General features: G+C 74.3%; 46 protein-coding genes and 1 pseudogene (1 of these 47 running past the window's edge). 25 read left to right on the forward strand and 22 right to left on the reverse strand.

All coding sequences use genetic code 11. The annotated features are described in order from the left end of the window. A partial coding sequence (locus tag ACWDRR_RS05130; protein WP_449770805.1) for an alpha/beta fold hydrolase occupies positions 1-4,923 on the forward strand: 4,923 nt, incomplete at its 5' end. A 183-nt stretch (positions 4,924-5,106) separates the two neighbouring features. Here ACWDRR_RS05130 and ACWDRR_RS05135 read toward each other — a convergent pair. Next, positions 5,107-5,901, reverse strand: a complete 795-nt coding sequence (locus tag ACWDRR_RS05135) for an exodeoxyribonuclease III (protein ID WP_449771034.1) — start codon at positions 5,899-5,901, stop codon at positions 5,107-5,109. A gap of 328 nt (positions 5,902-6,229) precedes the next feature. Here ACWDRR_RS05135 and ACWDRR_RS05140 point away from each other — a divergent pair, with 328 nt between their 5' ends. Beyond that, positions 6,230-7,003, forward strand: coding sequence for a GntR family transcriptional regulator (locus tag ACWDRR_RS05140; protein WP_449770806.1), 774 nt, complete (start codon positions 6,230-6,232; stop codon positions 7,001-7,003). Between the two features lie 137 nt (positions 7,004-7,140). On the opposite strand, the gene ACWDRR_RS05145 is transcribed toward ACWDRR_RS05140, so the two are convergent. After that, complete coding sequence (locus ACWDRR_RS05145) at positions 7,141-8,316, reverse strand: ROK family protein (protein WP_449770807.1); 1,176 nt, start codon at positions 8,314-8,316, stop codon at positions 7,141-7,143. Between the two features lie 357 nt (positions 8,317-8,673). Between ACWDRR_RS05145 and ACWDRR_RS05150 the strand changes: the two genes are divergently transcribed. The 4 genes from ACWDRR_RS05150 (at position 8,674) to ACWDRR_RS05165 (ending at position 11,824) form a co-directional block, all read left to right on the forward strand. Then, positions 8,674-9,369, forward strand: a complete 696-nt coding sequence (locus ACWDRR_RS05150; protein ID WP_449770808.1) for a class I SAM-dependent methyltransferase — start codon at positions 8,674-8,676, stop codon at positions 9,367-9,369. Positions 9,370-9,447: 78 nt separating this feature from the next. Continuing rightward, positions 9,448-9,891, forward strand: a complete 444-nt coding sequence (locus tag ACWDRR_RS05155) for a GNAT family N-acetyltransferase (RefSeq protein ID WP_449770809.1) — start codon at positions 9,448-9,450, stop codon at positions 9,889-9,891. Between the two features lie 188 nt (positions 9,892-10,079). After that, positions 10,080-11,018, forward strand: coding sequence for an aldo/keto reductase (locus ACWDRR_RS05160; protein ID WP_449770810.1), 939 nt, complete (start codon positions 10,080-10,082; stop codon positions 11,016-11,018). A gap of 200 nt (positions 11,019-11,218) precedes the next feature. Next, positions 11,219-11,824 (forward strand): hypothetical protein, encoded by a 606-nt coding sequence (locus ACWDRR_RS05165; RefSeq protein ID WP_449770811.1) that lies wholly within the window; start codon positions 11,219-11,221, stop codon positions 11,822-11,824. A 128-nt stretch (positions 11,825-11,952) separates the two neighbouring features. Here ACWDRR_RS05165 and ACWDRR_RS05170 read toward each other — a convergent pair whose 3' ends face one another. After that, positions 11,953-13,011 carry an endonuclease/exonuclease/phosphatase family protein gene (locus tag ACWDRR_RS05170; protein ID WP_449770812.1) on the reverse strand — a complete coding sequence of 353 codons (1,059 nt, stop codon included), beginning with the start codon at positions 13,009-13,011 and terminating at the stop codon, positions 11,953-11,955. Between the two features lie 102 nt (positions 13,012-13,113). On the opposite strand from ACWDRR_RS05170, the gene ACWDRR_RS05175 reads away from it, so the two are divergent. From ACWDRR_RS05175 to ACWDRR_RS05205, 7 genes are all read left to right on the forward strand, one after another. Then, on the forward strand, positions 13,114-14,193 hold the full coding sequence (locus tag ACWDRR_RS05175) for a glycosyltransferase family 2 protein (RefSeq protein ID WP_449770813.1): 1,080 nt from the start codon (positions 13,114-13,116) through the stop codon (positions 14,191-14,193). Beyond that, the gene (locus tag ACWDRR_RS05180; protein WP_449771035.1) at positions 14,193-15,116 is read left to right on the forward strand and encodes a lysylphosphatidylglycerol synthase domain-containing protein; all 924 of its coding nucleotides are present in this window, start codon (positions 14,193-14,195) and stop codon (positions 15,114-15,116) included. The genes ACWDRR_RS05175 and ACWDRR_RS05180 overlap by 1 nt, the downstream gene beginning before the upstream one ends. Then, positions 15,103-16,503 (forward strand): aspartate aminotransferase family protein, encoded by a 1,401-nt coding sequence (locus tag ACWDRR_RS05185; protein WP_449770814.1) that lies wholly within the window; start codon positions 15,103-15,105, stop codon positions 16,501-16,503. Before ACWDRR_RS05180 ends, ACWDRR_RS05185 begins: the two co-directional genes overlap by 14 nt. Further along, complete coding sequence (locus tag ACWDRR_RS05190; protein ID WP_449770815.1) at positions 16,497-17,519, forward strand: NAD-dependent epimerase/dehydratase family protein; 1,023 nt, start codon at positions 16,497-16,499, stop codon at positions 17,517-17,519. Before ACWDRR_RS05185 ends, ACWDRR_RS05190 begins: the two co-directional genes overlap by 7 nt. A gap of 11 nt (positions 17,520-17,530) precedes the next feature. After that, positions 17,531-18,427 (forward strand): UbiA prenyltransferase family protein, encoded by an 897-nt coding sequence (locus tag ACWDRR_RS05195; RefSeq protein ID WP_449770816.1) that lies wholly within the window; start codon positions 17,531-17,533, stop codon positions 18,425-18,427. Positions 18,428-18,556: 129 nt separating this feature from the next. After that, positions 18,557-20,785 carry a glycosyltransferase gene (locus ACWDRR_RS05200; protein ID WP_449770817.1) on the forward strand — a complete coding sequence of 743 codons (2,229 nt, stop codon included), beginning with the start codon at positions 18,557-18,559 and terminating at the stop codon, positions 20,783-20,785. 11 nt (positions 20,786-20,796) lie between these two features. Continuing rightward, positions 20,797-21,732, forward strand: coding sequence for a class I SAM-dependent methyltransferase (locus tag ACWDRR_RS05205; RefSeq protein ID WP_449770818.1), 936 nt, complete (start codon positions 20,797-20,799; stop codon positions 21,730-21,732). 59 nt (positions 21,733-21,791) lie between these two features. Here ACWDRR_RS05205 and ACWDRR_RS05210 read toward each other — a convergent pair whose 3' ends face one another. The 4 genes from ACWDRR_RS05210 to bioB form a co-directional block, all read right to left on the reverse strand. Further along, positions 21,792-22,565, reverse strand: a complete 774-nt coding sequence (locus ACWDRR_RS05210) for an AfsR/SARP family transcriptional regulator (protein ID WP_449770819.1) — start codon at positions 22,563-22,565, stop codon at positions 21,792-21,794. 505 nt (positions 22,566-23,070) lie between these two features. After that, positions 23,071-23,811, reverse strand: a complete 741-nt coding sequence (bioD, locus tag ACWDRR_RS05215; RefSeq protein ID WP_449770820.1) for a dethiobiotin synthase — start codon at positions 23,809-23,811, stop codon at positions 23,071-23,073. Then, a complete protein-coding gene (locus ACWDRR_RS05220; protein ID WP_449770821.1) occupies positions 23,808-25,109 on the reverse strand; it encodes an adenosylmethionine--8-amino-7-oxononanoate transaminase in 1,302 nt (433 codons plus the stop codon). Before ACWDRR_RS05220 ends, bioD begins: the two co-directional genes overlap by 4 nt. A 23-nt stretch (positions 25,110-25,132) precedes the next feature. Beyond that, positions 25,133-26,368 carry a biotin synthase BioB gene (bioB, locus tag ACWDRR_RS05225; protein WP_449770822.1) on the reverse strand — a complete coding sequence of 412 codons (1,236 nt, stop codon included), beginning with the start codon at positions 26,366-26,368 and terminating at the stop codon, positions 25,133-25,135. Positions 26,369-26,582: 214 nt separating this feature from the next. On the opposite strand from bioB, the gene ACWDRR_RS05230 reads away from it, so the two are divergent. Then, on the forward strand, positions 26,583-27,410 hold the full coding sequence (locus ACWDRR_RS05230; RefSeq protein ID WP_449770823.1) for a hypothetical protein: 828 nt from the start codon (positions 26,583-26,585) through the stop codon (positions 27,408-27,410). A 71-nt stretch (positions 27,411-27,481) separates the two neighbouring features. Here ACWDRR_RS05230 and ACWDRR_RS05235 read toward each other — a convergent pair whose 3' ends face one another. After that, the gene (locus ACWDRR_RS05235; protein ID WP_449771036.1) at positions 27,482-29,974 is read right to left on the reverse strand and encodes a DEAD/DEAH box helicase; all 2,493 of its coding nucleotides are present in this window, start codon (positions 29,972-29,974) and stop codon (positions 27,482-27,484) included. Between the two features lie 425 nt (positions 29,975-30,399). Between ACWDRR_RS05235 and ACWDRR_RS05240 the strand changes: the two genes are divergently transcribed. Both ACWDRR_RS05240 and ACWDRR_RS05245 read left to right on the forward strand, forming a co-directional pair. Further along, on the forward strand, positions 30,400-31,614 hold the full coding sequence (locus tag ACWDRR_RS05240; RefSeq protein WP_449770824.1) for an 8-amino-7-oxononanoate synthase: 1,215 nt from the start codon (positions 30,400-30,402) through the stop codon (positions 31,612-31,614). A 90-nt stretch (positions 31,615-31,704) separates the two neighbouring features. After that, positions 31,705-32,211: a hypothetical protein gene (locus ACWDRR_RS05245; RefSeq protein WP_449770825.1), complete on the forward strand. Its 507-nt coding sequence runs from the start codon at positions 31,705-31,707 to the stop codon at positions 32,209-32,211. A gap of 57 nt (positions 32,212-32,268) precedes the next feature. Here the strand turns inward: ACWDRR_RS05245 and ACWDRR_RS05250 are convergent, their stop codons facing one another. The 3 genes from ACWDRR_RS05250 to ligD form a co-directional block, all read right to left on the reverse strand. Further along, positions 32,269-33,225, reverse strand: coding sequence for an aminoglycoside phosphotransferase family protein (locus tag ACWDRR_RS05250; RefSeq protein WP_449770826.1), 957 nt, complete (start codon positions 33,223-33,225; stop codon positions 32,269-32,271). Beyond that, a complete protein-coding gene (locus tag ACWDRR_RS05255) occupies positions 33,222-33,872 on the reverse strand; it encodes a GNAT family N-acetyltransferase (protein WP_449770827.1) in 651 nt (216 codons plus the stop codon). The genes ACWDRR_RS05250 and ACWDRR_RS05255 overlap by 4 nt, the downstream gene beginning before the upstream one ends. Before the next feature lie 148 nt (positions 33,873-34,020). Beyond that, entirely contained in the window at positions 34,021-35,028 is a 1,008-nt protein-coding gene (ligD, locus tag ACWDRR_RS05260; RefSeq protein ID WP_449770828.1) for a non-homologous end-joining DNA ligase, read from the reverse strand. 66 nt (positions 35,029-35,094) lie between these two features. Here ligD and ACWDRR_RS05265 point away from each other — a divergent pair, with 66 nt between their 5' ends. After that, the gene (locus ACWDRR_RS05265) at positions 35,095-36,156 is read left to right on the forward strand and encodes an ATP-dependent DNA ligase (protein WP_449770829.1); all 1,062 of its coding nucleotides are present in this window, start codon (positions 35,095-35,097) and stop codon (positions 36,154-36,156) included. A 64-nt stretch (positions 36,157-36,220) separates the two neighbouring features. Here ACWDRR_RS05265 and ACWDRR_RS05270 read toward each other — a convergent pair whose 3' ends face one another. Then, positions 36,221-37,600, reverse strand: coding sequence for a serine hydrolase domain-containing protein (locus ACWDRR_RS05270; RefSeq protein WP_449770830.1), 1,380 nt, complete (start codon positions 37,598-37,600; stop codon positions 36,221-36,223). 182 nt (positions 37,601-37,782) lie between these two features. Here ACWDRR_RS05270 and ACWDRR_RS05275 point away from each other — a divergent pair, with 182 nt between their 5' ends. From ACWDRR_RS05275 to ACWDRR_RS05290, 4 genes are all read left to right on the forward strand, one after another. Continuing rightward, positions 37,783-38,082 carry a hypothetical protein gene (locus tag ACWDRR_RS05275; RefSeq protein WP_449770831.1) on the forward strand — a complete coding sequence of 100 codons (300 nt, stop codon included), beginning with the start codon at positions 37,783-37,785 and terminating at the stop codon, positions 38,080-38,082. A 161-nt stretch (positions 38,083-38,243) separates the two neighbouring features. Next, positions 38,244-39,272: an L-threonine 3-dehydrogenase gene (gene tdh, locus ACWDRR_RS05280; protein WP_449770832.1), complete on the forward strand. Its 1,029-nt coding sequence runs from the start codon at positions 38,244-38,246 to the stop codon at positions 39,270-39,272. A gap of 29 nt (positions 39,273-39,301) precedes the next feature. After that, the gene (locus ACWDRR_RS05285; protein WP_380570994.1) at positions 39,302-40,495 is read left to right on the forward strand and encodes a glycine C-acetyltransferase; all 1,194 of its coding nucleotides are present in this window, start codon (positions 39,302-39,304) and stop codon (positions 40,493-40,495) included. Between the two features lie 414 nt (positions 40,496-40,909). Then, a complete protein-coding gene (locus ACWDRR_RS05290) occupies positions 40,910-41,821 on the forward strand; it encodes a LysR family transcriptional regulator (protein WP_449770833.1) in 912 nt (303 codons plus the stop codon). Positions 41,822-41,978: 157 nt separating this feature from the next. Here ACWDRR_RS05290 and ACWDRR_RS05295 read toward each other — a convergent pair whose 3' ends face one another. From ACWDRR_RS05295 to ACWDRR_RS05305, 3 genes are all read right to left on the reverse strand, one after another. Further along, positions 41,979-42,374, reverse strand: coding sequence for a CBS domain-containing protein (locus ACWDRR_RS05295; protein WP_449770834.1), 396 nt, complete (start codon positions 42,372-42,374; stop codon positions 41,979-41,981). 87 nt (positions 42,375-42,461) lie between these two features. After that, positions 42,462-44,075 (reverse strand): DEAD/DEAH box helicase, encoded by a 1,614-nt coding sequence (locus ACWDRR_RS05300; protein WP_449770835.1) that lies wholly within the window; start codon positions 44,073-44,075, stop codon positions 42,462-42,464. Between the two features lie 367 nt (positions 44,076-44,442). Further along, positions 44,443-44,646 (reverse strand): cold-shock protein, encoded by a 204-nt coding sequence (locus tag ACWDRR_RS05305; protein WP_030918248.1) that lies wholly within the window; start codon positions 44,644-44,646, stop codon positions 44,443-44,445. 527 nt (positions 44,647-45,173) lie between these two features. Here ACWDRR_RS05305 and ACWDRR_RS05310 point away from each other — a divergent pair. Then, positions 45,174-45,401: a hypothetical protein gene (locus ACWDRR_RS05310; protein WP_360640631.1), complete on the forward strand. Its 228-nt coding sequence runs from the start codon at positions 45,174-45,176 to the stop codon at positions 45,399-45,401. Between the two features lie 78 nt (positions 45,402-45,479). On the opposite strand, the gene ACWDRR_RS05315 is transcribed toward ACWDRR_RS05310, so the two are convergent. Both ACWDRR_RS05315 and ACWDRR_RS05320 read right to left on the reverse strand, forming a co-directional pair. Next, positions 45,480-46,076, reverse strand: a complete 597-nt coding sequence (locus tag ACWDRR_RS05315; protein WP_449770836.1) for a GNAT family N-acetyltransferase — start codon at positions 46,074-46,076, stop codon at positions 45,480-45,482. Between the two features lie 126 nt (positions 46,077-46,202). Then, a complete protein-coding gene (locus tag ACWDRR_RS05320) occupies positions 46,203-47,237 on the reverse strand; it encodes a LacI family DNA-binding transcriptional regulator (RefSeq protein WP_449770837.1) in 1,035 nt (344 codons plus the stop codon). A 261-nt stretch (positions 47,238-47,498) separates the two neighbouring features. Here ACWDRR_RS05320 and ACWDRR_RS05325 point away from each other — a divergent pair, with 261 nt between their 5' ends. The 3 genes from ACWDRR_RS05325 (at position 47,499) to ACWDRR_RS05335 (ending at position 52,077) form a co-directional block, all read left to right on the forward strand. Continuing rightward, positions 47,499-48,749 carry an MFS transporter gene (locus ACWDRR_RS05325; protein WP_449770838.1) on the forward strand — a complete coding sequence of 417 codons (1,251 nt, stop codon included), beginning with the start codon at positions 47,499-47,501 and terminating at the stop codon, positions 48,747-48,749. A 133-nt stretch (positions 48,750-48,882) separates the two neighbouring features. Next, positions 48,883-49,590: an alpha/beta fold hydrolase gene (locus ACWDRR_RS05330; protein ID WP_449770839.1), complete on the forward strand. Its 708-nt coding sequence runs from the start codon at positions 48,883-48,885 to the stop codon at positions 49,588-49,590. 27 nt (positions 49,591-49,617) lie between these two features. Continuing rightward, on the forward strand, positions 49,618-52,077 hold the full coding sequence (locus ACWDRR_RS05335) for a beta-glucosidase (RefSeq protein WP_449770840.1): 2,460 nt from the start codon (positions 49,618-49,620) through the stop codon (positions 52,075-52,077). 60 nt (positions 52,078-52,137) lie between these two features. Here ACWDRR_RS05335 and ACWDRR_RS05340 read toward each other — a convergent pair whose 3' ends face one another. The 5 genes and pseudogenes from ACWDRR_RS05340 to ACWDRR_RS05360 all read right to left on the reverse strand — a co-directional run. Next, positions 52,138-53,565 (reverse strand): amidase, encoded by a 1,428-nt coding sequence (locus ACWDRR_RS05340; protein ID WP_449770841.1) that lies wholly within the window; start codon positions 53,563-53,565, stop codon positions 52,138-52,140. A gap of 155 nt (positions 53,566-53,720) precedes the next feature. Next, a pseudogene (locus ACWDRR_RS05345) lies at positions 53,721-54,536 on the reverse strand (ABC transporter ATP-binding protein); the annotation flags it as partial. Further along, positions 54,533-55,504 carry an ABC transporter ATP-binding protein gene (locus ACWDRR_RS05350; protein WP_449770842.1) on the reverse strand — a complete coding sequence of 324 codons (972 nt, stop codon included), beginning with the start codon at positions 55,502-55,504 and terminating at the stop codon, positions 54,533-54,535. The pseudogene ACWDRR_RS05345 and the gene ACWDRR_RS05350, both read right to left, overlap by 4 nt. Next, on the reverse strand, positions 55,504-56,373 hold the full coding sequence (locus ACWDRR_RS05355) for an ABC transporter permease (protein WP_449770843.1): 870 nt from the start codon (positions 56,371-56,373) through the stop codon (positions 55,504-55,506). Before ACWDRR_RS05355 ends, ACWDRR_RS05350 begins: the two co-directional genes overlap by 1 nt. Beyond that, on the reverse strand, positions 56,370-57,083 hold the 3' portion of the coding sequence (locus ACWDRR_RS05360) for an ABC transporter permease (protein WP_449770844.1). It continues 243 nt past the right edge of the window; 714 of the gene's 957 nt are visible here — the last part of the coding sequence; its start codon lies beyond the right edge, outside the window; it ends in the stop codon at positions 56,370-56,372. Before ACWDRR_RS05360 ends, ACWDRR_RS05355 begins: the two co-directional genes overlap by 4 nt.

The following is a 57,083-nucleotide window of genomic DNA, read 5'->3' on the forward strand; positions in this document are numbered from 1 at the left end:
ATCCTGGAGCAGGCCGAGGCGCCGGTCGAGGTGCCGGTCGAGGAGGTCGTCGAACTGCCGGTGGTGCCGCTGGTGCTGTCGGGCAAGTCCGAGGAAGCGGTGAGGGGTCAGGCCGCTGCACTGCTGGAGCGGCTTGGGACGGATCCGGGGCTGGGTGTCCTCGATGCGGCTTACTCGCTGGCGACGTCGCGTTCGGCGTTCGAGCACCGCGCGGCTGTGGTCGCGGCCGATCGTGACGAAATCCTCTCCCGCCTGGATGACTTGGCGTCGGAATCGGCGGACGTCTCGACCGTGGTGGCGGGTCGGCTCGGGGTGGTGTTCTCGGGTCAGGGTTCGCAGTGGCCGGGGATGGGCCGTGAACTGAGCGAGATGTTCCCGGTGTTCGCCCGCGCCTATGGCGAGGTGTGTGCGCAGCTGGGGGTGGACCTGCCGTCGGACGAGGGCATCCACCGCACCGGTTTCGCGCAGCCCGCGATCTTTGCCCTCGAGGTCGCCCTGTTCCGGCTGTTCGAGTCGTGGGGCGTCTCCGCTGGTGTCCTGGCGGGTCACTCGGTCGGGGAGATCGCCGCCGCCCATGTCGCGGGCGTGCTGTCCCTGAAGGACGCGTGCACGCTCGTCGAGGCCCGTGGGCGGTTGATGGAGGCGCTGCCCGCGGGGGGCGCGATGGTGGCGGTCGGCGCACCCGAGCACGTGGTGCGGGAGCTGCTGGCCGGCACGGAGGGTGTGTGGCTGGCGGCGGTCAACGGCCCCACGTCACTCGTTCTCTCGGGACACGAGGACCAGGTCCTGGCGGTCGCGGCGACGCTCGCCGAACGGGGCTTCCGCACCAAGGCTCTGACGGTCAGTCATGCGTTCCATTCGGGTCTGATGGATCCGATGCTGGAGGAGTTCGGCGCGGTCGTGTCCGGTCTGGACCTGCGCGAGCCGGTGCTGCCGCTGGTGTCGACGGTGACGGGCCGCGCGGAGACGGAGCTGTGGACGGATCCCGCGTACTGGGTGCGTCAGGTCCGTCAGGCGGTGCGTTTCGCTGATGCCGTCGCCACGATGCTGGACCTTGGCGCGGGGACGTTCCTGGAGGTCGGTCCGGACGCGGTGCTGGCGGGGATGGTCGCGGAGTGCCTGCCGCAGGACGGCCCGGCACGCGCCGTGGTGCCGGCCCTGCGCAAGGACCGTGACCAGGCCCGTGCCGTGGTCGAGGCCGTGGCCCGTCTGCACGCCACGGGCACCCCGGTCACCTGGCCGGCGCTGTTCGAGGGCACGGGTGCGCGTCGCGTGGATCTGCCGACGTACGCGTTCCAGCGCCGCCGCTACTGGCCGGAGGCCTCCGGGGCGGGCGCGAAGGACGCGACCGGCCTGGGACTGGAAGCCGCCGCCCACCCGCTGCTCGGTGCGGCGATCGAGGTCGCGGACAGCGACGAGGTCCTGTTCACCGGTCGTCTTTCCCTCACCACTCACCCGTGGCTGGCCGACCACACCGTGCTGGGTGCCGTCGTCATGCCGTCGGCCGGCTTCCTGGAGCTCGCCGTCCGCGCCGGTGACCAGGTCGGCGCGGCTCTTGTCGAGGAGTTGACGCTGGAAGCGCCGTTGGTGCTGGAGAAGGGGGCCGGGGTCCGCTTGCAGGTCCTGGTGTCCGAGCCGGACGCCGCCGACAGGCGTGGCGTGACGATCCACGCACGGCCGGAGGGTGCCGCCGACGGGCCGTGGATCCGGCACGCGAGCGGTGTGCTGGCGACGGACGGACCGGTCGACGGGACCGATCTCACCCAGTGGCCGCCCGCCGGCGCCGAACCCGTCGACCTTGACGGGTACTACGAGCGCCTCGCCGAAGCGGGTTTCGCCTACGGACCCGCGTTCCAGGGGATGCGCTCCGCCTGGCGCCTCGGCGACACGGTGTTCGCCGAGGTCGAGCTGCCGGAGCGGATCGCTTCGCAGGCCTCGTCGTTCGGTCTGCACCCGGCGCTCCTGGAGGCGGCGCTCCAGCCGGTGTCGCTGCTGGGGACGGACGGCGGAGAGGGGCGCAAGGGGCTGCCGTTCTCCTGGAGCGGCGTCTCGTTGGGGGCGGTCGGTGCGACCGGCCTACGGGTCCGGCTCACTCCGGCCGGTCCGGAGACGCTGTCGCTGGCGATCGCGGACGGAACGGGGCGGTCGCTGGCCACCGTCCGGTCCCTCGCGCTGCGGCCGGTCCGGGCCGACCAGCTGGCCGCCGCCGGCAGCGCGGCGCAGCAGTCGTTGCTCGAACCGACCTGGGTGCCGGTGCCGGTGCCGGAGGAGGTCACACCGGACGCGGCCGCAGCTTGGGTGGCTCTCGGCGGCGCCGGGGCCGTGCGGCTCGCGGCGGCGCTGCGTACCGGCTCCGACGCGGGGTCGGCCGGAGGACCGCTCGTCGTCCCCGACTTCGACGCGCTCGGCGGTCTGGTGGCCGCCAGCGGTCGGGTGCCGGACGTCGTTCTGCTCCCGGTGCCCACGGCGGCGGAGCTCTCCGCCGACCTCTCCGCCGACCTCCCCGCCGACCTCTCCGTGACCGACCGGGACGCCCCGATCGCGGACTCCGCGGTGGCGGCCGTGCGCTGGGCGGCCGAGGCCGTCCGGGCCGGGCTCGCCGACGAGCGCCTCGCCGGCGCGCGGCTGGTGTTCGTCACCCGCGGTGCGGTGGCGGCCGGCGCGGCCGGCCTCGCGGTGGATCCCTCCGGGGCCGCGGTGGTCGGGCTCGTCAGGTCGGCGCAGACGGGCGACGCCGGACGGTTCGGCATCCTCGACCTCGCCGACGAGTCGTTCGACGCAGCCGTCGCGGCCGCGTTGCCGATCGTGGACGAGCCGCAACTGGCGGTCCGCGGCGGAACGGTGCTCGCGGCGAGGCTCGCCCGGGTGCAGGCACGGGAGGATGACGCTCCGAGGCCCGCGTCGCTGTCCGAGGGCACCGTGCTGGTCACCAACGCCGACGGGGTGCCGGGACGGGAGGTGGCCAGGGAACTGGTGGACGTCCACGGTGCACGTCACCTGCTGCTGGTGGTCGGTGACGAGGCCGACCTCGACGACGGCTCCGACGACGACTCGAACGGTCACCCCGACGGCGACCTCGGCGGCGCGGTGGCCGGACCGACGGGTGCGGGGGCGCGGGTGAGCCGCGCGGTCTGCGATCTCACCGACCGCGAGGCGCTCGGCCGGCTGTTGCGGGCCGTCCCCGCCGACCGCCCGCTGACCGCCGTGGTCCACCTGCCGGGAGCGGAGGTGTCAGGAGCGGCCGCCGAGGAGGCTGCCGAGGAGGCGCAACGGCACCTGCGGGCGCAGCTGCTCGCGGCCGAGAACGTGGACCTGCTCACCCGTGGAGCCGAGGTCACGACCTTCGTCCTGTGCTCCACCCCGGCGGGCACGCTCGGCCGGCCCGACCGGGCCGGTGCCGGTGCGGTCGGTGCGTTCCTGGACGCGCTGGCCCATCGGCGCAGGGCGGCGGGCCTGGCCGCGACGGTGCTCGGCCGGGAGCCGTCGGCCGGGACCGACCGGTCGGCGCCCGAGCCGTGGTCGGCCTGGCTGAGTGCCTCCGGCGGGCCCGGGCTGCTGGGCGCGGCGATCGGCAGCGGACTGCCGGCCGTCGTGGCGATGCGGCCGCGGGCCGGGAACCGGGCGGTCCCGGACCACTCGGGTCCGGTTCCCGCGCTGCTGCGGGGCTTGGTGCGGGCGACGGTGCGCCGCACCGTGTCGGCCGGGACCGCGGCGACGCGGGAGGACCTCGGGCGGCGGCTGGCCGGCCTGTCGGAGAACGAGTGGCCGGCCGTGCTGACCGACATCGTCTGCGGCCAGGCCGCCGCGGTGCTCGGCCACGGTGGGGCGGCTGCGGTCCGGCCGGAGAAGGGGTTCATCGAGCAGGGGTTCGACTCGCTCACGGCGGTGGAGCTGCGGAACCGGCTGAACGACGCGACGGGGCTGCGCCTGCCGTCGACCCTCGTGTTCGACTACGCGACCCCGGAGGCGCTGGTCCGGGGTCTGTGCGGAGAACTCGCCGCCCAGGGCCCGGCCGGACCGGGGGAGGGGACGGCCGTGGAGCGGCAGGCCGGTTCGGCGGGCGCTCCGGCTCCGGCCCCGGCCTCCGACGGCTTCCTCGCCTCGATGTTCACCCAGGCCTACGAGCGCGCGAAGTTGGAGCACGGTCTCGACCTGCTGATCGCGGCCGCCAGGATCAGGGAGAAGTTCGAGGATCCGGCCTCGGTCGCCCGGGAGTCGGACCTGGTGACGCTGGCGTCGGGGCCGGCCGGGGCGGCGATCGTCTGCTTCCCCACCCTGGGCGCGCTGTCCACCCCCTACCAGTACGCGCGCTTCTCCGCGCCGCTGGGCGGCCGGCGCGAGGTGCTGTCGCTCCCGCTGCCCGGCTTCGTGAAGGGCGAGCTCCTGCCCGCCGATCTGGAGACGATCGTGGAGCAGCAGGCCCAGGTGATCGAGCGGCGGCTCGGTGACCGGCCGTTCGTGCTGCTCGGTCACTCGTCCGGAGGCTGGACGGCCGCCGCGGTGGCGCGCCGGCTGGAACGGGGCGGTGTGCGGCCGGCGGCCCTGGTGCTGCTCGACACCTACGCTCCGGACAGCCCGCCGCCGGCCTCGATCCAGTACGGGTTCATCGACACCATGCTCGACCGCGGCGACGTCTTCGGAAGCATCGACGACACCCGGTTCAGCGCGATGGGCGGGTACTTCGACGTGTTCGCCGAGTGGCAGCCGGAGGCCGTGCCGGTTCCGACGCTGCTGGTGAGGGCGCAGGACCCGCTGCGGCACCCGTCGGCCGAGGCCGGTGAGGCGGAGGAGTGGCGCTCGTCCTGGCCGCTCTCGCACGAGGCGTTGACCGTCCCGGGTCACCACTTCAGCATGCTGGAGGAGTACTCGGAGGACTGCGCCGTCGCCGTGCACGACTGGCTGACCACCGAGCTCGGCGCCTGACGCCGGCTTCCAGGGGCGCCCGGCGGTGAGGCACTGCTCACCGCCGGGCGCCCCTGCCGATCACGGCGCCGCCGGGTCCCGAGGTCCACGGCGGGATCGCGGTCCGGCGGCCGGCGTACCGGGCACCCCTCCTCGGGGCCGCCTTCCAACGCTCCGACGCTCGAAGGGTTGTGCGGGAAGGTGTCAGTCGTTGAGGTCGTACGCCGCCGTGACCGGCGCGTGGTCCGACCACCGCTCGGCGTGCGTCTCGGCGCGCTCGACGTAGGCCTCGACGGCCTTGTCGGCCAGCCCGGGGGTGGCGACCTGGAGGTCGATGCGCCAGCCCGAGTCGTTGTCGAAGGCCCGGCCGCGGTAGGACCACCAGGAGTAGGGGCCGGTGCGGTCGGGGTGGAGGCGGCGGACGACGTCGACGTAGCCGGCCTCCTCGTAGACGCGGGTGAGCCAGGCGCGTTCCTCGGGGAGGAAGCCGGCCGACTTCTGGTTGGCCTTCCAGTTCTTGAGGTCCTCCGGGCGGTGGGCGATGTTCCAGTCGCCGCAGACGACGACCTCCCGGCCTTCAGCGGCGGCCCGGGTGCGCAGTTTGCCGAGGTGCACCAGGAACTCCGCCATGAAGCGTTCCTTCTCCTCCTGGCGTTCGGTGCCGACTTCGCCGGAGGGGAGATAAAGGCTGGCCACGGTCAGCCCCGGCAGATCGATTTCGACATACCTGCCCGAATTGTCGAATTCCGCCGATTCGAATCCGACCACCGTGCGCTCCGGCTCCCGCCGCGACAGCACGGCGACGCCCGCGCGCCCCTTGGCGACCGACGGCGCCCAGACCGCGTGCCAGCCGTCCAGGTCGCGCAGTTCCACGGGGAGCTGCTCGGGCTCGGAGCGCACCTCCTGCAGGCAGATCACGTCCGCCTCGGTGGCCGCCAGCCACTCGACGAAGCCCTTCTTGGCCGCTGCCCGGATTCCGTTCACGTTCACACTCGTCACCACGATCACCCGGGCAGCCTACCGAGCCCGGCGCCCCGCCCGCCGGTCGACGCGGTCGGGCGGCGTGGCCGGCTGGCATGGCCGGCGCGGTCGGGCGGCGTCCGGATGTCGGTCTGTCGTGAACGCGGCATGAATCTGCGCGACATCCGCACCAACCGCCGTCATTGGTCTTGACCATCTCCCGACACAGCCCCTAGGGTCACTTACTGCAAAGACCTTTAATAAAGAAGGACGGATAAAGCCCGCTCTCCCACCTGCCGCAACAGCGGGCAGCGGGCCGGGTCCGCCCTCCTTTCGGCAGGGCGGACAAAGCAGGGTGGAGGCCACGGTGGGAACGACAGGGCAGCTCACGGCGGTACCGGAACCGAAGTACTGGCACCTGCGCACGGTGCTGCTCCGCGCGATCGACACGGAGTTCTCCACCGGACAGGTCCTCCCCAACGAGCGCGAGCTCTCCGCCCGCTTCGGGGTGGCCCGGGCCACCCTGCGCCAGGCGCTTGACCAGCTGGAGCTGGAGGGCCGGCTGGTCCGCCGCCGGGGCATCGGCACCCTGATCGCCGCCCCCCGGGTCGGCGTGCCGGTCAACCGCCACGAGGAGGGCTGGCCCGGTACCGCCCGCAGCCAGGCGTGGCGCACCGTCGACTGCACCACCGCCCCGGCCACGGCGCAGCTCGCCAAGGGCCTCGGCATTGCCGAGGGCGCGACCGTGCACACCGTCCGCCGGGTCCGCATGGTCCAGGGCCAGAACGTGGCCACCGAGGCGCTGCACGTGCCGGCCTCCGCGCTGCCGCACCTGCCCGGCTTCCGCGCCGAGAGCGACCGCGCCCGTTCGGTGCTGCGCCAGCTGGAGCGCCTGGAGGTCGACGGCGAGTCCCGCTCGGTCGAGCTGGGCGTCGCCGAGGCCGAGCAGGCCGCCCTGCTGGAGCGCCCGCCCGGCTCGCCGGTGCTGGTGATGACCACCCAGTACGCCGCCGCCGGTCGCCTGGTCGCGCTGGCCGTCTCCACCTACCGGGCCGACACCTGCAAGCTCACCTTCGGCGAGACCGGCCTGGTGGAGGTCACCCCCGTCGGTGCCACCGCCGAGGTGCGCACCGCCTCCTGAACCATTTCCCGCACACCCTCAGGCCCAGGCCCGGACGCCCCCACAGGCATCCGGGCCTGAGCCGTTCCACGCCTTCGCGGGGCGGACCGGGCACCCGGTCCGCCCCGGCCGTCACCCCCCGGCCGTCCCCCCGGCCGTCACCCCCGGGCGCCGCCGGTCGGCGGGTCGACGGCGAAGAGCTGCTCCTCCACCTGGTCGAGCGCCACCCGCAGGGCGCCCATCGCGACGACCTCCGAGCCGAGGGCGGCCAGGGCCACCTCGGGCGCGCGCAGGGTGAACTGGGCGAGGCGTTCGCGCAGCGGTTCCAGTACGCCGTCGAGCCCGGCGGCCCAGCCGCCGACGACCACCAGCTGGGGGTCGATCGCCAGCACCAGGGCGGCCACGCTCTGCACCAGGCGGGTCAGGAAGCGGTCCATCGCGACCTTGGCCACCTCGTCGCCCTCGCGGGCGAGCTTCAGCACCCGGGCGACGGCCGCCTCGTCCAGCGGGTTGAGCGGCTTTCCGGTGGTGGAGAGCAGGCGCTCGGGGGTGACCTCCTGGCCGAGCAGGTGCAGTGCGCCGATCTCGCCGGCCGCGCCGCCGAAGCCGCGGTGCAGGCGGCCGTTGATGAGCGAGCCGGCGCCCGGGCTGAGGCCGGCCATGACGAAGACGACGTCGTCGGCGCCGACCGCCGCGCCCTGCCAGTGCTCGGCGATGGCGGCCAGGTTGGCATCGTTCTCGATCATGACCGGGCAGCGGAACGAGCGGCGCAGCCGGGCGCCGAGGTCCAGGCCGGTCCAGCCGGGCATGGCGGTGCCGAGCTGGATGGTGCCGTCGCGGTCGACGATGCCGGGGGTGCCGACGCCGACCGCCCACAGGTTGTCCCGGGAGACGCCGGCCTTGCGCAGCACCTCGGCGACCGCCGTGCGGACGGCGCTGAGGCGCTCCTCCGCGTCCAGGGTCTCCTCGATCGGGCGGAAGTGACTGCCCACCACCTGGCCGGTGAGGTCGGCCAGGACGACCCGGAGGTCGTGCACGCCGATCTCGATGCCGAGGATGTGTCCGGCCTCGGCGCGGAACCGGAACCAGCGGGCCGGTCTGCCGCGCCGGCCACCGCCCGGCTGTCCGCCGTTCTGGGGCTGGTCCACCTCGGCGACCAGGCCGGTCTCGACCAGCCCTTCGATCACGCCCTCCACCGTGGGCCGGGACAGCCCGGTGTCCCCGACCAGCTGAGTGAGGGTCACCGAGTGGCCGGCCCGCAGCGCCCGAAGCGTGACCGCCGCGTTGATACGCCGCAGCAGCGAGGAGTCTCCTCCGGTGAGCCGATCCGCCAAGACGCTGCCCTTCGCCGTTCGCGCGACAGCTCTGGCGCGCGGTGCCGAGTGCGCGGGAACCACCGAACGTCCCGCGTGAGTCCGCCGCCCGGAACGCGGCACGACAGCGCTCGGCCGCCTGCGCCACCCCGGAGGGCTCGTGCCGGATGCTACCCGGGCCCGGGGCCGGCGGGCGAGCATCTCCGCAGCTCATCCAGGCTTCGGTATCGAAATGGTACGCACCGGGTGGCCGTGCGTGATCCGCGGTTCCAGCGCGCCGCGGGATGCTCCTGCGACCTCGCCGGTGCCGGTGGCGGCCGCCGGCGCCACCGCGGTCGGGCGCCCGGCGGGCCGTCGGAGAACCTCTATGCTGCGGGCATGTTGAACGAGACGCACGACGGTCGTCCGGGTGCGACGGCGGTGTCCGACCGGGACTTCGTGCGCAGCGAGACCACCCCCGCGCCCGTGCCCTTCGTCCCCGAGATCAGCCTGCACATGGCGGACGACGCCATCGAGCTCTGGGAGCGGACCGAGACGGCGCGGGGAGAGGTGGGGCTGGCGCCGCCGTTCTGGGCCTTCGCCTGGGCGGGCGGGGTCGGGGTGGCGCGCTATGTGCTCGACCACCCCGACGTGGTGGCCGGGCGGACGGTGCTCGACCTGGCGGCCGGGTCCGGACTGGTGGCGATCGCGGCGGCGATGCGGGGGGCGCGCTCGGTGCGCGCCGCCGAGATCGACGCCTACGCGGTGGCGGCCATCGGCATCAACGCGCAGGACAACGGCGTCCGGGTGGCGGCGGCGGTCGAGGACCTGCTGGACGGGGACGGCGCTCCGGCCGAGGTGGTGCTGGCCGGGGACGTCTTCTACGAGCGGGCGATGGCCGCGCGGTTCCTGCCGTTCCTGGAGCGGGCCCGGGCGCGCGGCGCGGTGGTGATCGTCGGCGACCCGGGGCGGGCCTACCTGCCGCGCGGGCGCTTCACGGAACTGGCCGCGTACCGGGTGCCGGTGGTGGCGGACCTGGAGGACGCCGCGCTCAAGACCACCACCGTCTGGGAACTCGCCGCACCGGCGGGCTGACGCCGGGTCCGGCCAACGGCCGTCCCGCACCGCGAAATCACCGGCGGCCGGGCCGGGCGCCCTGGTAGACACACCGTCATGACCGCCGACATCGCGCTGCGCACCGCCACCCCCGACGAGATCCCCGCCCTGCTCGCCCTCTGGGCGCGCGCGGCCAAGGGGACCAGCATCACGGACGACGCCGACGGAGTGGCGGCCCTGCTCGGGCGCGACCCGGAGTGCCTGATCGTCGCCACCCCCGCCGACGACCCGGCGACCGTCGTCGGCACCGTGATCGCCGGCTGGGACGGCTGGCGCTGCCACCTCTACCGCCTCGCGGTCGACCCGGAGTACCGCCGTCGGGGGATCGGCGCGGCGCTGCTGGCGGCCGCCGAGGCCCGTTTCACCGCCCTCGGCGGCCGCCGCGCCGACGCCATGGTGCTCGACGACAACGCCCAGGGGCAGCGCACCTGGCAGACGGCCGGGTACGGGCCGCAGCCGCAGTGGACCCGCTGGGCCAAGCCGCTGCCGCTGGACGCCTGAGGCCTGGCGCCTGTGGTCTGAGCCTGAGGCCTGACGCCTGTCGCCTGATGCCGGTTGCCGACCGCGGGCGGGCCCCGGTGAGGCGTGCGCCGACGATGGCCATGGGTGGTGAACCGGTGGCTGTCTGTTGCGTGCGGGGCGGGATGCCACTTGAATGGTCCAGACCAAAATCGGGAGGGGAAGGACCTATGACGATTCCGCAGCGCACCATCGCCCTGGGCACCTTGGGCTTCGGCACGATCGTCGACGAGCAGACCTCGTTCGCGATCCTGGACCACTTCGTGGCGTCGGGCGGCACCGTGCTCGACACCGCGAACAACTACGCCTTCTGGCTCGACGGCGCGACCGGCGACGAGAGCGAGGAGGTGATCGGGCGCTGGCTGGCCAGCCGGGGCGCGCGCGACCGCGTGGTGATCAGCACCAAGGTCGGCGCCCGGCCGACCGTCCCGGGGACGGGTCTGGAGACCGCCGAGGGGCTCTCGGACAAGGCCGTCCGGACGGCCCTGGAGGGCAGCCTGCGACGGCTCGGCACCGACCGGGTCGAGGTGTACTGGACGCACATCGAGGACCGGTCCGTGCCGCTCGCCGAGACGGTGGACACCCTGGCCGACCTGGTGGCGGCGGGGAAGGCCGGCGAGATCGGGGCCAGCAACCACGCCGTCTGGCGGGTCGAGCGGGCCCGGGCGCTGGCGGGGGAGCGCGCACGGTACACCCACATGCAGTACCGGTACTCCTACCTCCAGCCCCGCTTCGACATCCCGCTGCCCTCCTCGGCCCACGTCCATGTGACCGGTGAACTGCTGGACTACGTACGCTCCGAGGGGGACATCCGGCTCTGGGTCTACAGCCCGATCCTCTCCGGCGGCTACACCCGCGAGGACGTGGAGATCCCGGCCGCCTACGACCACCCGGGCACGCCCAGGCGGCTGGCGGCGCTCGGCGCGGTGGCCGAAGAGCTGGGGGTCACGAAGAACCAGGTCGCGCTCAGCTGGCTGCTGGACCACGACCCGCAGATCCTGCCGCTGGTCGGGGTCAGCAGGATCGCCCAACTGGACGAGGCGCTGGGCGCCCTGGAGGTCACGCTCTCCGCCGAGCAGCGCCGGCGCCTGGACGAGGCCGCGCTCTGACCACGGGAACCGCCGGGTGGCCGTGCCGTTCGCGGCGCGGCCACCCGCGCGTCCCGGATGCGGCAACAAGGTGATGTCCGCTCAACATCCTTGACCGCCAACCGGATCGAGGGAGTGGGCGTCACGCCCGGCAGGTGTGCGGGTACCCTGGGGCGGACTTCTTCGAGTGCGGATCGACGACACCGGGCAACGGGGGCACCATGGCAGGCCAGGCCACAGGGGCGGCAGCGGGGCGGCGGCGCGGCACGGCCGCCCTTGCCGGCGGGGTGTTCGCGCTGCTGCTCGCGGTCGCGGGTTGTTCGAGCGCCGGGACGGCCGCGGCGCCGTCGGCACGGCCCACCGAACCGGTCCCGTCCACCGCCTCGCCCACCGCCCCGGCGTCGCCCACCAACGCGGCGTCGCCCACCCTCCCGCCGCCGTCCGCGCCGCAGTCGACGTCGCCGGGCGCCGTGCCGTCCGCGCCGGCCCCCGTGACGCCGTCGGAGCCGGCCGAGGCGTCCGCCGTGCTCTACGGCTGCGAGGGGCGGCCGCTCACCGCGCCCAAGTCCTTCGAGCTGGGCTGCGACAAGGGCGCCGCACAGCTGGACGGGCTGGTCTGGACGGACTGGGGCGGGCTGAGCCCCACCGCCACGGGGCGGCTGTGGGAGCAGAACGCGGCCGGCGGCGTGGCCGCGTCCCCCGCCACGGTGACCCTCGGCGGCCTGAGCGGCGGCGAGTACACGACGCTGCGGATCTCCGCGCCCAAGGCCGAGCGGCCCAACCTCACGTTCACCGTCGGCCGGTCCGGTCCGGTGCCGAAGGGCTGACGGTCGCAGGGCCGATCCCCGAGAAGCCGATCTCCGGGGGCCTGATCCCCGGGGCCCGCCCCCCGAAGGCCCGATTCCGGGGCCCCGCCCCCGAAGGCGCGCTCCACCGTCCCGCGCCGCGCCGCACCTCAGGGCCGCAGGGCGACGCGCAGCTCCTGCCCCCGGTGGTCCGACATCCCCCGCTGGTCCGCGAAGGCGTACCGCTCCACCGCCAGCCGGCGGTCCGTGAACGCCCAGTCCAGCCGCCACAGGTCGCTGCCCAGCACGCCGCCCCAACTGCCCGGGTAGAGGTCCCCGGAGGCCGACCACGCGTCGTGGAAGCGGGAGCGCAGGCCGCGCAGGTCGCCCATCGCCGGGGTGGTGTTGAAGTCCCCGGCGATCAGCAGCGGGCGGGTGTTGCCGGCGGCGTCGCCCTCCAGCGCCGCGTACTGCTCCCGGCGCGCGGCGTCGGCCGTGCGGACCGTGCGGTAGAAGTCCCCGCCGAGCAGCGACTGCCGGGTGTCCACCTGGACGGGGATGTGCACGTTGTAGAGGGACACCGCCCGGCCGTGGACGTCCACGTCGGTGCGGAGCACCTTCTTCGCGGCGAAGGTCGCCTCCCACGGGGCACCGGCCGGCAGGGCGGCGCCGACGGGCGGGACGGCCAGCACGGGGAACCGTGAGAGCGTCACCAACTCGCCCAGCACCACCACCTGGTAGCCGGGGAACTCGCGCCGGATCCGGTCCAGCCGGTCGATCGGTGTCGGGACCTCCCGCACCCAGGCCAGGTACTCCTGGAGCAGGTAGACGTCGGCGTCCTCGCTCCGGAGGTAGCGGTAGAAGGCGTCCGGGTCGTCGGTGGTGTCCCAGTACTCGGTGTTCCAGGAGAAGACCGTGAACGCCGGGCCGGGCGCGTGGTCCCGGCCGGGGAGCAGGGCCGACGCGTTGAGGCCCGTCCGGGGCAGTCCGGCGAGCAGCAGGACGACCACCACCGGGACCAGCCACCGCCGCAGCCGCCGGGTGACGGCGGCCAGGGCCAGCAGCAGCACCGGCACGGCCAGGAAGAGCAGCGGCGGCGCGAGGTCCGGTATCAGCCAGAACCACCAGCGGCCGCTCAACAGGAGGTCGAGGAGGAGGAAAACACCCCAGCACGCCGTGACGGCGACCAGCAGCCGGGGGCCGAATGAACGCGGGCGAGCGGAATCCATGCCGCGGAGAGTAGCAGGGGAGCGGCGCCCGGGATTTCGCCCGACCGCATTCCAATACCGAGACGATACGCGGCCGATATGCCGCCCGCCTGAAATGGCGTCATGACGTTTTCCGTATCGGTCGTCATACCGGCCCACAACTCCGCTCGTACGCTGGGTGCCTGTCTGGACTCGGTGTACGCCCAGACCGCCCCCGTCCACGAGGTGATCGTGGTGGACGACGGCTCCACCGACCGGACCGCCGAGGTCGCCCGGGGCTATCCGTGCACGCTGATCCGGCGTACCCCGAACCGCGGGGTGTCCGCCGCGCGCAATGCCGGAATCGCGGCGGCGACCGGTGACATTCTCTTCTTCCTGGATTCCGACGAGGCGCTCACGCCCGATTCGGTGGCCAATGCGCTGGAAATCCTGGCGGCCGACCCGGCGTGCGGCTGCGTGCACGGAGTGATCGCGCCGGAGCCGTTGTTCGACGACGGACCGGTCGAGCGCTACCGGGTGCTGCACGCGCACTGGTGGCGGGTGCGCGGCGCGGGCGTCGTGGAGACCGCGTTCTTCGCCCAGGCGGCCGTGCGGCGCGAGGTCTTCGAGCGGCTCGGCGGATTCGACGAGCGGCTGCGCGACTCGGAGGACCTGGAGTTCAGCGACCGGCTCGCGCCGCACTACCGGATCGTCCTCACCGACCGGGTGGCGGCCCGGCACGACGAGGAGCACCGGCTGTGGCCGCTGCTCGCCGAGACCTTCCGGCGCGCGCTGGTGCTGGTGCCCGCGCTGGCCTCGGCGCGCAGGGGCGGGCGGCGCAACCTGACCGCCAACAGCCCGGCCTCGGTCGCGACCGCCGCCTTCACGCTGGCCACCCTGCCGCTGGCGCCCTGGTACCCGGTGCTGCCGGTCGCCGGGTTGCTCGGCTTCTGCGCCGCCAACGGCCGGCTGCTGCGGTTCGTGGCGCGCCGCCGGGGCCCGGCCTTCCTGCCGTTCTTCACCGGCGTCCACTTCCTGGTGATCACCGCCCTGTTGGGCGGCGCCGCGGTCGGCGCGGTGCGGATGCTGCTCCCCGCCCGGCGGGCCGCGACCGGACCGGAGCCGGGCACCGCGACCGCGACCGGCACCGGCAGCGGCAGCGGTACCGCGACCGGCAGCGGCACCGCCACAGGAACCGGCACCGGAACCGAGGCGGCCCGGTGATGCTGGACCGGCTGCGCAGGGTGCTCACCCCGTTGATCGTGCTCGCCGCGCTGGTGGGCCTCGGCCTGATGCTCCACCACGAAGGCCCGGTCGCCGCCCGGGCGTTCGCCCGGTCGGACGCCCTCCCGCTGCTGGCCGCCTCGCTCGCCGCCAACGTCGCCGGGCTGGTGCTCGCGGTGCACGCCTGGCGGGTGCTGATCCCCGGCGAGCACCCGATCCGGGGGGTGGCCGCGGCGCGGATCTACTTCCTCGGGCAGCTCAGCAAGTATCTGCCGGGGCGGGTCTGGGGCGTGCTCACCCATGTCACGCACGGCCGGGCGGCCGGGGTGCCGGCCGCCCAGATGACCTCCGCCTACCTGCTCAGCCTGGCGCTGACCGTCCTCACCGGCGCGGGCGTCGGCCTGCTGGCGGCGCCGGCCGCGCTGCCGGGGCAGTGGTTCTGGCTCTGCCTGCCGGCCGCGGGCTTCCTCGCCTGTGCCGCCCGGCCGGCGCTGGCCACCCGGCCGGTCGCGGCCGTGGCCCGGCTGCTGCGGCGGCCGGTCGAGGCGCCGCCGGACGCCGCCGTCCGCCGGGCGGTCCTGCTGGCGATCGCCTCCTGGCTGGTCTCCGGCCTGCATCTCTGGTTCCTGGCCCTGGCGTTGGGCGGACCGGCCGGAGCCTCCCTGGGCCCGGCGGTCGGTGCCTTCGCGCTCGCCACCGTGGTCAGCAGCCTGGCCGTGGTCGTGCCGGACGGCTGGGGGGTGCGGGAGCTGACCATCACGGCCGCACTCGCCACCGTGCTGCCCGGCGGCGTGGCGGCCACCGCGGCGATCGCCAGCCGGGTCGTCTGCGTGGTGGCCGAGCTCGGCAGCTCGGCCGTCGTTCTGACCTGGGCCCGGCTCAGGTCCACCCCGATGGGAGAGGAAGCCCGTGTACACCCTTGACGACGCCGACCGGTTCGAGGTCCGCGAGGTGCACGACCTGTACCGGCGGTACGTGAACAAGAGCCAGGTCTCGCTGATGACCTCCTTCGGCTTCGGCCGGGAGCTGGTCGCCGAGGCGCGGGGCGCCCATCTGACCCTCACCGACGGCCGCCGGATCCTGGACGTGACCGGTGGCGTCGGCGTGCTCAACCACGGCCACAACCACCCGCGGATCCTGGCCGCGCGCGAGCGGTTCGCCCGCGACGGGCGGATGGAGGTCCACAAGACGTACTTCTCGCCCTACCTGGCCGCGCTCAGCCACAACCTGGCCGAGGTGCTGCCCGGCGACCTCTCGATGTCCTTCCTGCCCAACTCCGGTGCCGAGGCGGTGGAAGGGGCGGTGAAGCTGGCGTACAAGTACCACAACGGCAAGCGCGGGACGGTGCTGCGCGCGGACTGCGCCTTCCACGGGAAGCTGCTCGGCTCCGGCGGGCTCACCGGGCAGAGCCAGTTCGCCTTCCCCACCATCCCGGGGATCGACACCTTCACCTACAACGACCTCGACTCCGTCCGCCGCGCCGTGGACGCCCACCCCGACGACGTCTACGCGATCCTGATCGAGCCGTTCAGCGCCTCCACCATCCAGGCCTGCTCCGAGGAGTTCCTGCGCGGGCTGCGGGAGTTGTGCACCCGGAAGAAGATCGTGCTGATCTTCGACGAGATCTACACCGGGTGGGGCAAGACCGGCACCCTGTTCTACTTCATGCGCTACCCGGGCCTGCTGCCGGACGTCCTCACCACCTCCAAGTCCTTCGGCGGCGGCAAATCGTCGATCTCGGCGTTCGTCGCCCGCGAGCCGGTCTTCCGCAAGGCCTACGACAACCTCGGCGACGCGCTGCTGCAGTCCACCTCGACGACCTACTACGGCTTCGGCGAGGAGTGCGCCACCGCGCTGGAGGCCGTCAACATCGTGGTCGAGGACGACTACCCGGCGCGGGCCCGCGCGATCGGCGCGGTCCTGGAGCCCGGCCTGGCCCGGCTGGCCGAGGAGTACCCGGAGGCGGTCGGCCGGGTGGAGGGCGCCGGCGCGCTCTGGGGCGTCTTCATCGAGGGCGGCCCGAAGATCCTCGACCTGGTCGCCAAGCTGGCGCCGGGCGGGATGGCCCGCGACCCGAGGTTCAAGACCAAGCTGGTCACCTGCGCGGTGATCAACGCCCTGTACCAGGACCACGGCATCTTCGCCTACTACACCCTCAACGGGCGCAACCCGCTGATCATCGGCCCCTCGCTGGTCACCGAAACCGCCGAGGTGGAGCGGACGGTCGAGGCGCTGGGCGAGGTGCTCGCCAAGGGGCTCGGCCACCTGGTGACCCGATTCCTCAAGCAGAAGGTGAGTTCCCAGTGGTGATCACCATCACCGGCGCCGCGGGCATGCTCGGCTCCCGGCTCGCCGAACGGCTCCTCGCGGACGGCCACCGCGTCCGCGGGGTCGACCTGCGGCCCGGCCCCGGGGTGGCGGTGGTCGGCGACATCCGGGACCCGGCGGTGATGGCCGGGGCGCTGGCCGGCGCCGAGGTGCTGGTCCACGCGGCCGCCGCCCTGCCCAGCTACCCCGACGAGCAGATCCGCTCGATCATCGTCGGCGGCACCGAGAGCGTGTTCGCCGCCGCGCGCGCCGCCGGCACGCCCCGGGTGGTGCACATCTCCTCGACCGCCGTGTACGGCCTGCCCAAGGTGGTCCCGACCCCCGAGACGCACCCCCGCGAGCCGGTCGACACCTACAGCCGGGCCAAGGCGGCCGCCGAGGAGATCGCCGAGCGCCACCGCGCCGCCGGGATGTGCGTGCCGATCCTGCGGCCCAAGACCTTCGTCGGCCCGGGCCGGATGGGCCTGTTCTCGATGCTGTTCGAGTGGGCCGAGGAGGGCCGGAACTTCCCCGTGCTCGGCCGCGGTGACGTGCGGATCCAGATGTTCGGCATCGACGACCTGGTCGACGCCGTGGTCACCGTGCTCACCGCACCCGAGGAGGTCGCCAACGACACCTACAACCTCGCGGCGGCCGAATTCGGCACCCTGCGCCAGGACTTCCAGGCCGTCCTGGACGCGGCCGGCCACGGCGGACGGGTCGTCGCGCTGCCCGCCCGGCCGGCGCTGACCGTGCTGAGCACCCTGCAGAGGGCCAGGCTCTCGCCGGTCTACGGGCGGCTGCTGCACAAGCTGATGGAGGACTCCTACGTCAGCATCGACAAGGCCGGCGAGCGGCTCGGCTTCGCCCCCAGGCTGTCCAACCGGGACGCGATCCTGCGCACCTACGACTGGTGGCGCACCGCCCGCCACGACCGACCGGCGGGCAGCCCGACCGGTCGGACCAGCCGGGACCCGTGGAGCCAGGGCCTGTTGTCCGCCGTGAAGATCTTCTTCTGAGGGAGCGCGCGATGACCTTCCTGAGCGAACAGACGGAGTCCCGCCGGCGCGGCGCCGCCTCCCGGCTGCCGGCACCGCTGGAGCTGCTCCGGCCGGGCCAGTGGCCGAAGAACCTCCTGGTGGTGCCGCTCGCCCTGCTCGGCGCCGACCTGGCGTGGGGCATGGTGGCCCGGGTCGCCGTCACCACGGCCGCCTTCGTCATCGCCTCGTCGCTGGTGTACGTGGTCAACGACATCGCCGACGTCGAACGGGACCGGCGCCACCCGGTCAAGCGCCACCGCCCGCTGGCCTCCGGCCGAGTGGGACTGCGGACGGCCGTGGCGCTGATCGTGCTGCTGGCCGGGCTGCTCGCCCCCGTCCTGCTGCTCTCCCGGCCCGCCGCGGTCTGGCCGGTGCTGCTCTACCTGGTGGTGAACGGTGCCTACAGCTGGAAGCTGAAGCACCTGCCGCTGCTGGACGTCTTCATCGTCGCCACCGGCTTCGTGCTGAGGCTGCTCGGCGGCTACGGAGCCGGCGGCCGCCCGGTCGCCGCCTGGCTGGTGTTCACGGTGCTGACGCTCTGCCTGGTCCTGATCGTGGGCAAGCGGCGGCACGAACTCGGCGTGGCCGGCAGCGGCCACCGGCCCGCCCTGGTCGGCTACTCGGCGCACTTCCTGGACCTCGTCCTGGTGCTCTGCTCCGGGCTGACCGTGGTCGGCTACCTGCTCTTCCTGCGCACCGAGTCGGGCTTCGCGACCGGGGCGCTGCTCACCGCGCCCTGCGCGCTGCTCGCGCTCTTCCGCTACCTGCAGATCGTGGTCGTGCAGAGCGAGGGCGGCAACCCCGTCCGGACCCTGCTGCGCGACCGCGTCATGCTCACCAACTCCTCGCTCTGGGCCGGTCTGCTGCTCGTCTTCCAGCTGCTGTGACCCGGTCCCCGGCCCCCCGGCGGCCCGTCGCCCGCCGTGGCCCCCGCGGCTCTCGTGCGCCTCGTGCCGCTCATGTCCTGAACCCCCTCGTGTCCCGAACCCCGAACCCCGAACTCCGAACGAGGTCCCATGCCCACACCCACACCTCTCGTGTCGGTGGTCGTCCCGATGTACAACGACAGCCGCACCGTCGACCTCTGTCTGCGCTCGATCCTGGAGCAGAGCTACCCGGCCGTCGAAGTGATCGTCGTCGACGACGCCAGCACCGACGACTCCGCCGCGCTGGCCGCCGCCCACCCCGTCACCCTGGTCCGGGCCGAGCGCAACGGCGGCCCGGGCGGGTCGCGCAACCTCGGGGTCCGGCACGCGGCCGGCGAGATCCTCTTCTTCCTGGACGCCGATCTGGCCATGCACCCGGACGCCGTCGCCCAGGCGGTGGAGATCTTCACGGAACACCCCGAGTACGGCGCGGTGTTCGGCGTCCCCGACAAGGAGCCGCTGTTCCCCGAGGGCGCCGTCGGGCAGTACCGGATCCTCCAGTACCACTACTGGCGCAAGAGCGCCGAGGGCCTGGTCAGCGGCGGCTTCTACGCGCTCGGAGCGGTGCGCCGGGCGGCCTTCCTGGAGGCCGGCTGGTTCAACGGGGCCCTTCGGCAGACCGAGGAGATCGACCACGCCGAACGCCTCGCCGCGCTCCACCCGATGCTGCTCACCTCGCGGATCCGCGGCCGGCTCTCCGACGAGAGCCGGATGCGGCCGCTGCTGCGGAAGGCCTTCGTCCGCAGCCGGCTGCGGGTCCCGTTCTACCTGGGCCGGGGCCGGGCGATGCAGGGGATGGAGACCCCCGGCCGCGCGGTGGCCTCGGCGCTGGCCGGGCTGGCGGTGGCGAGCCTGCCGCTGATCGCCTGGCAGCCGCTGACGGCGCTGATCACGGCGCTGGCGGTGACCGGCTTCGTGCTGACCGACCTCGGGCAGTACCGGTTCGTCCGGCGCGAGCGCGGGCTCGGGTTCCTGGCCTTCTTCACCCTGGCGCACCTGCTGGTCAACGCGGTCGTGCTGGCCGGTCTGGTGGCCGGGCTCGCCCAGTTCGCGGTCAGCCGCCGGTTCCGCCGGATGTACACCCTGGACGCCGCCCTGACCCGCGACGGCGACGCCGACGTCGACGGCGACGGGGGTTCGGCCGGTGGCGGCGACGGCGACGCCTCGCCGGGGGCGGCCGCCGGGCCGCCGACCCGGGCCCGCCGGATCGCCCGGCGGCTGCGCACCTGGTACGGGCGGGCCCTGATCGGCCTGGCCGCGCTCTGGCTGCTCTACGCGGTGCTGCGCCGGTCGGTCAGCGGCCGCTGGCACTGGGCCATCCTGCTCGACGCCACCCCGCCGGTGTTCCTGGTGGCGATCCCCCTGCTGCTCCTGGTCGCCAGTGCCGCCGCCTGCGGCCGGCGCCGCCGCTGGGCCGCCGCCCTCGCCCTGCCCCCGCTGCTCCTCGCCCTGGTCACCGGCTCCGGGCTGAACTGGCCCGCGCTCTGGCACGGCGAGCGCACGGTACCGGCCGGCGCGCTGCACGTCGTCTCGTTCAACACCCAGTACTGGGCCGCCGCCACCGACGTGGACCGGCTCTACGACCTGGTGCACCGTCAGAACGCCGACGTCTACCTGTTCCAGGAGCACGTGGTCTGGCAGGCCGGCCGCGGCGAGGACGGCTACCTGCGGCTGGACGACGACGCGCGGCTGGCCGCCGAGTTCCCCGGCTACCACATCGCCCGGCGGGGCGAGCTGCTCACCGTCTCCCGCTACCCGATCGTGGCCCAGCCGGCCGTCGGGACGGGCGCCGAGCTGGAGCCGGACGCCCCGTTCGGCCGGGTCTTCGCCCGGGACAAGGTGCTGCGCACCGACCTCCAGGTCGGGTCGAAGGTGTTCAGCGTCTACAACGTGCACATCACCGTGCCGCTCGCCCCCGACCTCGACCCGTTCTCGGACTTCGACTTCGACTCCTACTTCCGCCGCAAGTTCGACTGGCGCCGGGCGGAGATCCGAGGCCTGGAGCGGGACTTGGCCGGCAACCCGCACCAGGTGCTCATCTCGGGCGACTTCAACGCCAGTGCGTCGATGCGCGACCTGGACGGCCTGCGCGACCGGGCGGACGACGCGATCCGGGCCAACAACGACTTCCTGCCGCTCAGTTGGAAGTTCTCCGCGCCGGCCGGCTTCGACTGGGACAGCGCGGTCAACCGCTCCTTCCCGTTCTGGCGGCTGGACTGGAGCTTCACCGTCGGCCCGGTGCGGGTGCACCGCTACGACTTCCGGCCCACCGACGGCATCTCCGAACACCGGCTGCAGGACCTGTGGCTCTCCCTCTGAAAGGAACAACGATGGTGCTCAAGGATCTGCGGACGGCCGTCCGGACCGCCTCCGGCGTCGAGCTGCTGGAACGGCTCCCCGTGCTGCGCAAGCCGGTCGACTGGCTGGCGGAGCGGCCCGTCCTGCACGGCCTGACCCTGTGGGCGTTCGGGCTGCGCAAGCCGCTCTTCTGGGACCACGTCGTCACCCCCGAGCCGCGCGCCGAACTCGCCGAGGTGCGAACGCTGTTGGAGAAGAACCGGGAGCGCTACGCGAAGCGGCTGACCGGCTTCCTGGAGCTGACCGAACTGCTCCGGGGGATCCCGCTGAGCGGCACCGCGGCGGGCTCCACCCCCTACTGGAACAACGGCTGGCTGCCCCCGCTGGACGCGCTCTCGCTCTACGGCTTCCTGGCCGAGGAGCGCCCGGCGCGGTACCTGGAGATCGGCTCCGGCAACTCCACCAAGTTCGCCCGCCGGGCGATCGAGGACCTCGGGCTGGCGACCAGGATCACCTCGATCGACCCGGCCCCCCGCGCCACCGTCGACCGGCTCTGCGACGAGGTGATCCGCACCCCGCTGCAACACGCGGACCTCGGGGTCTTCGCCGAACTGGGGCCCGGCGACATCGTCTTCTTCGACGGTTCGCACCGGCTGCACATGGGCTCGGACGTCGCGGTGTTCTTCTTCGAGGTGCTGCCCAGGCTCAAGCCCGGCGTGATCGTGCACGTCCACGACATCATGCTGCCGGCGGACTACCCGCACTCCTGGCGCTGGCGGCACTACTCGGAGCAGTACCTGCTCGCCGCCCTGCTGACGGCCGCCCCCGAGCGCTTCGAGCTGGAACTGCCCGACGCCTTCGTCCACGCCGACCCGGAGCTGCGGCAGATCGCCGAACCGCTCTGGCGCGCCCTCGGCGTCCGCGACCACTACGAGCCGGGGTCGTTCTGGTGGCGCCACGCGGGCTGAACGCCCTTGGCCCGCCCGCGTGTTCGCGAGGCGGACGCGGCGCCGTCGCGAGGGTGGCGCTACACCGGGCACCGGGACGGGTGGGCGCCACCACCCGCCCGGGCCCGGTGCCCGGCCGCCGCCGGCTCCCCGGGGAGCTCCACCGCGGCCACGCCCAGCAGGATCTCCCGCTCCAGGGCGCGCAGTTCGGGCCCGGGCTCGATGCCCAGCTCCTCGACCAGGACGGTACGGAGCTTTCGGTACACCGCCAGTGCCTCGGCGGTGCGGCCCGAGCGGTGCAGGGCGAGCATCAGCTGCGCGTGCAGGTGCTCGCGGAACGGATGCGTGCCGACCAACTGCTCCAGTTCGCCGACCAGGTCCTGGTGCCGGCCCAGACCGAGTTCCAGCCGGATCCGCTCCTCGACGGCGCGCAGCCGGTTCTCCTCCAGCCGGCGGGCCCAGGCCTCCACCGCCGGGCAGGCCAGGCCCGCCATCGCCGGCCCGGTCCACCGGGACAGGGCCCGGCGCAGGCCCGCGATGGCCTCCTCCGGTGCGCCCTGAGCGGCCAGCATGCGGGCCCGGGACACCTCCTCGTTGAACACCGAGGCGTCCAACTCACCTGCTCCGACCCGGAGTCGGTACCCGTTCGGGTGGGTCTCGATCACGGTGGGCGCGCCCGCCTCGGCGAAGGCGCGGCGCAGTTGGGAGACGCAGATCCGGATCTGGGTCAGGGCGCTCGCGGGCGGTGCGGGGCCCCAGACGGTGTCCACCAGACGGTCGAGCGGCACGACCCAGTTCGGGGTCAGGGCGAGGGTCGCCAGGACGATCTTCGACCGCCTGCCCCCGAGCGCCACGGCGGTTCCGTCGACATCGACACGAAGTGGTCCCAGGACATGCACGAGCACAACAATCTCCCCCGTATGAAGCTGTCACCTGTGCCGAAGTCCCGCTGCGGAAGCGGAGTTCGCCCCGCCGCCGGGGCGCCGCTCGCAGCATGGTATAGACCTATAAACGTGTCAAGGGCATCTCAAGTCCGGCCGACGGCCGGAGTCGCCGACTGCCCGGAACCCGGGCGGACGCGCCGAGCGGGGCTCGCGGCGACGGTTCCGGGCCCGGTCGGCGAGCCGGGAACGGGCGGGGCGGGGGTTCTCACGCCGCGCGGTCCTTCGGGGGCGACGGTCTCCGGCTCCGGCGCGGTGGGCCTACCGGCAGTCCGACGAGGGGCGCGCCGGCGGCCGCGGCCGAACTGCCCGGCACCCCCACGCGACAACGCCCGGTCCGTTTCGCGGACCGGGCGCATCTGGGCACTCCCGGGTGCGGGCGGCCCCGGGAGAGCCCGGTTGCGCCCGCACCCGGGCTCTAGCCGGCCGCCGGCCGGTGGGTCTGCGCGAAGGCCTCCACGTCCCAGACGCCGCCCAGCTCGGGGGCCAGCGAGGCGGTGGCCAGGGCGGCGAAGTCCGCAGCGGTGCCCGCGCGTTCCGGCAGGGCGCCGAGCAGGGGGGCGCCCGCCGACCGCGGCAGGTCGGCGAGGTTGCAGCGCTCGGCGAGGCCGGGCTGCCGCGGCCAGGAGCCGACGACCACCCCGGCGAGCGGCAGTTCGCGGGCCCGGAGCGCCTCCGCCGAGAGCGAGACGATGTTGAGCGTCCCCAGCCCCGCCGAGGCGACCAGCAGCACCTCCGCCGCCAGACCGGCCCCGATCACCGCCCTGGCCTGGTCCGCCAGGGTCCGGCCCTCGTCGTCGTAGTGCACCAGCAGCCCGCCGGCGCCCTCGACCAGGACCAGGTCGTGCGTCGCGGCCAGCTCCGCGACCGCCGCCGCCACCTCGGCGGGCGACACCGGGGGCAGCCCGGCCCGCCGCGCCGCCGTGTTCGGCGCCAGCGGCTCCGGGTACCGGGCCAGCTCCCGCGTGGTGAGCGCGCCCGCCAGCCGCCGGACGTCGTCGACGTCGCCCGGCTCGCCGGCGGCCAGGCCGGTCTGGCCCGGCTTCAGCACCGCGACCCGTGCGCCGCCGCGCAGCGCCGCCGAGGCGACCGCCGCCGTGGCGACGGTCTTGCCGACCTCGGTGTTGGTGCCCGTGACGAAGAGGATCCGCGCGCTCATCCGGCCACCGCCGCCGCCGTCACGGCCGCGGCGATCCGCGCCACGTCCTCGTCCTGCGTCACGTACGGCGGCATCGTGTAGAGGAGGTCCCGGAACGGCCGCAGCCAGACGCCCTCCCGCGCGGCCGCCTCGGTGGCCGCCCCGACGTCCACCGGGTGGTCGAGCTGCACCACGCCGATGGCGCCCTGCACCCGGACGTCCCGCACCCCGGGCAGCTCGGCGGCGCCCGCCAGGCCGTCCCGCAGGCCGCCCTCGATCCGCTTCACCTCGACCTGCCAGTCCTGGCCGAGCAGCAGGTCGATCGAGGCGTTGGCGACGGCCGCGGCCAGCGGGTTGCCCATGAACGTCGGCCCGTGCGCCAGCACCGGCATCTCGCCCCGGCTGATCCCGTCCGCGACCTCGGCGGTGCAGAGCGCGGCCGCCATGGTCAGGTAGCCGCCGGTCATCGCCTTGCCCAGGCACATCACGTCCGGCGAGACGCCCGCGTGGTCGGCCGCGAACAGCGCGCCGCTGCGGCCGAACCCGGTGGCGATCTCGTCGAAGACGAGCAGCACCCCGTGCCGGTCGCAGAGCTCGCGCAGCATCCGCAGGTAGGCGGGGGAGTGGAACTGCATCCCGCCCGCGCCCTGCACCACCGGTTCGACGATGACGGCGGCCAGCTCATCCGCATGCCGTTCCACCAGCGCGGCGAAGTCCGCGGCGTAACCGGCGTCCAGCGGCGCGTCGAAGCCGGCCGGCGGCTGCGGCGCGAAGAGCTGGCCGGGCAGCACGCCGCCCCAGAGGTGGTGCATGCCGCCCTGCGGGTCGCAGACCGACATCGGGTGGAAGGTGTCCCCGTGGTAGCCGCCGCGCCAGGTCAGCAGCCGCCGCTTGGCGGGCCGCCCGACGGACTGCCAGTACTGCAGGCACATCTTCATGGCGACCTCGACCGCCACCGAGCCGGAGTCGGCCAGGAAGACGTGCCGCAGCGGCTCCGGCGTGATCTCCACCAGCCGGGCGGCGAGCCGCACGGCGGGCTCGTGGGTGAGCCCGCCGAACATCACATGACTCATCCGGCCCAGCTGGTCCCGCACGGCCTCGTCCAGCACCGGGTGCCCGTAGCCGTGGATCGCCGCCCACCAGGACGACATCCCGTCGACCAGCTCGCGTCTGCCCGCGACGGGCTCGGCGAGCCGCAGCCGCACCCCGGACGCCGATTCGACGACGTAGGGGGTGACGGTGCCGGGCATCGGACCGTACGGGTGCCAGACGTGCGCCCGGTCGAGGGCGAGGAGGGTGTCATGGGGCAGCTGAGCCATGGTGAGTCTTTCCCTGGGGACGGTCAGGCGTTGGGTGCCAGCTCGGTGCCGGCGCCGCGACGACGGACCCGGACGAGGTCGCTGCGCAGCTCGTCGGCGCTGTCCGCCCCGACGGCGGCCTCGGCGGCGTCGACCGCCTCGCCGACCGCCTCGCCGACCGCCGCGGTCCCGACGGCCGGGGCGCTGTGCCCGCCGCACGGCCCGCAGCCGCCGCCCGTCCCGCACGCGCCGCCCTCGGCGGCAGCGGCGACGTCGGCCCGGTGCCGGGGCAGGGTGGCCTCGCCGGCCCCCTCCACCTCGAAGCCGGCGTCCTTGATCATGTCGAGGTCGGCCTGGCCGGCCTGGCCCTCGCTGGTCAGGTAGTCGCCCAGGAAGATCGAGTTGGCGATGTGCAGGCCCAGCGGCTGCAGCGAGCGCAGGTGGACCTCGCGCCCGCCCGCGATCCGCACCTCGACGTCGGGGCAGACGAAGCGGACCATCGCCAGGATCCGCAGGCAGCGCTGCGGGGTGAGGTTCCACTCCTTGGCCAGCGGGGTGCCCTCGAACGGGATGAGGAAGTTGACCGGCACCGAGTCCGAGCCCAGCTCGCGCAGCGCGTAGACCACGTCCACCAGGTCCCCGTCGCTCTCGCCCATGCCCGCGATCAGGCCGGAGCAGGCGGACAGGCCGGCGCCGTGCGCCTTCTGCACGGTGTCCACCCGGTCCGCGTAGGTGTGGGTGGTGGTGATGTCGCCGTAGGTGCCCTCGGAGGTGTTGAGGTTGTGGTTGTACGCGTCGGCGCCGGCCGCCTTGAGCCGCTCGGCCTGGTTGTCGGAGAGCAGGCCCAGGCAGGCGCAGATCTCGACCGCCGGGTCGGCGTCCTTGATGGCCGAGATGGTGTCGGCCACCCGGTCGATGTCGCGGTCCGTCGGGCCGCGGCCGCTGGCCACCAGGCAGACCCGCTTGGCGCCGCCGGCGACGCCCGCCCTGGCCGCCTCGGCGGCCTGGTCCGGCTTCAGCCAGGTGTACTTGAGGATCTCGGCCTTGGAGCCCAGCCGCTGCGAACAGTACGAGCAGTCCTCCGGGCAGAGCCCGCTCTTCAGGTTCACCAGGTAGTTGAGCTTGACCCGGCGGCCGAACCACTGCCGGCGCACCCGCCCGGCGGCCGCGACCACGTCCAGCAGCTCGTCGTCGGTGGTGGCGAGGACGGCCAGGGCCTCCTCGCGGGTGGGGATTTCCCCGCGCAGGCCCTTGGCGGTGAGGGTATCGAGCAGATCCATGGGGCTGATCCTGCCTGCTGGCCGACGGGCGACGCCAGAGGAAACCCACCAGAAGATCCCCGGGAGGATGTGCGAGTTGTCACAGTGTCACAGCTCACGGTAGTGGTGCAGGTCACGTCGCCGGCGGGGCGGGTTACCGATCGGTAGTGCGAGTGATCGTCGACGGCCCGCCCCCGTGATCTCCACCACCCGCGCACTGCTTAGAATTTGCGCCATGACCACGCAGGGGGAGCGCACCCCGTCATCGGGTGACCAGGAACAGCACGCCGCCGGCCGGCCGGCCGGGGCCTATCGGCAGCCGGCCGGGAGGATCGGCGCCCGCCGGGTCGTGGGCTGGATCGTGGTGGTCGGCGTGGTGGCCGCCGGCGGCTGGATCATCACCCGCCCGACGCCCGGCGACTGGATACCCGGGCTCGGCCCGGCCAGCAAGGACGCGTCCAGCGGCCCGCCCGTGGTCGGCAGCCCGCCGCCGCGCGCCGCGGCCGACCCCGAGGGCCTCAACGTCGACACCCTCTTCCCCGCGCAGCGGCTGATCGAGGTCGGCGGCTACAAGGGCAGGCGCTCCGGCGTCCGGCAGGGCGAGAACTGCTCCGAGACCCTCCAGGACCGCACCCAGGACCTGCTGCGCGACAGCGGCTGCCAGTCCTACCTCTCCGTCAGCTTCGCCGGCCAGGAGAAGCCGGTGCTCAGCAGCGTCACCCTGCTGCGGTTCGCCGACCAGGCCGCCGCCGCGAAGGCCGCCGAGGCCCTGCGGGCCAAGCCGGGCGCGCTCGCCTTCATCCTCCAGGACGCCTCCACCGCCCCCGCCCAGCCCGCCGGCACCGCCAGGCCGGGCTCGGAGCAGCGCGTCGAGGAGGTCGGCCACTACGTGACGGTCACCAGCTCGCGGCCCGTCGAGCAGCACAGCACCCCGCCCGCCGCGCCGCCCGCCTCCACCCCGGCCGGGACCCCGACCACCGCGGCGCCCGGGTCCGAGCAGGTGCTCGACGAGGCCACCCGGGCGATCTCCTACTCGGCCGGCGCGCCCTTCGTCTGGATGTGACGCGGCGGCGGGGCCCACCCGCAAGGGGCCCCGCCGCCGGGGACGCTCAGCCGCTCGGGCCGTCCGGTCGCTCAGCCGTCCAGCCGGTCCACCGAGGTGACCCGCAGGACCGCCCGGCCCTCCTCGTCGGAGCCGTACAGGTCGACCTCGGCGCTGATGCCCCAGTCGTGGTCGCCGGCCGGGTCGTCGAAGATCTGCCGGACCTTCCACGAGGAGTCCTCCTCCTCGATCAGCAGCATCTTCGGGCCGCGCGCGTCCGGACCGGTCCCGAGGTCGTCGTGCTCCTCCCAGTACCCGTCCATCGCGTCCGCCCAGCGGTCCGCGTTCCAGCCGTACTCGCCGTCCAGCTCGCCGAGGGCGTCGTAGTGCTCCAGTGCGGCCAGCTCGACCCGGCGGAACAGCTCGTTGCGCACCAGCACCCGGAACGCCCGCGCGTTGGCCGTCACCGGCGCCGGCCTGTCGTCCACGACGACCTCGGGGGCCTGCGGGTCGGTCGGGTTGGCCAGCTGCTCCCACTCGTCCAGCAGGCTGGAGTCGACCTGGCGGACCAGCTCGCCGAGCCAGGCGATGACGTCCTTGAGGTCGTCGGTCTTGATGTCGTCGGGGACGGTCTGCTCCAGCGCCTTGAAGGCGCCGGCCAGGTAGCGCAGCACGATGCCCTCGGTGCGCGCCAGGTCGTAGTGCCCGACGTAGTCGGTGAAGGTCATCGCCCGCTCGTACAGGTCGCGGACCACGGACTTCGGCCGCAGCTCGTGGTCGCCGATCCACGGGTGCGCCCGCCGGTACACCTCGTAGGCGTGGGTGAGCAGCTCCTCCAGCGGCTTCGGGTAGGTGATCTCCTGGAGCCGCTCCATCCGCTCCTCGTACTCGATGCCGTCGCGCTTCATCTCGCCGATGGCCTCGCCGCGCGCCTTGTTCTGCTGCGAGGCGAGGATCTGGCGCGGGTCGTCGAGGGTGGCCTCGACCACCGAGATGACGTCCATCGCGTACGAGGGCGAGGCCGGGTCGAGCAGTTCGAAGGCGGCCAGCGCGAAGGTGGAGAGCGGCTGGTTGAGCGCGAAGTTCTCCTGCAGGTCCAGGGTGAGCCGGACGATCCGGCCCTCCGAGTCCGGCTCCGGCAGCCGCTCGACCACGCCGCCCTCCAGCAGCGAGCGGTAGATGGCGATCGTGGTGCGGATGTGCCGGCGCTGCGCGCCGCGCTCCTCGTGGTTGTCGGTGAGCAGCTTGCGCATCGCCTCGAAGGCGTTGCCCGGCCGGCCGATCACCGACAGCAGCATCGCGTGGCTCACCTTGAAGCGGGAGACCAGCGGCTCGGGGTCGGCGGCGATCAGCCGCTCGAAGGTCTCCTCGGACCAGCCGACGAAGCCCTCCGGCGCCTTCTTGCGGACGATCTTGCGCTTCTTCTTCGGGTCGTCGCCCGCCTTGGCGACGGCCTTGTCGTTCTCGATCACGTGCTCGGGCGCCTGCGCGACGACCTGCCCGACGGTGTCGAACCCGGCCCGCCCGGCCCGGCCGGCGATCTGGTGGAACTCCCGGGCGCGCAGCACCCGCACCCGCACGCCGTCGTACTTGGACAGCGCGGTGAACAGCACCGTGCGGATCGGCACATTGACGCCCACGCCGAGCGTGTCGGTGCCGCAGATCACCTTCAACAGCCCCGCCTGGGCGAGGCGCTCGACCAGCCGGCGGTACTTGGGCAGCATGCCCGCGTGGTGCACGCCGATCCCGTGCCGCACGAAGCGGGACAGGTTGCGGCCGAACTTGGTGGTGAAGCGGAAGTTGCCGATGAGGTCGGCGATGGCGTCCTTCTCCGCCTTGGAGCACATGTTGATGCTCATCAGCGACTGCGCCCGCTCGACCGCCTCCTTCTGGGTGAAGTGCACGACGTAGACCGGGGCCTGACCGGTCTTCAGCAGTTCTTCCAGGGTGTCGTGCATGGTGGTGCGGCGGTACTCGTAGAAGAGCGGGACGGGCCGGGTCGCCGAGCGGACCACGGTGGTCGGCCGGCCGGTGCGGCGGGTCAGGTCCTCCTCGAAGCGGCGCACGTCGCCGAGCGTCGCGGACATCAGCAGGAACTGCACCTGCGGGAGTTCGAGGATCGGGATCTGCCAGGCCCAGCCGCGGTCCGGCTCCGCGTAGAAGTGGAACTCGTCCATCACGACCTGGCCGACGTCGGCCCGGGCGCCGTCCCGCAGCGCGATCTGCGCCAGCACCTCGGCGGTGCAGCAGATGATCGGCGCGGTCGGGTTGACGCTCGCGTCGCCGGTCATCATGCCGACCTGCTCGGTGCCGAACATCTTGCAGAGGTCGAAGAACTTCTCCGAGACCAGGGCCTTGATCGGCGCGGTGTAGAAGGTCCGCTTGCCCTCCGCGAGCGCCGCGAAGTGCGCGCCGGCCGCCACCAGGCTCTTGCCCGACCCGGTCGGCGTCGCGAGGATGACGTTGTTCCCCGACACCAGCTCGATCAGGGCCTCCTCCTGCGCCGGGTACAGCGTGATCCCGCGCTCCTCCGCCCAGGCGGCGAACGTCTCGTACAGCGCGTCGGGGGTGGCGGGCTTCGGCATCAGATCAAGGAGGGTCACCCGGCTATCTTGCCTGCTCGCGTCCACCCCGGGCAAAGCCCGGGGTGCTCCCGGCACGGGAACGCCGCCGGCGCCCGGGGCGGGCGTCACCGGTGTGCGGTGGCAGCCCGCCCGCCACGTCGCCGCCGCGCCCGTCCGCGCCCCGGCGCCGGGGGGTGCCTGAGGGCGGCGGCCCCGAAGGCGTCCACCGCGTCCGGGTCCGGGTGCGGCGAGGGAACGGAACCGATCGGACGGAATGGCAGGATGCCCGGGGAAGGCCGGGGATTCTCTGCGAAATACCGGCCGGCGAAGTGAATCGAGCGCTTTTCCGCCGGCGAATTCCGGGTCGATGCGACACGAATGGCGGCCCGAACATGTGCCGATCCGCACATTGCCCGGCCCGCGCCCGCCGTGCCAGAGTGCCGGACATGGCCCACCGCACCGCGTCCGAAGCACCCGTCCTCACCTCGGCGGCCGCCGTTCCCGACCCCGCCGCCGTCTTCGACTGGCTCGACGAGACGGCCGAGCTGCGCGCCCGGGCGGGCCTCACCCGGACGCTGCGCAGCCGCCCGGCCGAGGACGAGGTGCTCGACCTCGCGGGCAACGACTACCTCGGGCTGACCCGCCACCCGGTCGTCACCCGGGCCGCCGCCGATGCCGCGCTGCGCTGGGGCGGCGGCGCCACCGGCTCCCGGCTGGTCACCGGAACCACCGCCCTGCACACCGAACTGGAGGGCGAGCTGGCCGAGTTCTGCGGGGTGGAGGCCGCCCTGGTGTTCTCCTCCGGCTACACCGCCAACCTGGCCGCGCTGACCGCGCTCACCGATCCGGACACCCTGATCGTCTCCGACGCCTACAACCACGCCTCGCTGATCGACGGCTGCCGGCTCGCCCGCGGCGATGTCCACCGCGCCCCGCACAGTGACCCGGCCGCCGTCCGCGCCGCGCTCGCCGACCGCACCCACCGCCGGGCACTGGTGGTCACCGACTCGGTCTTCTCCGTCGACGGCAACGCCGCCCCGCTGCCCGCCCTCTCCGCCGCCGCCCGCGCCCACGGCGCCGCACTGCTGGTGGACGACGCGCACGGGCTGGGCGTCCTCGGCCCCGGCGGTGCCGGCGCGCTGGCCGCCGCGCGGCTCGCCGGTGAGCCGGACACCGTCGCCACCGTCACCCTGTCCAAGTCGCTCGGCTCGCAGGGCGGTGCGGTGCTCGGGCCGCGCCGGGTCATCCGCCACCTCACCGAGACGGCGCGCACCTTCATCTTCGACACCGGCCTGGCCCCGGCCGCCGCCGGTGCCGCCCTCGGCGCGCTGCGCCTGCTGCGGGCCGAGCCGCACCGCGCCGAGCGGGCCCGCGAGGTCGCCCGTGGCCTGGCGGCCCGGCTCACCGCCGCCGGGCTGCACGCCTCCACCCCGGACGCGGCGGTCGTCTCGGTCCGGGCCCCCGGCCCGGAGGCCGCCGTCGCCTGGGCCGCCGACTGCCGCCGCGCCGGTCTCGCCGTCGGCTGCTTCCGCCCGCCCTCCGTCCCGGACGGCGTCTCCCGGCTGCGCCTCACCGCCCGCGGCGACCTGACCGACGATCAGATCGCCGACGCGGTAAGGATCATCGCCTCCCTCGCCCCGGAGGGCGCGCACACCGACTGAGCGCAACCGGGCGCCGCTCGGTCCGCGTCCCCCGGGAGGGGCGGTGCGGGCCGACCGGGCGGTGCGGCGATGGGACGTGGGATGCGGCGGGTGCGACGGTTCCTCGGCAGGGCGCTCGTGGTGTCGGTGGCGGTGGCCCTGGGCGGACTCGGCCTGTGGGGGGTGAGCAGCACCGCTCCGCACGTCGCCCAGGCCGCCGGGTGGTCCGGCGTGCCCGGTCGCTACGTCCGCGGGGTCTGCGCGCCCTCGCAGGAGGGCCCGCGCGACGTCTGTCCGGGGCGCTTCACCCCCGAGCACGGCGAACCCGTCTACTCCTCCGTGCTCCAGGAGGACGTGAGGGGCTCGGTGGTCCCGCCCGTCCGGTGTGCGGACGGCGTCTGCCACACGACCGGGGTGAAGGCGGTGGCGTACTGGCTGGCGATGGCCCTGGCCGCACTGGCCGCGCTGCCGGCGGCGGGCTTCCTGATCGTCGTCGGCCTCAGTGGTGCGAACACCTGGGAGCGGCTGTTCGTGGGGCTGCCCGTCGCCACCGGCGTCATGCTCGGGGTGGCCTTCCTCTGCTTCGTCCTCTCCGGCGAGGCCGCCGACCGTCCCTGACGCACGCCCGCCGCACAGGACGTCGGACCGGCCGACTTCCTGTGCGGCGGGTGTGCGTCAGAGCCCCGCCAGCTCCAGCAGGAACGCCGTCTCCGCGTCCTGCCGCCCCGCCGCCGCGCGCGGGGCCGCGACGACCACGGCGAGCGTGCGGCACCAGGCCAGGACCCGTACCGGATCGGCGCCCGGGACGAGTGCGCTCAGGCCGGCGATCCGCCGTTCCAGTGCGGGGCGGTCGGTCACGCCGTCGAGCACCCAGTCCACCAGGTCGAAGTCCGGATCCCCGAGGGTGGGGCGCGGGTCGATCGCCACCGGTCCGGCCGGGCCGTCCAGGACGTTGGCCGGGTGCAGGTCCCCGTGGACCAGGGCGAGCGGTCCGCCCGAGGCCAGCTCCCGGGCGGCGGCCCGTGCCCCGGGCGGCACCGCGCCGGGGGCCCGCCGCTCGGTGAGGTCGAAGAGGAACTCCACCCGGTCACCGAGCGGCCCCAGGGCGAGCCCGTCCACCGGCACCGACCGCAGGGCGCCGAGCAGCGGCGCCACCTCCGCCGGGTGCCAGGCCCGCCGGCGCAGCGTCACCCCCGGCGCCACGTCCGCCAGCAGCAGCGCGTTCGCCGCCGCGTCCGTCTCCAGGAGCCGGACCACGCAGGGCAGCCCCGCCCAGGCCCGCAGCGCCGTCGCCTCCTGCGCGGCCACCTCGGGATCGGGCGTCAGCTTCAGCCAGACGGTGGCGCCGTCGCCGCGCTCGCAGCGGAACACCCGCGACGTCCCGCCGCCGCCGGCCGCGCGGACCGTCAGGCCCCAGCGTCGGGCCAGGTCGTCCACCAGCGCCGGCAGTGCCGTGCACCAGGCCTCGACCGCCGGGCCGAAGCGGACCGTCAGCCGTTCCCGCACCCGGGCCGGCACCGCCACCAGGTCGCCCGGGGCCGCAAGGTCAGCCGGGGTCACCAGGTCGCCCGGGGCCACCACGTCACCCGCGGCCGCCCCGGGACCGCCCGTCCCGTCGGCATTCCCGGTCACGGCTGCCCCAGCACCAGCAGCGTCTCCGCGCCGACCGGGCGGAAGCCGGCCGCCTGAAAGGCCCGCACGCTGGTGGCGTTGCCCGGCGCCTGCTGCGACCAGATCCACTCGCCCTCGGGCAGCAGATGCCGGGCGCTCGCCGCGAGTGCGCGCCCCAGGCCCCGGCCGCGCGCCTGCGGATCCACCTCGATCGCGCATTCCCACCGCCCGGCCACCCCGCGCCCGAGCACCAGGACCCCGCCGTCGACCGTGAACACCCGGACGTCCTCGCGGTAGCGCAGCGCGCGCACCACCCGGGGGTGCGCCCGGTCCCGGACCTCCACCAGGGGCAGCGGCGGGCCGCCGGGCAGCCGGTCGGCCACGGTCAGCAGGTCGATGTTGTTGACCACCCGGCCGGTCCGCCCGGCGAACGCGGTCAGGAAGGGCGGGCAGAGCGGCGCGGCGAGCGGGTCGCCCGGTACGGCGGCCAGCACGGCGTGCACCCAGGCCGGGTCCTCGTCGGTGAAGACCACGGCGTGCGCGGAGAACGACAGCACCCCGGCCTCGCGTGCCGAGGGCTGCGGCACCACCGTCACCGACCCGTCCGAGGGCGGGAACAGCCCGCCCGCCGCGTCGGCCAGGATCTCCCGCAGTTCGCGCTCGCCCACCCCGCACCCCTCCACCCGTGAAGCCTGCCGCTCGAAGGGCGCCAGCCTAAGTGATCACCAACGAGGCGGCCGCCCCGGCCTCCCGCCCCGCGCCGTCAGGCCCTCCCGCGCCGCCCCGGCCTCCCACCCCGCCCGGCCTCCCGCCCCGTCAGGTCTTCCGCGCCCGGCTCGGCTGCACCCGGCTCGGCTCACCGGGGGCCTTCGGGTGGTCCGGCGGGTACGGCAGCTCGCCCAGTCCCTCGTCCCGCAGCTGCCGCTCGTACAGCTCCAGCAGCCCGTCCAGCCGGTACGCCTGCTCGTCCATCTCCGCCTGCAGATCGCCGAGTTCGGCGAACCGCGGCGGCACCGTCCGCAGGTCGAAGTCCTCCGGCGCGGCGTCGTCCAGCTCCTCCCAGCGCAGCGGCGTGGAGGCGGTCGCCCGGGGGCGGGCGCGCAGCGAGTAGGCGGAGGCGATGGTCCGGTCCCGGGCCATCTGGTTGTAGTCGACGAAGATCCGCTCGCCGCGCTCCTCCTTCCACCACGCCGTGGTCACCCGGCCCGGCATCCGCTGCTCCAGCACCCGGCCGAGCGCGATCACCGCGTGCCGGCCGTCGGTGAACGTCCACTGCGGCTCCAGCGGCACGTACACGTGCACCCCGCGCCCGCCGGAGGTCTTCGGCCAGCCGCGCAGCCCGTGCTCCTCCAGCACCGCGCGGAGCTCGTGCGCGGCCAGCGCGGCGTCGTGGAAGTCGGTGCCCGGCTGCGGGTCGAGGTCGATCCGCAGTTCGTCGATGTGGTCGGTGTCCGAGCGGCGCACCGGCCAGGGGTGGAAGGTCAGGCAGCCCAGGTTGGCCGCCCAGAGCACGGCGGCCGGTTCGGTGGGGCAGATCTCGTCGGCGGACCGCCCGCTCGGGAAGCTGATCCGTGCCGTCGGCAGCCACTCCGGCAGGCCCTTCGGCGCCCGCTTCTGGTAGAAGAACTCACCGGTGACCCCGTCCGGGAACCGCTGCAGCGTGGTCGGCCGGTCCCGCAGCCCGCGCAGCACCCCGTCCGCGACGGCCAGGTAGTACTGCGCGACGTCCAGCTTGGTGAAGCCGCGCTCGGGGTAGTACACCTTGTCCGGATTCGACAGCCGGACGCTGCGCCCGGCGACATCCAGTTCCACGGCTGAGCCCATGCCTCTCACGCTAGACGCGCTCCGCCCGGCGCGCGCCCCGGAACGGTTGGCGCGAGGATCGGACGCATGGACCTGCCCGTGATGCCGCCGGTGGCGCCGATGCTCGCCAAGTCGGTGGCCAAGATCCCGCCGGGAATGCAGTACGAGGCGAAGTGGGACGGCTTTCGCACCATCGTCTTTCGCGACGGTGACGAGGTCGAGCTCGGCAGCCGCACCGGCAAGCCGCTGACCAGGTACTTCCCCGAACTGGTGGAGGCGCTGAAGCGGGAGGTGCCGCCGCGCTGCGTGCTGGACGGCGAGGTGGTGATCGCCCGGGACGGCCGGCTGCGGTTCGAGGAGCTGCTGGAGCGGATCCACCCGGCGGCCAGTCGGGTGCGGCTGCTGGCCGAGCGCACCCCCGCCTCCTTCGTCGCCTTCGACCTGCTCGCGCTCGGCGGCGCCCCGCTGCTCGACGAGCCGCTCTCGGTACGGCGCGCGGCCCTGGAGACTGCGCTCGCCGACGCCGCGGACCCGGTCTTCACCGCCCCCGCCTCCACCGACCGCGAGCTGGCGCAGAGCTGGTTCGCCGAGTTCGAGGGGGCCGGACTGGACGGCGTGGTGGCCAAGCCGCTGGACCAGCCCTACCGGCCGGGGGAGCGGACCATGTTCAAGATCAAGCACGAGCGCACCGCCGACTGCGTGGTGGCCGGCTACCGCGAGCACAAGAGCGGACCGGTGGTCGGCTCGCTGCTGCTCGGCATCAACGACGCCGAGGGGCGGCTCCAGCACGTCGGGGTCTGCGCCGCCTTCTCGACGGCCCGGCGGCGTGAACTCGTCGAGGAACTCGCGCCGTTGCGGATGGACGACGTCTCCGCCCACCCGTGGGGCGGCTGGGCGGACGAGGCCGCCCACGCCGACGCCCGGCTGCCCGGCGCGGTCAGCCGCTGGACCGGCGGCAAGGACCTCTCCTGGGTGGCGCTGCGCCCAGAACGGGTGGTCGAGGTGGCGTACGACCACATGGAGGGCACCCGGTTCCGGCACACCGCCCAGTTCCGCCGGTGGCGCCCGGACCGCACCCCGGAGAGCTGCACCTACGCGCAGCTGGAGGAGCCCGTCTCCTACGACCTGGCCCGGGTGCTGGGCATCTGATCGGCCGTCAGGTCCACTGCCCGGGGCGCTGGTCGGGCTCCGGGCAGTGAACCATGACGTATCGTCAGGCCGTCGATGCGGTCGGCGAGGAGCTCCCCGCCGCGGGCGGGAACGAGTAGACGTTGCCCGGCGAGACGATCTCGGTGATCGCCTTGGCGAAGAGCGTCGACGGCTCCTCGCCCTGGGACGAGATGTCGGTGTTCAGCAGCACCACCAGGGTGGCCTGCGCCGACGGCAGGTAGACCACCGCGCTCTGGTAGCCCGGCAGCGAGCCGTTGTGCCCGACCCAGCCGTGGTTGATGAAGAGCCCGAGCCCGTAGCCGACGCCCGGCAGCGGTGTGGGCGGCGTCGCCAGCCGTTCGGCCTGGGTGGCCGGCTTCAGCAGTGTGCCGGTGGCCAGCACCTTCGCCCACTTCTGCATGTCGGCCAGGTCGGAGATGGCCGCACCCGCCGCCCAGGCCCAGGACGGGTTCCAGTCGGTGGCGTCCGCGACCGTGCCGTCCGGCGTCTGATCGGTGTAGCCGCGCGCGTGCGGCTGGGGGAACGAGGCGTCGGTCGGGAAGACCGTCCGGCCCAGCCCGGCCGGGTCGAACACCTGCTGCTTCAGGAAGACGTCGAGCGGCTGCCCGCCGACCTTCTCCAGTACCAGGCCGATCAGCACGGTGTTGGTGTTGCTGTACTCGAACTCGGTGCCCGGCGCGAAGTCCGCCGGGTGCTTGAAGGCGTACGACAGCAGTTGCTGCGGGGTGAAGACGCGGTTCGGGTCGTTGATCACGGCCTGCTGGAAATCCGGGTCCGCGCTGTAGTTGAAGAGGCCGCTGCGCATGTCGGCGAGCTGGCGCAGGGTGACCACGTCCCCGCCGGGGACGCCCGCGATGTACGTGCCGACCGGGTCGTCCAGCCCGACTTTGCCCTGGTCGACCAGCCGCAGCAGCCCGGTGACGGTCAAGGTCTTGGTCTCGCTGCCGATCCGCATGTTCAGCCCGGTGACCATCGGCGTGCCGGCGACCTTGTCGGAGACGCCGAAGGCCTTGAGGTAGCTGCCGTCGGGCGTGGTCAGACCGACCATCACCCCGGGAACGGACGCCTCGCTCAGCACCCGCTGCACCGCCGCGTCCAGCCGGGCGGTCACGTCCGGGGTGAGCGGGACCACGGTGCCGCCGGCGGAGGCGGAGGAGCCGGACGCGCCGGCGCTCGGTGAACCGGACCCGCTCGCCGACCCGCTCGGTGAACCGGACGAGGAGCCGGCCGAGGAGCCGGAGGCGGACGCCGAGGGGCTGAGGGCGGCGGGCACCGCCGTCACCGCGCCGGCGGCCGGCGGGTCGGACGCCGTCCCGCCGGAGCACCCGGCGGCGGCCAGCAGACCGCTCAGGGCCAGTACCGCGGTGGCCGCCCGCACGGAGCGGCGGGGGAGCGGGGCGAGCGGCCGTCGTGTCTTCGTCATGGTCGGGGCGCCTCTCTGGGCCGAACGGCCCCGGAGCGGCGCTCCACGAGGCCACGGGGGGAGCGATCGCCACGGTATGCGCGCCACGACCGGCCCGCGCGCGGGCCGTCGCCCACTGGCCCGAACGGCCGCACCCGGGCACCGCCCCTCCCCGTACAGGGGCACCCGCCATCCCGGCCCGGGTGGAGAAGCGCACCCACCGCGCCGTCGTCGTCAACACCGGCGGTGCCCGCCGCGTGCCGCTCGGCTCGATCCGCGGCGCCGTCCTCCGGTGCCTGCCGCTGACCGCGCCCGGCCTCGACACCCCTGCCGCAGCGGCCCGCAGCGGGCGATCGGCAGCCGGGAAGGCCGACCCGACCGGCCTGATCCCCCGGCAGACCACCGCCCCCGCCGCCCCGGGCGCGCCCCGGGCGCTCCGCCGAACGGGTGGCCACCGGCACGCCGTGAAGGCCGCCGGGCCCGGCTCGGGCACGATCGTTTAGCCCAGCTGTGGCGCCCCTTAAGAATTCCTCGATGGACCGCACCCCCTCCCACCAGGCAGATTGCTCCATGCCAGGTGCGAGGAGGCAGGAGCAGCCACCCCGCCGGGCCCCGTCGGCCTGCCCACACCAGGCCGCCCCACCATGCGTCAGGAGCCGCCGCAGTGAAGGCACTCGTCAAGCAGAAGGCCGAGCCCGGACTCTGGCTGATGGACGTCCCGAAGCCTGCCATCGGCCCCGGCGAGGTGCTGATCAAGGTGCTGCGCACCGGCATCTGCGGCACCGACCTGCACATCCGCAAGTGGGACGGCTGGGCCCAGCAGACCATCCGGACCCCGCTCGTCCTCGGCCACGAGTTCGTCGGCGAGGTGGCCGAGATCGGCGCCGCCGTGGCGGACATCTCGGTCGGCGACCTGGTCAGCGGCGAGGGCCACCTGGTCTGCGGCAAGTGCCGCAACTGTCTGGCCGGCCGCCGTCACCTCTGCCGCAACACCGTCGGCCTCGGCGTGGGGCGCGACGGCGCCTTCGCCGAGTACGTCGCCCTGCCCGCCTCCAACGTCTGGGTGCACCGGGTCCCGGTCGACCTCGACGTCGCGGCGATCTTCGACCCGTTCGGCAACGCCGTGCACACCGCGCTCTCCTTCCCGCTGGTCGGCGAGGACGTGCTGATCACCGGGGCCGGCCCGATCGGCATCATGGCCGCCGCCGTCGCCAAGCACGCCGGTGCCCGCAATGTGATGATCACCGACGTCTCGCCGTACCGCCTCGACCTGGCCCGCGAGGTCGGCGTGACGCTCGCGCTGAACGTGGCCGAGCACACCATCGAGGAGGGCCAGCAGAAGCTCGGCCTGCGCGAGGGCTTCGACGTCGGCCTGGAGATGTCCGGCCGCCCCGAGGCGATGCAGTCGATGATCGCCAACATGACCCACGGCGGCAAGATCGCCATGCTCGGCCTGCCCGCCGAGCAGTTCCCCGTCGACTGGGCCTCCGTGGTCACCTCGATGATCACCATCAAGGGCATCTACGGCCGCGAGATGTTCGAGACCTGGTACGCGATGTCCGTCCTGCTGGAGGGCGGGCTCGACCTCAGCCCCGTGATCACCGGGCGCTACGCCGCCGCCGACTTCGAGGCCGCCTTCGACGAGGCCGCGAGCGGCCGCTGCGGCAAGATCATCCTCGACTGGACCGTCTGAGACCGTCTGACCCCCTCTAGGGAGACACCGTGTTCGACAACGTGCGCGACGACCTTGCCGCCACCCTCGACGAGATCCGCGAGGCCGGCCTCTTCAAGCCCGAGCGGGTGATCGGCACCCCGCAGAGCGCCGCCGTCACCGTGACCGCCGGCGGGCGGCCCGGCGAGGTGCTGAACTTCTGCGCCAACAACTACCTCGGCCTCGCCGACCACCCCGAGGTGCTCACCGCCGCCAAGGACGCGCTGGACCGCTGGGGCTACGGCATGGCCTCGGTCCGCTTCATCTGCGGCACCCAGGACGTCCACAAGGAGCTGGAGGACCGGCTCTCCGGATTCCTCGGCCAGGAGGACACGATCCTCTACTCCTCCTGCTTCGACGCCAACGGCGGTGTCTTCGAGACCCTGCTCGACGAGCGCGACGCCGTCATCTCCGACGCCCTGAACCACGCGAGCATCATCGACGGCATCCGCCTGTGCAAGGCCCGCCGGCTGCGCTACGCCAACCGCGACCTGGCCGACCTCGAGCAGCAGCTCAAGGAGGCCCAGGGCGCCCGCCGCCGGCTGGTCGTCACCGACGGCGTCTTCTCGATGGACGGCTACGTCGCCCCGCTGCGCGAGATCTGCGACCTGGCCGAGCGCTACGACGCCATGGTCATGGTCGACGACTCGCACGCGGTCGGCTTCGTCGGTCCGAACGGGCGCGGCACCCCCGAGCTGCACGGGGTGATGGACCGCGTCGACATCATCACCGGCACCCTCGGCAAGGCCCTCGGCGGCGCCTCCGGCGGCTACGTCGCGGCCCGCCGCGAGATCGTCGCGCTGCTGCGCCAGCGCTCGCGGCCCTACCTGTTCTCCAACTCGCTCGCCCCGGTGATCGCCGCGGCCTCGCTGAAGGTGCTCGACCTGGTCGAGCGCTCGACCGAGCTGCGCGAGAAGCTGGCCGCCAACACCGCGCTGTTCCGGTCGAAGATGACCGAGGCGGGCTTCGAGATCCTGCCCGGCGACCACCCGATCGCCCCGGTGATGATCGGCGACGCGGCCAAGGCCGGCCGGCTCGCCGAGCTGCTGCTGGAGCGCGGCGTGTACGTGATCGGCTTCTCCTTCCCGGTGGTGCCGCACGGCGCGGCCCGGATCCGGGTGCAGCTGTCCGCCGCGCACTCCACCGAGGACGTCGAGCGCGCCGTCGCGGCCTTCGTCGACGCGCGCGCCGCGCTGGGGGAGTAGCCCCGCCGGGCGGTCCGCGCCCGGGCACCCGTTCCCGGACGCCCGTTCGGGGAGCCCGGTGCGCCCGGACCGTCCCCAGGACCGCCCGTGGCCCGTCCGCTCGGAACCGGACGCGCCACGGGCACCCGGAGCGCCGCGCGGCGGAGGCCGGACCGGCCCGCCTCCGCCGCACGGCACACCACCGCCGCACGCCACGGCACCGTCGCGCGGCGCGCCACCACAGACCAACTGCCCCACCCTCCCGCCCGGGAGTGGGACGTCGACCCGGCCGACGTCCCACTCCCGTCCGCGGTCGCGGTGGGCTCCGCCGTGTCCGGCCCGGGCGGCCTCCGCCGCCGACCCCTCCGTTCCTCCCGTCGCCTCCCGTCCCACGAGTGGCTCCGGCATCCCGCGACACGCTGGCAGAATTGGCGTGTGATCGACGCACGACGGCTGCGGACCCTGCGGGCCGTGGCGGACCACCGCACCGTGACCGCTGCGGCGGCCGCCCTCTACCTGACCCCCTCGGCGGTGTCCCAGCAGCTGGCCGCGCTGGAGCAGGAGACCGGCCACCACCTGCTCGCCCGCGAGGGCCGAGGGGTGCGGCTCACCGCCGCCGGCGAGATCCTGCTCGGGCACGCCGATGCCGTCCTCGCCCAGCTGGAGCGGGCCGAGGCCGATCTCGCCGCCTACAGCGCCGGTGTGGCCGGCGAGGTCACCGTCGCCTCCTTCGCGACCGGGATCTCGCTGGTGCTGGCGCCCGCCATCGGCACGCTGGCCGTCCGGGCGCCCGGCGTCCGCCTCAAGGTGCTGGACGCGGAGGGCGACGCGAGCCTGCCGATGGTCCTGGACGGGCGCGCCGATCTGGCGGTCGCCGTCGAGTACCGGGGCGCGCCGCGGGCGGACGACGCCCGGCTGACCCGGGTGCCGCTGTACGCCGAGCCGTTCGAGGCGGTGCTGCCGCTCGGCCACCCGCTGGCGGCGGGCGACGGGCCGATCGCCGTCGCCGACCTGGCCGACGAACCCTGGATCGGCCCCTACCCGGGGAACCCGTGCCACGACGTGGTGCTGCTGGCCTGCGAGTACGCCGGGTTCCAGCCGCGCCTGGTGCACTCCTCGGACGACTTCCGCGCCGTGGTCGCGCTCGCCTCGGCCGGCGCGGGGGTGGCCCTGGTGCCGCGCTCCGCGCTGCTCGGGGTGGAGCTCGGCCGGGTGGCGGTGCGGCCGGTGGACAGCGCCCTCGCCACCCGCCGGGTGTTCGCCGCCGTCCGGGCCGGCGCGGACGGCCACCCGCTGATCCGGCCGGTGCTGGAGGCCCTCACCGAGGTGGCCGCGACCACCGGCTGAGCGCGTCCGTCCCGGAGAACGTAACGTCCCGGAGCCCGGCCGCCCGGGGTCCGCCCGCCCGGTGCCCGGCCGCCCGGTGCCAGCCCCCTGCTCCCGGAAACGGCGAGGACCCGCCGCCCCGGCAGGCCGGGGCGGCGGGTCCTGGTCCGGACCGGGCTCAGAGGCTGAGCAGTCCGATGACGTGGCCGTCGTCGTCCACCACCGGCCACGCGTCCAGGCCGCGCGAGCGCATCGTGGCGGCCGCGGCGGCCGCCGGCATGCCGGCGGTGGCGAACGGTGCGCGGTCGTGCTTCACCGCACGCACCGGGGTGCGCTCGGTGTACCAGGACCGGGCCCGGAACGGCGCGAGGTGCATACGGGTCAGCAGTCCGGCGCAGCGGCCCTCGTCGTCGCGGACCAGGGCGTGCGGGGCGCCGGAGCTCAGCAGGATGTCGAGCGCCGTGTCGACCATGACGTCGTCGCTGATCTGCAGCTCGGGCCGGGTCATCACGTCCCCGACGGTGGTGGCGGAGTCGGCGGCGAAGTCGGCGGGGTGTTCGAGGGCCATGGTCATGGGGCTCCTTCGGGTCGGTCCCGCCGGTGACGGCGGCGATCAGGGAGGGTGCTCGACGGTGCTGCCGCTGTGGTGCCGGTCCGCGTGCTAGGCGGCCAGGTCGACGCGCCTGGACCCGCCGCGGCGGGAGCCGGTGCCGCCCTGCGAGGTGCCGCCCTGGGACGTCCGCCCCTGCGAGGTGCGGCCGGCGGAGGCGGGGCGGCTGCGGCGGTTGCGACTTGCGGAGGCGCTGCGACGGGGCCGCTCGACCACCGGGTCGGCGATCACGACGGGCACGCCGGTGGGCACGCGGGCGCCGGTGATGCGGGCGAGCTCGGGGTCGCTGGAGTGGACCCGGGTGGACTCCGGGGTGATGCCGGCGGTGGCCATCATGCGGGCCGTCTCGCGCCGCTGGTTGGGCAGGACGAGCGTGACGACGGTGCCGGACTCGCCCGCCCGGGCGGTGCGGCCGCCGCGGTGGAGGTAGTCCTTGTGGTCGGTCGGCGGGTCCAGGTTGACGACCAGGTCGAGGCCGTCGACGTGGATGCCCCGGGCCGCGACGTTGGTCGCGATCAAGGCGGTGACCTGGCCGTTTCGGAACTGCTGGAGGGTGCGGGTGCGCTGCGGCTGGGACTTCCCGCCGTGCAGCGCGGCCGCCTTCACCCCGCTGGCGAGCAGCTCGTCCACCAGCCGGTCGGCGCCGTGCTTGGTGTCGGTGAACATGATCACGCCGCCGTCGCGGGAGGCGATGTGGGCGATCGTGGCGCTCTTGTCGCGGTTCTCCACGTGCAGGACGTGGTGCTCCATGGTGCTGACCGCGGCGGCGGACGGGTCCACCGAGTGAGTGACCGGGTCCTTGAGGAACCGGCGCACCAAACGGTCGACGTTGCGGTCCAGGGTGGCGGAGAACAGCATGGTCTGGCTGTCGGCCTCGACCTGGTCGAGCAGTTCGATGACCTGGGGCAGGAAGCCCATGTCGGCCATCTGGTCGGCCTCGTCGAGCACGGTGATCCCGACGCTGTCCAGGCGGCAGGCGCCGCGCTGGATCAGGTCCTTGAGCCGGCCGGGGGTGGCCACGACGACCTCCGCGCCCCGGCCCAGGATCTGCGCCTGGCGGCCGATCGACACCCCGCCGACCACGGTCGCGAGCTTGAGTCGCACCGAGTGGGCGTAGGGGGTGAGCGCCTCGGTGACCTGCTGGGCGAGCTCACGGGTGGGCACCAGGACGAGGGCCAGCGGCCGGCCGGGCTCGGCCTGCCGGCCGGCGGTGCGGGCCAGCAGGGCGAGGCCGAACGCGATGGTCTTGCCGGAGCCGGTCCGGCCGCGCCCGAGGACGTCACGGCCGGCCAGCGAGTTCGGCAGCGTCGCGGCCTGGATGGGGAACGGCGAGGTGACGCCCTGGCGGGTGAGCGTCGAGAGCAGGGCCTTGGGCATGTCGAGCTCGTCGAAGGACTCGACGGCGGGCAGGGCCGGGGTGGTGCTGACCGGCATCGCGAACTCGCCCTGCACGGAGGAGCCCTGGCGCCGCCTCGGACCGCCGCCGGAGCGCGACGACCCGCCGGAGCGGGAGCCGTAGGAGCCGCCGCCGCCCGAGCGGGAGCCGTACGAGCCACCGCCGGCCGAGGAGCCGTAGGAGCTGCCCCCGCCCGAGCGGGAGCCGTAGGAGCCACCGCCGGAGCGGGAGTTGGCGTTCTGGTACGAGGAGCGACTGGAGCGGTTCATGCGGAGACCTTCCTCAAGGTGGCACGTCACGAGGAAGGCTCCGCGCCCACGGGTCATCCGGGCGGAGGCTGCAAGGAACGGGCCGGAACAGGGGCGAGCGGAGCGTGGACGGTGAAACCGTGCGGCACGTCACCTACGGTCGGCGCTCGCCGCGCGGGCGGGAGCGAAGAACCTCGAACCGTGAGTGGTCACGGTGGGGCGCCGACCCGGACGCGGCGCGGAGCAGCTCGCGTGGGGAAGGCCGCCGGTGGCGGAGCCGGGAGAGCCCGGGTGACCGGGCATCGGTGGTCCTGCAATGCCGAGGGGCCCGCACCGGGCGTGTACGCGGTGCGGGCCCCTCGCTGCCGGGCGGGTGCCGTGGCAGAAACTACAGCGGACGAATGTTCTCGGCCTGCGGGCCCTTCTGACCCTGCGTGACGTCGAACTCGACCTTCTGGCCCTCGAGCAGCTCACGGAAGCCGTTGGCGTTGATGTTCGAGTAGTGGGCGAAGACGTCGGGGCCGCCACCCTCCTGCTCGATGAAGCCGAAGCCCTTTTCCGCGTTGAACCACTTCACAGTGCCATTAGCCATAAAGAAATCTCCTTCAAGGGGCTGTCCGGAGCCCGCACCATGCGTGCTCCGAGATGCCGCGATGATGACCCACCCGGGGAAGAGCCGGGAAAACAGAAAATGTGCCTGCGAGACCTCAGCAGGCCCACACAAAGTTCATGGGAACCACTACTGCAACTTATTCGACTCTAGCAGGCCGGGGGTCGTCGTGGTGAGAATTTCACCCCCCGATGCCTCCGGAGGCCCTCCCGGGGCCGACCGGTGTGGCATCGGCCGCCTCCCCAACGCCACACCCGTCCGGTGGAGTTGGCGGCACGCTGAGGGCACCGCACCGGCCCGGCGGCCGCCCGGAAATACCGGCGACGGCGGGCGTGGGGCTGCCGCGGGCGCTCGTCCGCCGCCGGCCCGGTCCCGGCTGCCGCAGTCCGCCGGCGGCGCCTATTTCCGCCGGGGCGACGGCGAACAGGAGTACCCGGATTCCGCTTCTGTGCGAATTCGAGACCTTCGGAAGGACCCGCGCCCGCGCGTTCCGGCGCATACTGGAGGGGATGACGAAATCAGCAGCAGTCCGGCGTACTCTGCCCACCAGCCCCTTCAAGGCCCGGGTCGAAGCACCACTCAAACGGTTCGCCGTCGGTGACCGGGTCACCCACGACACCTACGGCCTCGGCCGAGCCATCGCGGTCGAGGGCGACGGCGACATCGCGGTACTCGTCGACTTCGGTTCACGGCAGGAGCGGATCACCCAGCCGTACACCGCCATGTTCAAGCTCTGAACCGCAGTTCGACCTCCGACCCGGGGCGCCCCGGGGCCGTGCGGCCCCGGGGGCGCAGTGCTGTCCCGCCGCACTGCTTCAGCCCCGGGGCCCGGTAGGCGGGCCTCCCGGACGTGACGTGCCGACCTGTGCCTGTGCGCGGGTCAGCCGCCAGACCGTGTCCTCGCCCGTCTCCCCGGGAGTGGACCCCTCGGCGGGCCGGCCCGGGTGCTCGGTGAAGCCGAGGCGCCTCGGCACGGCGCCGCTCGCACGGTTGGCCGGGTCGTGGACGATGTCGACGTGGTCGATGCCGGGGAGCAGGAACGCCTCGTCGACCAGCGCTCGAACGGCTCGCGTGACCAGACCGCGACCGGTGGCGCCGGGGTGCAGCCAGTAGCCGACCTCCAGGCCGTCGCTCGGCCGGCCGGCGCGGCGGAACAGCTGGCAGGCGCCGACGATGGCCCGCTCCGCCACGATCGCGTAGGTGAACGCGTCACCGCTCGCCCACTGCTCGGCGCGGCGGGCCAGGAAGACGCGTGTGCTGTCGAGGCTGTGCTCGGCGACCCAGGGCATCCATGGCCGGAGGTGGTCGAGGGACTCCTCGATCACCCGGAAGAGCTCGGCGAGGTCCGCCTCGCCGTCGAAGCGGCGCAGCGTCACGTCGTCCAGCGTGATCGACTCGGGCGGGGAGGGCATGCCCGGAGCCTTACGCAGGAGCCGGGTCGGTGGCAACCGGATTCCCCGCCGCTGGAGGGGGCCTCCTGGGGTCGGTGTGACCGGCCCCAGCGGCCCGGGGGCGGAGCCGCGGAGTGCGGGCGGCCGTCAGGCGGACTCGCGGACGACCATCCGCACGCCCAGCAGGTTCTGCGTGGTGGGCACCTTGTCGGGCTCGCTCACCAGCCGGTCGACCAGGGTGGCGAGCTCCTCCCCGTCGGGCAGGGTCAGGTGGACGGTGGTCAGCCTCGGACGGAGCAGTCGGGCCAGCATGAGGTCGTCGGCGCCGACCACGGCGACCTGCTCCGGCACCTCCAGACCGGCGTCCTGGAGGGCGCGCTGGACCAGCATGGCGTACTCGTCGTTGTAGGCGAACACCGCGTCCAGGGCCAGGTCGCGGCAGCGATCGGCGAGTTCGGCGGCGGCCTGCTCGGTGTAGTCGAGCGGCAGGGGCTCGACGTGCACGGCGTCGCCGGAGGCCGCGAGGGTCGAGCCGTCCGAGGCGGCGGCCCGGACCCCGGCCAGCCGGAGGCCGCTGAACGCGTCGAGGCCCGGGTCGGTCGGCACGACCACGCCGATCCTGCGGCGGCCGGTGGCCAGGAGGTGTGCTCCGGCGGCGGCGCCGACCTCGCTCTGGTCCAGGACCAGGGTGTGCGCACCCGCGACCGGAGGAATGCCCAGGGTCACGACCGCCCGGGTGCCGGCCCGGTGCAGGGTCTCCACGCCCGAGGGGGTGAGGACCGGCTCCAGGCAGAGCACCGCCGCCGGGCGCAGCTCGGCCCAGGCGCGTGCGGGATCGTCCCCGGTGGCCGGGCTGCGGCCGTACAGGACGCCGGTGTACCCGTGGCGCTGGAGGGCCTGCTGCAGCTCCCGGTAGAAGGAGCTGAACAGCGGGCCGATCGGCCAGGAGTGGCCGACCAGCAGCACGATCGCGCTCCGGCCGGCCCGCAGTGAGCGCGCGCCGGCGTGCGGGACGTACCCGAGCTCCTCGGCGGCCGCGCGCACCTTCCGCCTGGTCTGCTCGCTGACCCGGCCGCCCGGCGTGTCGTTGAGCACGAACGACACCGTGGCGCGGGACACCCCGGCCAGGCGGGCGACATCGGCGCTGGTCGGCGGCGTGCTCGGCTTCGTGTGGATGGTCATAACGGTTGGAATCTTTTCACGGCCGGGGGCTGGCGTGGAGGGCAGATCCACTGATACACATCTCCGCATGGCCGTGGTAACACGTGTAAGCAAGCGATGTGAAGGCACAGCGCGTGCAAGCGCAGCGCGTGTCACCGGCCACCCCGAGCTCCCTTCCGCCCGCCCGGCCCCCCACCTGCACGCCGGGCGCTCCCCCTGGAGGGCAATGTGGCCCTTTCCCCCACCAGACCCGATGACAGACCCGAGGACAGACCCGGCGCGGTGCCCGACCGCGGACCCGGCGCGGCGCCCGGTGGCGCGGCCGAGCCGCCCGGCCCGGTCACCACGCCCGGCCGCGGCCTCCTCCCGCTGCTGTTCGCCGGCAACACCGCCATGTACGCGCTCTACATCGGCGTCGCCGGCGTCCTGCTGCCCCTGCAGATCGAACACATCGACCCCGCCGCCAAGGTGGCCAACCTCGGTCTGGTCAGCGGTGTCTCCGCGATCTTCGCGACCGTCTTCAACCCCTTCGCCGGCGCGCTCTCCGACCGCTCCGGCCGCCGCAACCCCTGGATCCTGGGCGGCGGCCTGGCCGCCGTCGGCGCCATGGCCCTGCTCGGCAGCGTCGACTCCGTGCTGCTGCTCGCCATCGTCTGGTGCCTCGGCCAGGCGGTGATGAACTTCTACCAGGCGGCCCTCACCTCGGTGGTTCCCGACCGGGTCCCGACGGCGCGGCGGGGCGCGGCCTCGGCCGCGGTCGGCCTGGGGCTGCCGGTCGGCAGCACCGTCGGCGTGGTGATCGGCTCCGCGTTCGCCGACCACTACCGCACCGGCTACCTGCTGCTCGGCCTGATCGTGGCGGCCGCCGCCGTGCTCTTCACCTCCGGTGCCAAGGAGCGCCGGATGCCGCCCAAGGCGCCGACCCCGCTGCGGGACCAGGCGGCGGCCTTCCTCGGCGTGCTCCGCACCCCCGACTTCCGCTGGGCCTTCATCGGCCGGTTCCTGCTGGTGCTCGGCTACTTCGCGGTGGTCGGCTACCAGCTCTACATCCTCCAGGACCACATCACGCTGCCGGACGGGATGGCGGCCGCCGACGCGGTGGCCGTCCTGACCCCGGTCTCCTCGGTGGCGATGGCGGTCTCCACGGTGGTCGGCGGGGTGCTCTCGGACCGGCTGGACCGCCGCAAGGCCTTCGTCGCCGTCTCGGCCGTGCTCTCCGCGGTCGCCCTGCTGATCCCGGTGGTCAGCCCCTCCTGGACCGGCATGATCGTCTTCGCCGTGGTCAACGGCCTGGCCTTCGGCTGCTTCATGGCCGTCGACACCGCGCTGGTGACCATGGTGCTGCCCAAGGCGGAGGACGCCGCCCGGGACATGGGCGTGCTCAACATCGCCAACGCCGGGCCGCAGATCCTCGCTCCCTTCGTCGCCTCCGTCGTGGTCGGCCTCGGCGGCTACACCCCGCTCTTCCTGCTCGGCGCCGTCCTGGCCGTCCTCGGCGCACTCGCGCTGAAGCCGATCCGCAGCGTCCGCTGAGCAGCCCCCCGTGCCCGGGCACACCCACAGGCCCAGGCACACCCACAGGCCCAGGCACACCCCCATGCCCAGGCATACCCACAGGCCCGGGCACACCCACAAGCCCGAGCTTTCCCAGAAAGGTTCCACCCCAATGAAGTTGCACACCCAGGAGTGGGGTTCCGGCGACCGCGTCGCCCTGCTGGTGCACGGCATCATGTCCGACCACCGCACCTGGCGGCGGATCGGCCCGGCCCTGGCCGAGCGCGGGTACCGCGTCATCGCCGTCGACCAGCGCGGCCACGGACGGAGCCCGCGCGGCACGGGCCGGACCGCGCAGGAGCGCTACGCCCTGGCGGCGTACGCCGAGGACCTGGTCGAGACCCTGCCGGCCGGTGCCGAGCTGGCCGTCGGCCACTCGCTCGGCGGCATCAGCCTGCTGGGCGCGGTCGAGCGGCTGAAGCCGGCCCGCGCCGTGTACGTCGACCCGGCCTGGCAGTTCGGCCGGGTCGAGGGCCTCGACCCGGCGATGTTCGTGGAGTTCCGGCACGCCACCCGGGAGCAGATCACCGAGCTGAACCCGCGCTGGGAGGCCGCCGACGTCGACGTCGAACTCGCCACCCTCGCCGCCTGGGACGAGGAGTCGGCCCTGGCGATGTCCGGCCAGGAGTCCGGTCTGCCGGCCGTCCCGGCGGTGCCCTCGCTGGTGGTCCTGGCCGACGGCAGCTTCCTGGTGAGCGCCGAGGACGCCGAACTGCTGCGCGCCCGCGGCTTCGAGGTGCGCACCGTGCCCGGCGCCGGCCACACCGTCCACCGGGACGACCACGACGGCTTCCTGGCCGCACTCGACGGCTGGATCTGAACGATGAACGACCACAAGGAGATTGCCATGACCGCCGACGCCAGGCGCGAGGCCGCCGTCGACGCCGCCCTCGCACGACTGGACCTGACCGCCAAGGTCGCCCTGCTGAGCGGGGCCGACATGTGGTCACTGCCCGCCAACGAGGAGATCGGCCTCGGCCGGCTGGTGATGTCCGACGGCCCGGCCGGCGTCCGCGGCGAGCACTGGACCGCGGACGACCCGTCCGTGGCGCTGCCCTCGCCGACCGCGCTCGCCGCCACCTGGGACGTCGAACTCGTGCGCCGGGCCGGCCGGTTGCTCGCCCAGGAGGCCCGCCGCAAGGGTGCCCACGTCGTCCTCGCGCCGACGGTCAACCTGCACCGCAGCCCGCGCGGCGGCCGCCACTTCGAGTGCTACTCCGAGGATCCGCTGCTCACCGGCGAGATCGGCGCGGCGCTGGTCGCCGGCGTCCAGGACGGCGGCGTCGGCACCACGCCCAAGCACTTCGTCGCCAACGACTCGGAGACCGACCGCTACACCGTCGACATCCGGGTGGACGAGCGCACCCTGCGCGAGCTCTACCTGGCGCCCTTCGAGGCGATCGTCCGAAAGGCCCACCCGTGGGGCCTGATGGCCGCCTACAACGCCGTCAACGGCGCGTCCATGAGCGAGCACGAGGAGCTCAACAACCGGGTGCTGCGCGAGGAGTGGGGCTTCGACGGGATCCTGGTGTCGGACTGGACCGGCGCCCGCGACACCGTCCGCTCGGCGCTCGGCGGCCTCGACGTCGCGATGCCGGGCCCGGCCACCGTCTACGGCGAGCACCTGGTGACGGCGGTCCACGAGGGACTCGTCCCGGAGGAGACCGTGGACGGGCTCGCCCGCCGCGTCCTGCGGCTGGCCGCCAGGGTGGGGCTGCTGGCCGGCGCCCCGGCCGCGGTGCCGGCCGAGCGGCTGCCCGCGCCGATCGACGGCGAGGCGCTGGTCCGCGAGCTGGCGGCCCGCTCCTTCGTGCTGCTGCGCAACGAGGACGGCGTGCTGCCACTGGACCGGCATGCGGCCCGCGTGGCGCTGATCGGCTCGGCCGCCGCCGAGGCCCGGATCGGCGGTGGCGGCAGCGCCCAGGTCTTCCCGACCCGGGTGGTCAGCCCGCTGGACGGCCTGCGCGCGGCGCTGGGCGAGGGCACGGCCCTCGTGCACGCGGTCGGCGCCGACCCGCGCACCTTCCTCCCCCCGGCCGCCTTCCCGTGCACTGCCGAGCTGCTCGGCGCCGACGGGCGGACGCTCGGCACGACCGCCCTGCCCGAGGGCGGCGTCCGCTGGCTGGGCGGGCTGCCGGGCGGTGTCTCCTTCGAGGACCTCGCCGAGGTCCGGGTGACCGGAGCCCTGACGGCCGACGCCGACGGCCGGCACCGGCTGGCCGTGCGCGGCGTCGGCCGGTTCCGGCTGGAGGCGGACGGCAAGGTGCTCTTCGACGGGGTCCTGCTGCCCGAGGGCGAGGACCCGGCCGCGGCCTTCCTCAACCCGCCGGAGCGCCGCTTCGAGCTGGACCTCGCGGCGGGTGGGCGGGCCGCGGTCACCCTGACGTACACGATGCCCGAGGCGGGCGCCTTCGCCGGCTTCGGCCTGGTCTCCTTCACCCTCGGCCACGCCGCGCCGACCGCCTCCGAGGACGAGCTGATCGAGCAGGCGGTCGCGGCGGCCCGCGCCGCCGAGGTCGCGGTGGTCGTGGTCGGCACCACCGAGGAGGTGGAGAGCGAGGGCGTCGACCGCGCCGGTCTGCGGCTGCCCGGCCGCCAGGACGAGCTGGTGGCCAGGGTCGCCGCCGCCAATCCGCGCACGGTGGTGGTGGTCAACGCGGGCGCCCCGGTCCTGATGCCGTGGCGCGAGTCGGTCGCGGCCGTGCTGCTCGCCTGGTTCCCCGGCCAGCAGGCCGGCGAGGCGCTGGCCGACGTGCTGCTCGGCGCGGTCGAGCCGGGTGGCCGGCTGCCCACGACCTGCCCGGCCGAGGAGGCCGACAGCCCGGTCTGGGAGGTCGTCCCGACCGAGGGCCGGCTGGAGTACGCGGAGGGCCTGTTCATCGGCTACCGGGCCTGGCAGCGCCGGGCCGGCGCGGCGCCCGCCTACTGGTTCGGCGCGGGCGCCGGCTACACGGACTGGTCCTACGAGGGCATGGAGGCGCGCTTCGTCGGCGCCGAGGACACGGTCGCCGAGGTCGCCGTCCGGGTGCGCAACACCGGGGCCCGGCCCGGCCGCGAGGTGGTCCAGGTCTACCTGGCCCCGGACGGCGTCGACCGGAGCCGCCCCGACCTCCAGCTGGCCGGCTTCGCCGTGGTGGAGGCCCGCCCCGGTGAGGCGGCCACCGCCCGGGTGAGCATCCCGCTGCGGTCCGTGCAGACCTGGGACACCGCCGCGCACGGCTGGGCGACCAGGCCGGGCGTCTACACCGTCTCGGCCGGCCGGCACGCGGCGGACCGCCCGCTGACGGTGGCGCTGGACGTCGTCTGAGCGAGGCACGGCGGAGGGGGTCCGGCCGCCGGCCGGACCCCCTCCGCCGTGCTCGCGCGGTCAGAACCGCGCGATGCGCTGCCAGGGGCGGACCGCCTCGACGGCCGCGGCCGCGCGGAAGACCGTGACGTCGTCGTACGTCCGGCCGACCAGCTGGACACCGGTCGGCACGCCGGTGGCGGCGACGCCGGAGGGGACCGACAGCACCGGGTGGCGGGCGGCGATGTTGAACACCGTGGTGAGCGCGGTGTCCACGTAGTGCTCCAGCTCGACGCCGTCCACCACCGGGCGGGTCACCGTGTAGTCGTCGTCGGCGAGCAGCGCCGGAGTGCCCGAGGTGGGGCAGAGCAGCACGTCGTAGCGGTCGAGCAGCTCGCCGAGCACCGCCTGGATCCTGGCCTCGATCTCCAGGCCGGCCAGGAAGGCGCCCGGCTCCCGGCCCGCCGCGCCGGCCTGCTCGGCGAAGGCGAGCGCGTACGGGGTGAGCAGCTCGCCGAACTCGGCCGCCACCGAGGAGACGTAGGGGCCGAAGACCGCCCCGAAGTGGATCATCGCGGCCGTCCGCACCTCCTCCCGGGAGAGCTTGACGTCCACCTCCTCGACCAGCGCGCCGGCCGCCCGCAGCGCCTCCGCGACGGCCCGGGTGTTGGCGGCGACCTCCCGGTCCACCGGCCAGTCGCCGAGGTCGGGGGAGTACGCGACCCGCAGGCCGGCCGCGCCCTCGAACCGCTCGGGCAGCACCAGCTTGGGCCGCAGCGAGACGCCGTCGAGCGGGTGCGGTCCCGCGATGACGTTCTGCAGCAGCGCGGTGTCGGCGACGGTCCGGGCCATCGGGCCGTCGTGGCAGTAGGTGTCCAGGTTGAACGGCGCCATCGCGGGGACCCGTCCGTACGGCGGCTTGTAGCCGACCGTGCCGGTGCAGGAGGCGGGGAGGCGGATCGAGCCGCCGATGTCGGAGCCGGTGGCGAGGGTGGTCGAGCCGGCGGCGAGCGCGGCACCCGAGCCGCCGGAGGAGCCGCCGGGGGAGTAGGCGAGGTTCCACGGATTGCGGGTGATGCCCCACAGCCGGGACTGCGTGAACATCGCGCAGCTGAACTCCGGTGTGGTGGTGCGGGCGTGCACGATGCCGCCGGCGGCGAGGACCCGCTCGACCACCGGATGGGTGCGGTCGGCGGTCTCGTCCCGGAAGGCCAGCGAACCGTCGGTGGCACGGCGGCCGGCGATCGGCTGCTCCTCCTTGGTGGCGACGGCCAGGCCCTCCAGGGGGCGGGGCGGCTCGCCCTTGCCGCCGTAGCGGGCCTCGGCGGTGCGGGCGGCGGCGAGCGCCTCCTCGAAGGTGCGCTCGGCGAGCGCGTTGACGCTGGGTTCGACGGCCTCGGCGCGTTCGATGACGGCGGTCATCAGCTCGACCGGGGAGAGCGAGCGGTCGCGGAAGCGGCGCAGCGCCTCGGTGGCGGGGAGGTGGGCGAGTTCGGTGCTGTCGGTCATGCGCCGGTCTTCCGTTCGGTGGGGCGGTGCTGTTCGGGGTGCTGCTGCTCACGGTCGTGCTGTTCGAGGCCGTGCTGTTCAAGGCCGTGCTGTTCGGGGTGATGCCGTTCGGAGTGGTGCCGTTCGGCCCGTTCGGCCTCGGCGCGCTGGAGTTCGCGGCGGCCCTCGGCGATCCGGGCCGGGTCCCAGCCCCGGCGGGGGACGGAGTCGAGCAGCAGCCGGGTGTAGGGGTGCCGCGGGCGGTCGAGCACCTCGGTGGTGTCACCGGCCTCGACCACCCGGCCGTCCTTGAGCACGATCACCCGGTCGGTGATGTGCCGGACCACGGCGAGGTCGTGGCTGACGAACAGGAACCCGATGCCCGCCTCCCGCCGGATGCCGGCGAGCAGGTCGAGGATCTGGGCCTGGATGGAGACGTCGAGGGCGGCGACCGCCTCGTCGAGGATCAGCACCCGGGGTTCGGCGGCCAACGCCCGGGCGACGGCGACGCGTTGGCGCTGGCCGCCGGAGAGCCGGCGGGGCAGCGCGGCGGCCTCGCGCTCGCCCAGGCCGACCTGGTCGAGCAGTTCGGCGACCCGGGCGCGCCGGGCCGCCGGGTCGCGCGCGGAGTGCAGCCGGAGCACCTCGTCGACGCAGCCCGCGACGGTGATCCGGGGGTCGAGCGAGAGGTACGGGTCCTGGAAGACCATCTGGATCTCGCGGGCGCGGGCCAGCCGTTCGGCGCGGCCGCGGGCCCGGGCGGAGCGGTCGCGGCCGTCCAGGTGGACGGTGCCGCCGTCGGGGGTCTCCAGGCCGACCAGCATCCGGGCGGTGGTGGTCTTGCCGCAGCCGGACTCGCCGACGATGCCGAGCGAGCCGCCGGGCGGCAGGGTGAACGAGACCTCGTCGACGGCCCGGTGGTCGCCGAAGCGCTTCCGCAGGCCCGCCACGACCAGGCCGGGGGAGGAGGCGGTCACAGCGGGGGCGGTCACAGCAGGATCCCTTCGTCCGCGCGCAGGCAGGCGGCGAGCCCGTCGCCGTACGGTTCCAGCGGGGGCGGCGCGGCGGTGCAGCGCGGCTCGGCGAAGGCGCAGCGGGCGGCGAAGGCGCAGCCGGTCGGCGCTTCGGCGAGCGACAGCGGCCGGCCCGGGATCGGGCGCGGCGGGGCGGCGTCGGGTTCGATCCGCGGCGTGGAGGCGAGCAGGCCCGCGGTGTACGGGTGCCGCGGGTGCTCGAACAGGTCGCGGGCGGACCGGGTCTCGACGATCCGGCCGGCGTACATCACGTACACCCGGTCGCAGATCGCCGAGGCCAGCTCCAGGTCGTGGGTGACGAAGAGCATGCCGGTGCCGCGCTCGGCCTGCAGCCGGGTGAGGATGGCGATCACCTCCGCCTGGGTGGTGACGTCCAGTGCGGTGGTCGGCTCGTCGGCGAGCAGCAGGGAGGGCCGCCCGGCCAGCGCGGCGGCGATCACGACGCGTTGCAGCATGCCGCCGGAGAACTGGTGGGGGTAGCGGCGCAGCGCGCCGCGCGGGTCGCGGATGCCGACGGCGTCGAGGAGTTCCTCGGCGCGGGCGACGGCCCGGTCGGCGGGGGTGCCGGCGGCCCGCAGGCCCTCGGTGAGGAAGTCGCCGACGCGGCGCAGCGGGTTGACCGAGGCGCGCGGGTCCTGGAAGACCATGGCGACCTGACGGGCCCGCAGGTCGCGCAGACCGGAGCGGTCCGTGCTCAGGACGTCGCGGCCGGCCACCTCGATCCGGCCGGTGGTCGTGGCCCGCTCGGGCAGCAGCCCGAGGACGCTGCGGCAGGCCACCGACTTGCCGGAGCCGGACTCGCCGACCAGGCCCACGGTCTCGCCGGCCGCGACGCGCAGCGAGACGCCGTCCAGGATCGGCCGGGCGGCCCTCCCGCCGGCCAGTTCGACCGTCAACTTCTCTATTTCCAGAAGGGTTTCGGTCATCACCGCTCCCGCCTCGCGATCCGGTCGGCGATGCCCTCGCCGACGATTCCGAACGCCACGACGGCGATCACGATGCAGCCGGCGGGCGCCAGCGCGGGCAGCATCGCGCCCTGCAGGACGGCCTGCTGGCCCTCGTTGATCATCGCTCCCCAGTCCGCGGTCGGCGGTTGGACGCCGAAGCCGAGGAAGGACAGCGCCGCCAGGTCCATCAGCGCGTACCCGAAGTTGACCGCCGACTGGGCGAGCACGGTGGGCGCGATGTTGGGCAGCAGGTGCCGCAGGCAGATGGTCCAGCCGGACCAGCCCTGCACCCGGTAGGACTCGATGTACGGCCGGGCCTTCTCCTGCCGGGCGATGCCGCGCACCAGACGGCCCACGTACGGGCTGTAGGCGATCGCCATCGCGATGACCGGCGCGGTCAGGCCCGGGCCGGTGACCGCGACGAAGAGGATCGCCAGCAGCAGGCCGGGGAAGGAGAACACCAGGTCCATCGCGCGGGACAGCAGGGCGTCGACCCAGCCGCCGCGCCACCCGGCCACCACGCCGAGCAGGACGCCCAGCACGGTGGAGAGGCCGACCACCAGCAGCGGCCCGAGCAGACCGGTGCGGGCCCCGTGCAGCAGCCGGGACAGGATGTCGCGGCCGGACTGGTCGGTGCCGAGCAGGTGGTCGGGGCCGGTGCCGACCAGGCTGGAGCCGAGGTCCATCCGGTCCGGGTCGTACGGGGCGAGCAGCGGGGCGAGCAGCGCGACCAGCACCAGCAGGGTCAGCACCAGGACGGCGGTGGTGAACAGCGGGCCCCGGCCGAGGGCCTTCAACCGGCCGAGCAGCGGGCGGCGGTGCGGCTCGGCCGCGGCGACGGCGGTCATGCCACACCTCCTCGGCGGGTGAGCGAGAGCCGGGGATCGACCAGCGGGGCGAGCAGGTCCACGGCGAGGTTGACCAGGACGAAGCCGGCCACGGTGAGCAGGGTGATCGCCTGGACGACCGGGAAGTCCTTGGCGGTCACCGACTGCACCAGCAGCGAGCCGACGCCGGGCACGTTGAACGCGGTCTCCACGATCGAGGTGGAGACCAGCAGGCCCGCCAGCATGGCGCCGCCGACCGTGACGATCGGCCCGAGCGCGTTGCGCAGCACGTGCCGCCGGACCACCGCGCGTTCGGCGACGCCGCGCGAGCGGGCCACCTCGACGTGCTCGCGGCCGAGTTCGTCCAGCATCGAGGAGCGGGTCACCCGGGCCAGCAGGCCGGTCAGGGTGACCGCGAGGGCGACGGCCGGCAGGGTCAGGTGGTGGAGCCGCTCGCCGAAGCCGGTGCCCTGCGAGCCGGGCCCGGGGAACCAGCCGAGCTGCACCGAGAAGACCGAGACCAGCACCAGCGCGCTCGCGAACGGCGGGGTGGCGGTGGTGATGCCGGTACCCACCAGCACCACCCGGTCGAGCCACCCGCCGCGCAGTGCGGCGAGGACACCGGCGGACACGCCGAGCACGCAGACCAGCAGCGCCGCGTACCCGACCAGCAGCGCGGTGGACGGCAGCCGTGAGCCGACCAGCGTGCCGACGTCCTGGCGGAACTGCAC

The organism is Kitasatospora sp. NPDC003701 (assembly GCF_053587085.1).

Excerpts from the sequence above, each read along its gene's own strand:
- ACWDRR_RS05170 (WP_449770812.1), bottom strand. The coding sequence starts at position 13,011 with ATGGATTCCGCTCGCCCGCGTTCATTCGGCCCCCGGCTGCTGGTCGCC.
- ACWDRR_RS05315 (WP_449770836.1), bottom strand. The coding sequence starts at position 46,076 with ATGCCCTCCCCGCCCGAGTCGATCACGCTGGACGACGTGACGCTGCGC.
- ACWDRR_RS05340 (WP_449770841.1), bottom strand. The coding sequence starts at position 53,565 with ATGACCGACAGCACCGAACTCGCCCACCTCCCCGCCACCGAGGCGCTG.
- ACWDRR_RS05355 (WP_449770843.1), bottom strand. The coding sequence starts at position 56,373 with ATGACCGCCGTCGCCGCGGCCGAGCCGCACCGCCGCCCGCTGCTCGGC.
- ACWDRR_RS05265 (WP_449770829.1), top strand. The coding sequence starts at position 35,095 with ATGGACCTGCCCGTGATGCCGCCGGTGGCGCCGATGCTCGCCAAGTCG.
- ACWDRR_RS05220 (WP_449770821.1), bottom strand. The coding sequence starts at position 25,109 with ATGGCTCAGCTGCCCCATGACACCCTCCTCGCCCTCGACCGGGCGCAC.
- ACWDRR_RS05180 (WP_449771035.1), top strand. The coding sequence starts at position 14,193 with ATGCTGGACCGGCTGCGCAGGGTGCTCACCCCGTTGATCGTGCTCGCC.
- ACWDRR_RS05295 (WP_449770834.1), bottom strand. The coding sequence starts at position 42,374 with ATGACCATGGCCCTCGAACACCCCGCCGACTTCGCCGCCGACTCCGCC.
- ACWDRR_RS05195 (WP_449770816.1), top strand. The coding sequence starts at position 17,531 with ATGACCTTCCTGAGCGAACAGACGGAGTCCCGCCGGCGCGGCGCCGCC.
- ACWDRR_RS05205 (WP_449770818.1), top strand. The coding sequence starts at position 20,797 with ATGGTGCTCAAGGATCTGCGGACGGCCGTCCGGACCGCCTCCGGCGTC.
- ACWDRR_RS05200 (WP_449770817.1), top strand. The coding sequence starts at position 18,557 with ATGCCCACACCCACACCTCTCGTGTCGGTGGTCGTCCCGATGTACAAC.
- bioD (WP_449770820.1), bottom strand. The coding sequence starts at position 23,811 with ATGAGCGCGCGGATCCTCTTCGTCACGGGCACCAACACCGAGGTCGGC.
- ACWDRR_RS05300 (WP_449770835.1), bottom strand. The coding sequence starts at position 44,075 with ATGAACCGCTCCAGTCGCTCCTCGTACCAGAACGCCAACTCCCGCTCC.
- ACWDRR_RS05230 (WP_449770823.1), top strand. The coding sequence starts at position 26,583 with ATGACCACGCAGGGGGAGCGCACCCCGTCATCGGGTGACCAGGAACAG.
- ACWDRR_RS05150 (WP_449770808.1), top strand. The coding sequence starts at position 8,674 with ATGTTGAACGAGACGCACGACGGTCGTCCGGGTGCGACGGCGGTGTCC.
- ACWDRR_RS05165 (WP_449770811.1), top strand. The coding sequence starts at position 11,219 with ATGGCAGGCCAGGCCACAGGGGCGGCAGCGGGGCGGCGGCGCGGCACG.
- bioB (WP_449770822.1), bottom strand. The coding sequence starts at position 26,368 with ATGGATCTGCTCGATACCCTCACCGCCAAGGGCCTGCGCGGGGAAATC.
- ACWDRR_RS05160 (WP_449770810.1), top strand. The coding sequence starts at position 10,080 with ATGACGATTCCGCAGCGCACCATCGCCCTGGGCACCTTGGGCTTCGGC.
- ACWDRR_RS05175 (WP_449770813.1), top strand. The coding sequence starts at position 13,114 with ATGACGTTTTCCGTATCGGTCGTCATACCGGCCCACAACTCCGCTCGT.
- ACWDRR_RS05270 (WP_449770830.1), bottom strand. The coding sequence starts at position 37,600 with ATGACGAAGACACGACGGCCGCTCGCCCCGCTCCCCCGCCGCTCCGTG.
- ACWDRR_RS05320 (WP_449770837.1), bottom strand. The coding sequence starts at position 47,237 with ATGACCATCCACACGAAGCCGAGCACGCCGCCGACCAGCGCCGATGTC.
- ACWDRR_RS05335 (WP_449770840.1), top strand. The coding sequence starts at position 49,618 with ATGACCGCCGACGCCAGGCGCGAGGCCGCCGTCGACGCCGCCCTCGCA.
- ligD (WP_449770828.1), bottom strand. The coding sequence starts at position 35,028 with ATGGGCTCAGCCGTGGAACTGGATGTCGCCGGGCGCAGCGTCCGGCTG.
- ACWDRR_RS05155 (WP_449770809.1), top strand. The coding sequence starts at position 9,448 with ATGACCGCCGACATCGCGCTGCGCACCGCCACCCCCGACGAGATCCCC.
- ACWDRR_RS05350 (WP_449770842.1), bottom strand. The coding sequence starts at position 55,504 with ATGACCGAAACCCTTCTGGAAATAGAGAAGTTGACGGTCGAACTGGCC.
- ACWDRR_RS05310 (WP_360640631.1), top strand. The coding sequence starts at position 45,174 with ATGACGAAATCAGCAGCAGTCCGGCGTACTCTGCCCACCAGCCCCTTC.
- ACWDRR_RS05240 (WP_449770824.1), top strand. The coding sequence starts at position 30,400 with ATGGCCCACCGCACCGCGTCCGAAGCACCCGTCCTCACCTCGGCGGCC.
- ACWDRR_RS05305 (WP_030918248.1), bottom strand. The coding sequence starts at position 44,646 with ATGGCTAATGGCACTGTGAAGTGGTTCAACGCGGAAAAGGGCTTCGGC.
- ACWDRR_RS05235 (WP_449771036.1), bottom strand. The coding sequence starts at position 29,974 with ATGCCGAAGCCCGCCACCCCCGACGCGCTGTACGAGACGTTCGCCGCC.
- ACWDRR_RS05330 (WP_449770839.1), top strand. The coding sequence starts at position 48,883 with ATGAAGTTGCACACCCAGGAGTGGGGTTCCGGCGACCGCGTCGCCCTG.